We start from the raw sequence: 56,447 nt of genomic DNA, 5'->3' as shown, positions 1-56,447 counted from the left end.
CCGCCCTCCCGTCCATCGGCCCGCCGCCCCGCACGCACCGTGCCGAGGCCGCGGGAGGGTGTGCCGGCGCCGTCGCCCCGAGTCGGACGGCGCCGGATGGCTCCTGCGTGTCGTTCAGCTCTCCGCGAGGATGTGCGAGAGCTCCGTGTCCAGGTCGAAGTGGCGGTGTTCGGTGCCGGGCGGCACCGCCGCGTCGGTCCGCTTGAGGAACGACTCCAGGGCCCGCGCCGGGGCCTCCAGCAGGGCCTCGCCCTCCGGGGAGCTGAGAGCGATGCAGACGACGCCCTGACCGTGGCTGCGGGAGGGCCAGACCCTGACGTCGCCGGTGCCGGTGGGCCGGTGCAGCCCCTCGGCGAGAAGATCGCGGGCGAAGACCCACTCGACCGTCTCCTCGGCCCCGGTGTGGAAGGTGGCGTGCACGGCATACGGATCGGCCGTGTCATACCGCAGGCCCGCCGGAACAGGCAGTGAGGACTCGCTCGATACAACGAGGCGCAGGTGCAGCTCGCAGCTGACCGTGGTGTTCATAAGCGCCATGGCCTTTCGCTCAGTGTGCGCTCGGGGATTCGCACGTCGGCGAAATCGACATCCCACCTACGGTGCCGTTGTAAACCCCTCTGCCCGCTTTGGGATGCCTTGGGTACCTCGATCGGCGGCGGGTAACCGTCGGTTATAGGTCAGTTTCGGTAACTCGCGCCCTCGCGGCCGTCGGGTAAGTTTGGCCTTATGAGCGCGGAGAGTGACGAGCGGGGTGAGGGCGCCCGGACGGCGGCCGAGGCACCCGCGACGGGGGACGCGACCTGGCAGACCGAAGAGGAGCGGCCGCTCGGCTCGCGGGCGCCCGCCTTCGTCCAGGCCCGGCGCCCCCTGCACCTGAGCTGGCAGGTCGGCGTCTTCCTCATCGGCCTCGCCGTCGTCGTGGTCGGTGTGATCATGCTGCCGCTGCCCGGGCCCGGCTGGTTCGTGATCTTCGCCGGCATGGCCATCTGGGCGACCGAGTTCGTCTGGGCGCAGCTCGTCCTGCGGTGGACCAAGCGCAAGGTCACGGAGGCCGCCCAGCGCGCGCTCGACCCCCGGGTCCGGCGCCGCAACATGACGCTCACCGCCATCGGCCTGATCGTCGCCGGCGCGCTGATCGGCGTGTACGTGTGGAAGTTCGGCCTCGTCATGCCGTGGAAGATCGACCAGTGACCCCGGCGCCCCCACCCGGTGACCCCGGCGCCCCCCGCCCTGGTCGGGGCGCCCACTGACATGCGGTAATGTTTGCGGTGCGCCCGGGCGATTAGCTCAGTGGGAGAGCGCTTCGTTCACACCGAAGAGGTCACTGGTTCGAACCCAGTATCGCCCACCACCCGGACCGAAGGCCCTGGAGACCGATCTCCAGGGCCTTCGGCATACCGGGCGCCGCACGCGGCAGACGTCCCCCATGGACTGGAACCACTACCGCTTCCGCAGCCTCTGGACCCTGCCCGCCCCGCCCGGCGCCGTCTACGCCGTCCTGGAGCACCCCGAGCACTACCCCCGCTGGTGGCCCCAGGTCCGCGACGCCCACCGCGTCGACGACCGCACCGTCACCGCCCGCGTCCGCTCCCTCGCCCCGTACGCCCTCTCCGTCACCCTCGCCGCCCGCCGCCGCGACCCCGCCGCCCGCGTCCTCGAAACCGCCCTCGTCGGAGACGTGGAGGGCTGGGCCCGCTGGACCCTCGCCCCGGACGGCGCCCGCGGCACCCGGGTCCTGTACGAGCAGGAGGTGCGCGCCCGCAAACCGCTCCTGCGCCGCCTCGCCGTCCCCGGCCGGCCCCTCTTCCGCGCCAACCACGCCCTGATGATGCGCGCCGGCCGCCGCGGCCTGGCCGGGCACCTGCGAGCGGTTTGAACGGAACCCACCGGGACCTGTATGGTTCAGTGCGTTCCCGGGCGATTAGCTCAGCGGGAGAGCGCTTCGTTCACACCGAAGAGGTCACTGGTTCGAACCCAGTATCGCCCACCGAAAAGGCCGGTCCCCCCAGCGGACCGGCCTTCGCGTTTCCCCGGCACCCGTCTCAGGCCGCCGCCGCCGGCTGCTCCGGGCGCAGCGGCCACGCCGGATCCACCTCCTCCTGCGAACCGTTCCGCGCGAACCACGCCTGGAGCCCCCGCGCCTGCGCCGCGTGCCACACCGCCTGCCGCGCGTGCAGCTCCGCCACCGACAACTCCTCCAGCCGCGCCGCGAAACGACGCCCCACCGCCCGTACGACCTCCAGCGCCGCCGCCGCGTCCGCCGCCGCGTCGTGCGCCTCCTCCAGCGGCACCTCGTAGTGCGCGCACAGGTCCGCCAGCGTCCGGCGACCCTTCCGGTACCGGTCCAAGTGCTTGTCCAGCACCCGCGGGTCCAGCACGCACAGCGGCGCGTCCCGCAGGTACCGGGCCAGCGACGACGCCCGGTGCCGCCGCAACTCCCGGTCCAGCAGCGTCAGGTCGAACGGCGCGTTCATCACCACCAGCGGCCGCCCCGCCGCGCACTGGTCCGCCAGCAGCCGCGCCACCTCCTCCATCACCGGCGCGGGCCAACGCCCGTACCGCCGCAGGTGGTCGTCGGTCAGGCCGTGCACCTCCGTCGCCTCCGGCGGCACCGGCACGCCCGGGTTCACCAGCCACCGCGTCGTCCGCGGCCGGCCCCCCTCCACGTCCTGCACCACCAGCGCCGCCGCAACGATCCGGTCCCGCTCGACGTCCACCCCCGTCGTCTCCGTGTCGAACGCGGCCAGGGGTCCCTCGAACCAGCGCGCCATACCCCGAACTCCTCGCACTCGCCGGCAGAGGGACCGATCCCCTGCCCGAAACGGTGATACCCGGACCGTTTGTCCCGTACGCCGTCCGGTCACAACACAGGTGAGCAGCAGCTCGTCTGACGCACCGACAGCCCGGAAGGCACGAGGAGCATGGCGCTCGCCGCGCAGCCCGACCCCGGCACCCGGAACGCCCCGCCCCTCCGCGGCGCACTCGCCACCACCGCCTGCATGGAGACCCTCCAGGTCGGTTACCTGCACGCCGTCGTGGCCGCCGCCGGATGCACCCTGTCCCAGCCCTTCCCCGACAACGGCATCGACTGGCACATCAGCCACAGCGCCCCCGGCCACGCCGTCGACGACGAGGTCACCGTCAAGGTCCAGCTCAAGGCGACCCACCAGATCCCCCCGGACCCCCCGGGCCCCACCTTCCCCTTCACCCTCGACAACGCCCACCTGGCCACGCTCGCCCGCACCCCCGTCGCCGTCCACAAGATCCTCGTCGTCATGCTCGTCCCGCGCGCCCAGGACGACTGGCTCCGGGCCCGCCACGACGGCCTCGACCTGCGCCACTGCTGCTACTGGACCAACCTCGCCGGCCACCCCGTCACCGGCCGGCGCCGCACCACCGTCCGCGTACCGACCGCGCGGATCTTCGACGACCGGGCGCTCTGCGCGATCATGGCCCGAGTAGGGGCGGGAGGCACACCCTGATGCACCGACCGACCGGCGAACCCGCCCACACCGACCCCCCCGACCCCCGCCGCGTCGACCCCCGCGTCCTCGCCGCGCTCCTCGACCGCCACGGCTGGCACCGCACCGGCGGCGCCCGGGGCCCCTACACCCGCTGGACCCCGCCCGGCCCCGCCACCGTCCCCACCAGCCTCCTCGTCCCCGACAGCCGCGCCTTCCCCGACTGCGACGACCTCCTCGCCGAAGCCCTCACCGCCCTCACCCGCACCGCCGCCCCCTCCGCCCGCGACATCCTCACCGCCCTCGCCGTCCCCAGCGACGAGATCCGCTGGCACCGCGGGACCGCCCTGCCCGCCCGCACCCCGCCCGGCCCCGCCGGCGACCCCGCGCCCTGGGCCGCCCAGGACCGCCTGCGCGCCGCCGCCCACCGGGTCCTCCTCGCCGCCGCCCTCGCCGTCCAGGACCGGGCGGACCACCACGGCGCCCGCCACCGCCACCACGCCCGCGCCCTCGTCGGCGACGTCCTCGTCGGCACCCCGCCCGACGCCGCCCGCGGCCTCACCGCCTTCGTCCCCGTCGACCCCGGCCGCCCCGTCACCGAACGCCTCCACCACGCCCTCCACGCCACCCGCGAGGCCGTCGACTACCAGCGCGCCACCGGCCGCCCCGACGCCTTCGACACCGCCGTCTCCGCCGGCGTCGGCCGCGAGCTCACCGAAGCCCTCGTCACCCTCGTCCACGGCACCGAAGGCGCCGCCGTCACCTTCGCCTGGGCCCCCGCAGCCGGCGCCCCCGCCGGCTGCGCCGCCCGCCCCGAACCCGTCGAGTTCACCCCCGGCGACCTCCCCGCCCTCCGCGAGGCCGGCGCCCGCTACCTGCGCGCCGAGGCGTCCGTACCCGCCCACGTCACCGGCACCGTCGTCCGCCTCCGCCGCCCCGGCGCCCGCGGCCCCGGCACCGTCCGCCTGCGCGTCCTCACCGGCGCCGACGTCCCGCACCTGCGCGTCACCCTCGACGAGGACGCCTACCGCACGGCCGTCCACGCCCACCTGGCCGGCCTGCCCCTGCGCGTGTCCGGCCGCCTGGAGAGCCGCGGCGGCTTCCGCCGCCTCACCGACACGTACGGCGTGACGCCGGTCCAGGTCGACGACGCCGAACGGGAACGGCTGATGAAGGCCCTCGACGAGGAGTGCTGACCGGGCCGCAAACCGTTTCGCAAGGGGGCGCGACGGCTCGGTACCATGCCTAGAACCCCGTGCGCGCGCCAGGGAACAGGGCGGCGCCACCCCTTCAGTCAGGAGAGACCGGTGTCAGACGTCCGTGTGATCATCCAACGCGATTCCGAGCGGGAAGAGCGCGTGGTGACGACGGGCACTACGGCCGCCGACCTCTTCGCCGGTGAGCGCGCCGTCGTCGCGGCCCGCGTGGACGGCGAGCTGAAGGACCTCGCGTACGAGCTGGGGGACGGCGAGACCGTCGAGGGCGTCGAGATCACCTCCGAGGACGGCCTCAACATCCTGCGCCACTCCACCGCGCACGTCATGGCCCAGGCCGTCCAGGAGCTCTTCCCGGAGGCCAAGCTCGGCATCGGCCCGCCGGTCAAGGACGGCTTCTACTACGACTTCGACGTGGACAGGCCGTTCACGCCCGAGGACCTCAAGGCCATCGAGAAGAAGATGCAGGAGATCCAGAAGCGGGGCCAGAAGTTCGCCCGCCGCGTGGTCACCGACGAGGCCGCCCGCGAGGAACTGGCGGACGAGCCGTACAAGCTGGAGCTCATCGGCCTCAAGGGCTCCGCGTCCAGCGAGGACGGCGCGGACGTCGAGGTGGGCGGCGGCGAGCTGACCATCTACGACAACCTCGACGCCAAGACCGGCGAGCTGTGCTGGAAGGACCTCTGCCGCGGCCCGCACCTGCCGTCGACCCGCGCGATCCCGGCGTTCAAGCTGATGCGCAACGCCGCCGCGTACTGGCGCGGCAGCGAGAAGAACCCGATGCTCCAGCGCATCTACGGCACCGCCTGGCCGTCCAAGGACGAGCTGAAGGCGTACCTGGACTTCCTCGCCGAGGCGGAGAAGCGCGACCACCGCAAGCTCGGCAACGAGCTGGACCTCTTCTCCATCCCGGAGCAGATCGGCTCCGGCCTCGCCGTCTTCCACCCGCGCGGCGGCATCATCCGCCGGGTCATGGAGGACTACTCGCGCCGCCGGCACGAGGAGGAGGGCTACGAGTTCGTCTACACGCCGCACGCGACCAAGGGCAAGCTGTTCGAGACCTCCGGGCACCTCGACTGGTACGCCGAGGGCATGTACCCGCCCATGCAGCTCGACGAGGGCGTGGACTACTACCTCAAGCCCATGAACTGCCCGATGCACAACCTGATCTTCGACGCGCGCGGACGCTCGTACCGCGAGCTGCCGCTGCGCCTGTTCGAGTTCGGGACGGTGTACCGGTACGAGAAGTCGGGCGTGGTGCACGGCCTGACTCGCGCCCGGGGCTTCACCCAGGACGACGCGCACATCTACTGCACCCGCGAGCAGATGTCCGACGAGCTGGACAGCACGCTCACCTTCGTGCTGAACCTGCTGCGCGACTACGGCCTGACCGACTTCTACCTGGAGCTGTCCACCAAGGACGAGACCAAGTTCGTCGGCTCCGACGAGGCGTGGGAGGAGGCGACCGAGACCCTCCGCCGGGTCGCCGAGAAGCAGGGCCTGCCCCTCGTCCCCGACCCGGGCGGCGCCGCGTTCTACGGCCCGAAGATCTCCGTCCAGGCGAAGGACGCCATCGGCCGCACCTGGCAGATGTCGACCATCCAGCTCGACTTCAACCTGCCGGAGCGCTTCAACCTGGAGTACACGGCGGCCGACGGCACCAAGCAGCGCCCCGTCATGATCCACCGCGCGCTGTTCGGGTCCATCGAGCGCTTCTTCGCCGTCCTGCTGGAGCACTACGCGGGCGCCATGCCGCCGTGGCTGGCCCCGGTCCAGGCGGTCGGCATCCCGGTCGGCGACGCCCACGTCGAGTACCTCCAGGGCTTCGCCGCCGAGGCGCGGAAGAAGGGCCTGCGGGTCGAGGTGGACGCCTCCTCGGACCGCATGCAGAAGAAGATCAGGAACCACCAGAAGCTGAAGGTCCCGTTCATGGTCATCGTCGGTGACGACGACATGAACGCGGGCACGGTCTCCTTCCGCTACCGCGACGGCTCGCAGGAGAACGGCATCCCGCGCGACGAGGCCATCGCGAAGCTGGCCGACGTCGTGGAGCGCCGCGTCCAGGTGTGACGCGGCGCGCGAGGGGCGGTGCCCGGCCGGGCACCGCCCCTCGGCGTACCCGGGGCCGGGCGTGGTCATATGCTGAGGCGCATGACGAATGAGCCGGAGCAGCAGATCGGAGTGGGGGCGCCGGACGCGTTCCAGCGCCTGTGGACGCCCCACCGGATGGCGTACATCCAGGGGGAGAACAAGCCCACCGGCTCGGGGGCCGGCGACGGCTGTCCCTTCTGCTCGATCCCGGCGAAGTCCGACGAGGACGGCCTCGTCGTCGCCCGCGGCGAGAGCGTCTACGCGGTGCTGAACCTGTACCCGTACAACGGCGGCCACCTGATGGTCGTGCCGTTCCGGCACGTCGCCGACTACACCGATCTCGACGGGGCGGAGACGGCCGAGCTGGCCGTGTTCACCAAGCGGGCGATGACCGCCCTGCGCGCGGCCTCCGGCGCGCACGGGTTCAACATCGGCATGAACCAGGGCGCCGCCGCCGGCGCCGGGATCGCCGCCCACCTGCACCAGCACATCGTGCCGCGGTGGGGCGGCGACACCAACTTCATGCCGGTCGTCGGCCACACGAAGGTGCTGCCCCAGCTCCTCGCCGACACGCGGCGGATGCTCGCCGACGCCTGGCCCGACGCCTGATCAGGCGTCGTACACGTCGGCCTTCTTCGGCGCCGGGTCGGCGGTGAAGCTGCTGCCGGCGATCGAGGTCGTGTCCACGCCGTGCTCGTCGAGCACCTTGACGGTCGCGGCGTGCACGGCGCGCATCACGGGCGTGGACGCGCGGATGACGTCGTCGGCCATGAAGCGGTGCTTCCACGGGGCCTGGGCCCAGGCGTGGCGCAGACCGAACGGCTCGGGCAGGACGAGCTTGCCGCCGAGGAAGTCCAGGACGGGCGGGAACCAGGTCAGCGGCGCCCGGACGGCGAGGCGGACGACCTCGTTGGTCTCCACGAGGGGCAGTTTGATCTCGCGGGTCTCCCAGAACCGCACGGTCTTGGAGACCTCCTTGGTCTTCCCGGCCGGCTTGGTGGTGAAGAGGGAGTGGACCGGGCCGAGGGCGTGCCCGGAGACCTCGATGCGCAGGGTGTGCAGCAGGGCCGTGACGGTGACCAGCATGGTCAGCACCAACTGGCCGTCCCAGAGGACGAACTGCACGCCGAGGTAGTGGCGGTTGCCCTTGCCGAACTGGTTCTCGTTGCAGATGCGCTGGATCTCGTGCGGCTTCACCTGGTACTTGACGACGTTCTCGCCCTCGGGGCGGGCGACCTCCTTGGCGCCGTCGCCGACGGGGACCACGATCCAGTGGTTGACGGACGGGGTGGGGAAGCCGGTCTTCAGCGAGCCGCGTTCCAGGAGCTTCAGCTGGTCGTGGATGGAGCGTATGACGTCCCAGGTGCGGAAGGCGTGGATCTCCTTGCCGTCGCGGGGCTTGAGCTCCTCGGCGAGGTGCCAGCCGCCCCAGCGGGTGCCCATGCCGAGTATGCCGCGCGGGCCGGCGTAGAAGACGACGTTGGAACGCTGTTCGGCGGTGAGCCTCTCCAGGGACTGGCGGAGCTCCTCGGCGGCGGTCTCGCCGGGGCTCTGGGGGACTGCCTCGGGGATCTTGGCGGCGACACCCCCTCCGCTGACGAGGGATTCCCAGCGCGCGCGGAGGTCCTGGGCGGTGGACTCGCAGACGCGCTTGGCGAGGAACCAGCCGATGACCGGCGCGATGATCATGGCGCGGAGGTAGAGGTACAGGAAGCCGCTGAACGGCAGCTTGACGAGGACGAGCGCGGCGAGGATGCCGAAGCCGGCGAGGAGGGCCGTGCCGGCGGCGCCGGCGCGCTTGTTGGCGGCGCCGGCCAGGGTGCGGCGGAGCTGGAAGACGACCAGCCACAGGAGCAGCCCGGGGAGGAACACGACGCCGCTCAGGAGGGTGATGAGGGTGAGGCGGAGGTCGCGCTGCTTGCGGATGCGGTTGGCGGCGAGGCAGTGCTCGACGACCGGCTGGGGTTCGGTGCCGAAGGACTGGATGACGGGCTTGCGCCCGCCGCCGAGCATGCGGACGACGACGGCGCGCGAGAAGGCCTCGCCGAGGTTGGGTTCGAAGAGGGAGAACTTCCCCTTCTTGACGGTGGATTCGTACCACTCGTTGTTGGCCTTGAGGATGTCCTCGACCGGGCTGTCGCGGTACGCGGCGGAGGCCAGGGCGTTCGTGGCCACCGCCTGTCCGGCCGAGCCCTGGAGCGGGACCTGTGCCCCGGGACCGAAACTGTCCATCGTGTCTTCCGCCCCCATCGACGCATGTGCCGCAGCTCTTCTCCCCGCACTGCGGCCTTTCCCAACTCGACCGTGGCGCACACCTTCTGAGCTGGGCTCCCCAGCCTATCGGGGAGCGGGGGCGCGCGTCAGGGCGACCGGGAAGCCGTGAAGGCCGCCCGCCGGGAGGGCGGGCGGCCCGGCGGGCGGCGGTCAGCGGGCGGACTGGGCGCGCTTCTCCTCGCGGACCTTCTCCGCGAGGTGCGGCGGCATGGGCTCGTGCCGTACGTGGACGCGGTCGAAGCGGCCGGTGCCGTGGGAGAGGGAGCGGAGGTCGACGGCGTAGCGGTCGATCTCGAGTTCGGGGACCTCGGCGCGGACGAGGGTCCGTCCGGGGCCGGCCTGTTCGGTGCCGACGACACGGCCGCGGCGGCCGGAGAGGTCGCTCATGACGGGGCCGACGTACTCGTCGGGGACGAGGACCCGGACTTCGGCGACGGGCTCCAGCAGACTGACGGGGGTGCCGGAGGCGGCTTCGCGCAGGGCGAGGGCGCCGGCGGTCTGGAAGGCGGCGTCGGAGGAGTCCACGGAGTGGGCCTTGCCGTCGACGAGGGTGACGCGGACGTCGACGAGCGGGTACCCGGTGGCGACGCCGCGTGCGGCCTGGGCGCGGACGCCCTTCTCGACGGACGGGACGAACTGGCGGGGCACGGCCCCGCCGACGACCTCGTCGGCGAACTCGACGCCGGAGCCGGGCGGCAGCGGCTCCACCCGGATGTCGCAGATGGCGTACTGGCCGTGGCCGCCGGACTGCTTGACGTGCCGGCCGCGGGCGGTGGCGGGGGCGGCGAAGGTCTCGCGGAGGGCGACCTCGTGGGGCACGGCGTCGACCTGGACGCCGTAGCGGGTGCGGAGGCGTTCGAGGGCGACGTCCAGGTGGGCCTCGCCGAGGCACCAGAGGACGACCTGGCGGGTGTCCTGGTTCTGCTCCAGGCGCAGGGTGGGGTCCTCGGCGGCGAGCCGGGCCAGCCCTTGGGAGAGCTTGTCCTCGTCGGCCTTGCCGCGGGCCCGGATGGCGAGGGGGAGCTGCGGGTCGGGCATGGTCCAGGGGGCCATGAGGAGCGGGTCGTCCTTGTCGGAGAGGGTGTCGCCGGTCTCGGCGCGGGAGAGCCTGGCGACGCAGGCGAGGTCGCCGGCGACGCAGCGGCTCATCGGGTGCTGCTGCTTGCCGAAGGGGGCGAAGAGGGCTCCGACGCGTTCGTCGACGTCGTGGTCCTCGTGGCCGCGGCCGGCGAGGCCGTGCCCGGAGACGTGGACGGTCTCGTCGGGGCGGAGGGTGCCGGAGAAGACGCGGACGAGGGAGACGCGGCCCACGTACGGGTCGGAGGAGGTCTTGACGACCTCGGCGGCGAGGGGGCCGTCGGGGTCGCAGGCCAGGGCGGGGCGGGGGGCGCCCTGCGGGGTGGTGACCTCGGGCGCGGGGCGTTCCAGGGGGGTGGGGAAGCCGCGGGTGATCAGGTCGAGGAGTTCGACGGTGCCGAGGCCCTGCCGGCCGCCGGGCGCGGCGGGGGCCGCGGCGAGCACGGGGTGGAAGGTGCCGCGGGCGACGGCCCTCTCCAGGTCCTCGACGAGGCTCTTGAGGTCGATGTCCTCGCCGCCGACGTAGCGGTCCATGAGGGTCTCGTCCTCGCTCTCCGCGATGATGCCTTCGACGAGGCGGTTGCGGGCGTCCTCGATCAGGGGGAGCTGGGTGTCGTCCGGGGGGTTCTCCTTCCGTTCCCCGGTGGAGTAGTCGAAGACCTTGCGGGTGAGGAGGCCGACGAGGCCGGTGGCGGGGGCGTGCCCGTCGGGGGTCTCGGGGCCGAGCACGGGCAGGTAGAGGGGGAGGACCGCGTCGGGGTCGCCGCCGCCGAGGGCCTCGCCGCAGACGCGGGTGAGCCGGTCGAAGTCGGTGCGGGCGGTGTCGAGGTGGGTGACGACGATGGCGCGGGGCATGCCGACGGCCGCGCACTCCTCCCAGAGCAGGCGGGTGGAGCCGGGGACGGCGTCGGCTTCCTGCGCGGCCGAGACGACGAAGAGGGCGGCGTCGGCGGCGCGCAGGCCGGCGCGGAGTTCGCCCACGAAGTCGGCGTAGCCGGGGGCGTCCAGGAGGTTGATCTTGCAGCCGGCCCATTCGAGGGGGACGAGGGAGAGCTGTACGGACCGCTGCCGGCGGTGTTCGATCTCGTCGTGGTCGGAGAGGGTGGAGCCGTCCTCGACGCGTCCGGCCCGGTTGACGGCGCCCGCGGTGAGGGCGAGGGCCTCGACGAGGGTCGTCTTGCCGGATCCGCTGTGGCCGACCAGCACCACGTTCCTGATGGAGGAGGGCCGGTCGGCCGTCGCGGCCCTGCCGGCGGCTCCGATGCGGGTGTTCGCCTTGTCGCCCATGGTTCTTCCTCCCGATCGCCGGTGAGGTGGGGCGCGGGCGCGGGGGGAGCGGCGAGGGGGCGGCTTCGGCCCCGGCGGGACGGCTCCGGCGGCGCCCGCGGTCGTCCTTCGAGCTTTCCACTCCGCCCGGGCCGCGTCCATACGTCGGGCATCCGCCGACGTCACAGCGGTGGTGCGGGTGCCCGGGGGTGGGGAGGGGCGGCGCGTGGCTACGATGGGCCAGCCGGTGGCCGAAGGGGCCGCCCGGCACCACCGACCCCTCGGGAAGGCCATGCTGAACAAGTACGCGCGTGCTTTCTTCACGCGTGTTCTCACGCCGTTCGCCGCGTTTCTGCTCCGCCGCGGGGTGAGCCCCGACGCGGTGACGCTCGTCGGGACCGCGGGTGTCGTGGCGGGGGCGCTGGTCTTCTTCCCGCGCGGGGAGTTCTTCTGGGGCACGGTCGTGATCACGCTGTTCGTCTTCTCCGACCTGGTCGACGGCAACATGGCGCGTCAGGCCGGTGTCTCCAGCCGCTGGGGCGCCTTCCTGGACTCGACGCTGGACCGGGTTGCGGACGGGGCGATCTTCGGTGGTTTCGCGCTGTGGTACGCGGGCGGCGGCGACGACACCGTGCTGTGCGCGGTGTCGATCTTCTGCCTGGCGAGCGGCCAGGTCGTGTCGTACACCAAGGCGCGGGGCGAGTCCATCGGGCTGCCCGTCGCGGTGAACGGCCTGGTGGAGCGGGCGGAGCGGCTGGTCGTGTCGCTGGTCGCGGCGGGGCTGGCCGGACTGCACGCGTTCGGGGTGCCGGGGGTGCGGGTGCTGCTGCCGGTGGCGCTGTGGCTGGTGGCCGTGGGCAGTGCGGTGACGCTGGGGCAGCGGGTGGTGACCGTGCGGCGTGAGGCGGCGGAGGCCGACGCGGCGGCCGGCGGGGGTGCCCGGAAGGGGAGTGAGGCCACGTCATGAGCGCGGCGAGCGAGCGCCTGGCGGACGCCCTGTACGGGCTGGGCTGGGCGACGGTGAAGAAGCTGCCGGAGCCGGTCGCCGAGGGGCTCGGGCGGCGGATCGCGGACACGGCGTGGAAGCGGCGCGGGCAGGGCGTGCTGCGGCTGGAGGCGAACCTGGCGCGGGTCGTGCCGGACGCCCCGCCCGAGCGGCTCGCCGAGCTGTCGAGGGCCGGGATGCGGTCGTACATGCGCTACTGGATGGAGTCGTTCCGGCTGCCGTCGTGGAGCGCGGAGCGGGTCGGGCGGTCCGTCGAGGTGAAGGACCTGCACCGCCTCACGGACGGCCTCGCCGCCGGCAACGGGGTGGTGCTCGCGCTGCCGCACCTGGCCAACTGGGACCTGGCCGGGGTGTGGGTGACGCGGGCGCTGGGCGTGCCGTTCACGACGGTCGCGGAGCGCCTGAAGCCGGAGTCGCTGTACGACCGGTTCGTGGCGTACCGCGAGTCGCTGGGCATGGAGGTGCTGCCGCACACGGGCGGGTCCGCGTTCGGGACGCTGGCGCGGCGGCTGCGGGCGGGCGGGCTGGTGTGCCTCGTCGCGGACCGCGACCTGTCGGCCTCCGGGGTCGAGGTGGACTTCTTCGGGGAGCGGGCGCGGATGCCCGGGGGGCCGGCGATGCTCGCGCAGCACACCGGGGCGCTGCTGCTGCCGGCGACGCTCTGGTACGACGACTCGGCGACGATGCGGGGGCGGGTGCACCCGCCCGTCGACGTGCCGGGGACGGGGACGCGGGCCGAGAAGACGTCCCTGATGACGCAGGCGCTGGCGGACGCCTTCGCCGAAGGGATCGCCGAGCACCCGGAGGACTGGCACATGCTGCAGCGGCTGTGGCTCGCCGACCTGGACCCCGCGAAGGGACCGAAGTGAGGATCGGCATCGTCTGCCCGTACTCCTGGGACGTGCCGGGCGGCGTCCAGTTCCACATCCGGGACCTGGCGGAGCACCTGATCCGGCTCGGCCACCACGTGTCGGTGCTGGCGCCCGCGGACGACGGGACGCCGCTGCCGCCGTACGTCGTGTCGGCGGGGCGGGCCGTGCCCGTGCCGTACAACGGGTCGGTGGCCCGGCTGAACTTCGGCTTCCTGTCGGCGGCGCGGGTGCGGCGGTGGCTGCACGACGGCACGTTCGACGTGATCCACATCCACGAGCCGACGTCGCCGTCGCTGGGGCTGCTGGCGTGCTGGGCCGCGCAGGGCCCGATCGTGGCGACGTTCCACACCTCGAACCCCCGGTCGCGGGCGATGATCGCGGCGTACCCGATCCTCCAGCCGGCGCTGGAGAAGATCAGCGCGCGCATCGCGGTGAGCGAGTACGCGCGGCGGACGCTGGTGGAGCACCTGGGCGGCGACGCGGTCGTCATCCCGAACGGCGTCGACGTGGACTTCTTCGCGCGCGCCGAGCCGAAGGCGGCCTGGCAGGGGGGGACGCTGGGGTTCATCGGCCGGATCGACGAACCGCGCAAGGGGCTGCCGGTGCTGATGCGCGCCCTGCCGAAGATCCTGCGGGCGCGGCCCGGGACGCGGCTGCTGGTCGCGGGGCGGGGCGACGAGGAGGAGGCCGTCGCGTCGCTGCCCGCCGACATGCGGCAGAGCGTGGAGTTCCTCGGGATGGTCAGCGACGAGGACAAGGCGCGGCTGCTGCGCAGCGTGGACGTGTACGTGGCGCCCAACACGGGCGGCGAGAGCTTCGGCATCATCCTGGTCGAGGCGCTGTCGGCGGGCGCCCCCGTGCTCGCCAGCGACCTCGACGCGTTCGCGCAGGTCCTGGACCAGGGGGCGGCCGGCGACCTGTTCGCCAACGAGGACGCGGACGCCCTCGCCGACGCCGCGATCCGCCTCCTGGGCGACGGGGAGCGGCGGGCCGGGCTGCGCGCGCGGGGCAGCGCGCACGTGCGGCGCTTCGACTGGTCGACGGTCGGCGCGGACATCCTGGCGGTGTACGAGACCGTGACGGACGGCGCGGCGTCGGTCGCGACGGACGAGCGGACGACGGGGCTGCTGGCCCGGTGGGGGCTGGCGCGCGACTAGGAGGGCGCGGCATGGGGCGGGGAGCGGTGGTGCGCAGGCTGGACCTGGGGCATTTCGTGCGGCCCGCCGAGGAGGCCGGTACGCCGTGGCCGCGCGTGGAGCCGGTGCTGGCGTACCTCGTACGGCACGAGGCGGGCCTGCTGCTGTTCGACACCGGCGTCGGGTGCGGCGACCCCGCGACGGAGGCCCACTACCGGCCGCGGCGCCGGGACCTGCGGGCGGCCCTCGCGCGGGCCGGGGCGGAGTTGGGCGACGTCGACGTGGTGGTCAACTGCCACCTCCACTTCGACCACTGCGGCGGAAACCCGCTGCTGCCCGGCCGGCCCGTCCTCGTCCAGCGGACGGAACTGGCGGCGGCCCGGGCGGGCGGGTACACCTTCGACGCGCTCGTCGACTTCCCCGGCGTGCGGTACGAGGAACTGGACGGCGAGGCGGAGGTGTGGCCGGGCGTCCGCGTCGTCCCGACCCCCGGGCACACGGACGGCCACCAGTCGCTGGTGGTGTCCGGGCCGGACGGCGTGACCGTCCTGGCCGGGCAGGCCTTCGACTTCGCGTCCGAGTTCGCGTCGGACGAGATGGCCCGCCGCGCGGCGCTCGACGCCCCGGGCGGCGGCCCGGCCCCGTACCGGCCCTGGCTGGACCGGCTGGCCTCCTTCGGCCCCGGGCGGGTCGTGTTCGCCCACGACCGGTCGGTGTGGGAGGGCACCATGCCCGAGGGCGAAGGGCCCGCGGGGGCGTCCCGGTAGCCTTTCCGCCCGTGACCGAAACGCTGATCTGGATCGCCGTCGCCCTGTGCGCGATCGGCCTGTACCTGAGCTGGACCGCGGGGCGGCTCGACCGGCTGCACGCCCGCATCGACGCCGCGCGCGCCGCGCTCGACGCGCAACTGCTGCGGCGCGCGTCGATCGCCCAGGAGCTGGCCACCTCGGGGATCCTCGACCCGGCGGCGTCGATCGTGCTCTACCAGGCCGCGCACGCGGCACGGCAGGCCGAGGAGGAGCAGCGGGAGGTCGCCGAGAGCGAGCTGAGCCAGGCGCTGCGCGCGGTGCTGGGCGAACCGGAGCAGATGCGGGCCGTACGGGAGGCCCCGGGCGGGGAGGAGGCGGCCGGCGAGCTGGCCGCCGCGGTGCGCAGGGTCCCGATGGCGCGCCGGTTCCACAACGACGCCGTGCGGGCGGCGCGGGCGCTGCGCAGGCACCGGAAGGTGCGCTGGTTCCGGCTGGCGGGGCACGCGCCGTTCCCGATGGCGTTCGAGATGGACGACGAGCCGCCGGTCGCGTTGGCGGACCGGGCGACCTGAGCCGTCGTACGGGCGGTGCCGGGTACGGGTGGCATCCGGGCACGGGTGGTGCCGGGCGCGGGCGGCGTCGGGCGCGGGCGGCACGGGGCGCGGGCGGCGTCGGACGCGGGCGGCATCCGGCCATGCCAAAACGAGCCACCGCCTCCTCATTGGCCCTTGATGTGGACTGGCCCGGCCGTGTTTGCTCACCTGTGTTGTCCCCGGGTCCTTCGTACCCGCCCTGTTCCTCCCTGTTCTTCCCGTTTCTCCGAGTGAGGTCTTCCGTGTCCACCACGCCCACCACCACCCCGCAGGCCCCCGAGACCGGCACCGCGCGCGTGAAGCGCGGCATGGCCGAGCAGCTCAAGGGCGGCGTGATCATGGACGTCGTCACGCCGGAGCAGGCGAAGATCGCCGAGGACGCCGGCGCCGTCGCCGTCATGGCGTTGGAGCGCGTCCCCGCCGACATCCGCAAGGACGGCGGCGTGGCCCGGATGTCCGACCCGGACATGATCGAGGGCATCATCGACGCCGTCTCGATCCCCGTCATGGCCAAGTCCCGCATCGGCCACTTCGTCGAGGCGCAGGTCCTGCAGTCCCTCGGCGTCGACTACATCGACGAGTCCGAGGTCCTGACCCCGGCCGACGAGGTCAACCACTCCGACAAGTGGGCCTTCACCACCCCGTTCGTGTGCGGCGCCACCAACCTGGGCGAGGCCCTGCGCCGCATCGCCGAGGGCGCGGCCATGATCCGCTCCAAGGGCGAGGCCGGCACCGGCAACGTCGTCGAGGCCGTCCGCCACCTGCGCCAGATCAAGAACGAGATCGCCCGCCTGCGCGGCTACGACAACAACGAGCTGTACGCCGCCGCCAAGGAGCTGCGCGCCCCGTACGAGCTGGTCAAGGAGGTCGCCGAGCTCGGCAAGCTGCCGGTCGTGCTGTTCTCCGCCGGCGGCGTCGCCACCCCGGCCGACGCCGCGCTGATGCGCCAGCTGGGCGCCGAGGGCGTCTTCGTCGGCTCCGGCATCTTCAAGTCCGGCGACCCGGCCAAGCGCGCCGCCGCCATCGTGAAGGCCACCACCTTCTACGACGACCCGAAGATCATCGCGGACGCCTCCCGCAACCTGGGCGAGGCCATGGTCGGCATCAACTGCGACACCCTGCCCGAGGCCGAGCGCTACGCGAACCGGGGCTGGTAACACCCATGGGCACCACCCCCGTCATCGGCGTCCTGGCCCTCCAGGGCGACGTACGGGAGCACCTGATCGCCCTGGCCGCGGCGGACGCCGTGGCCAGGGCGGTCCGGCGCCCCGAGGAGCTCGCCGAGGTCGACGGCCTGGTCGTCCCCGGCGGCGAGTCCACCACGATCTCCAAGCTCGCCGTCCTGTTCGGGCTGATGGAGCCGCTGCGCGAGCGCGTCGCGGCCGGCATGCCCGTCTACGGCACCTGCGCCGGGCTCATCATGCTCGCCGACAAGATCCTCGACCCGCGGTCGGGCCAGGAGACCCTGGGCGGCATCGACATGATCGTCCGCCGCAACGCCTTCGGGCGGCAGAACGAGTCCTTCGAGGCGCGCGTCGACGTCGACGGCATCGACGGCGGCCCCGTGGAGGGCGTCTTCATCCGCGCCCCCTGGGTCGAGTCCGTCGGCGCGTCCGCCGAGGTCCTCGCCGAGTACGACGGCCACATCGTCGCCGTGCGGCAGGGCAACGCGCTCGCCACGTCGTTCCACCCCGAGCTGACCGGCGACCACCGCGTGCACGCCCTGTTCGTCGACATGGTGCGCGCCGCGGGCGAATGAGATCCCGGTAGGATCTCTGGGGTTCGTTCTGAGTTTGGTTACGCGAAGGAGACAGGCAGATGTCCGGCCACTCTAAATGGGCTACGACGAAGCACAAGAAGGCCGTGATCGACGCCAAGCGCGGCAAGCTCTTCGCGAAGCTGATCAAGAACATCGAGGTCGCCGCCCGCACCGGCGGCGGCGACCCCGACGGCAACCCGACGCTCTACGACGCCATCCAGAAGGCCAAGAAGCAGTCGGTCCCGAACAAGAACATCGACTCCGCGGTCAAGCGCGGCTCCGGCCAGGAGGCCGGTGGCGCCGACTACGAGACGATCATGTACGAGGGCTACGGCCCGAACGGCGTCGCCGTGCTCATCGAGTGCCTCACCGACAACCGCAACCGCGCCGCCTCCGACGTCCGCGTCGCGATGACCCGCAACGGCGGCTCGATGGCCGACCCTGGCTCCGTGTCGTACCTCTTCAACCGCAAGGGCGTCGTGATCGTCCCCAAGGGCGACCTGACCGAGGACGACGTGCTCGGCGCGGTCCTCGACGCCGGCGCGGAGGAGGTCAACGACCTCGGGGAGACCTTCGAGGTGATCAGCGAGGCCACCGACCTGGTCGCGGTCCGCACCGCCCTCCAGGAGGCCGGCATCGACTACGAGTCGGCGGAGGCCAGCTTCGTCCCGACCATGCAGGTCGAGCTGGACGAGGAGGGCGCCCGCAAGATCTTCAAGCTGATCGACGCGCTGGAGGACAGCGACGACGTGCAGAACGTCTTCGCCAACTTCGACGTCTCCGACGACGTCATGGCGAAGGTCGACGCCTGATCCACGGCAGCACCGCCCGACGCGACGGGCCGACGGGAGGCACCCCGTCGGCCCGTCGCGTTGTCAGTGCCAGCCGATAGCCTGCACGAACCGGGGTACCGCCCAAGTGGTGGCCGGGGAGATCGAAGGAGGCCGCGTGCGCGTACTCGGGGTGGACCCGGGTCTGACCCGGTGCGGGATGGGCGTCGTCGACGGAGTCGCGGGACGCCCGCTCACCATGCTCGGCGTCGGCGTCGTCCGCACGCCGGCCGACGCCGACATCGGCCACCGGCTCGTCGCCATCGAGCGCGGCATGGAGGAGTGGCTCGACGCGTACCGGCCCGAACTGGTCGCCGTGGAGCGCGTCTTCAGCCAACACAACGTCCGTACGGTGATGGGCACGGCGCAGGCCAGCGCCGTCGCCATGCTCTGCGCGTCCCGCCGCGGCATCCCCGTCGCCCTGCACACCCCCAGCGAGGTCAAGGCCGCCGTGACCGGCAGCGGCCGCGCCGACAAGGCGCAGGTCGGCGCCATGGTGACCCGCCTCCTCCGGCTCGCCGCCCCGCCCAAGCCCGCCGACGCCGCCGACGCCCTCGCCCTCGCCATCTGCCACATCTGGCGCGCCCCCGCGCAGAACCGCCTCCAGCAGGCGGTCGCCGCACAGCACGCGTTGAAAGGCCGAACCACATGATCGCCTTCGTGACCGGTCCGGTCGCCGCCCTCGCCCCGACCACCGCCGTCATCGAGGTCGGCGGCGTCGGCATGGCCGTCCAGTGCACACCGAACACCCTGTCCGCGCTGAGGATCGGACAGGAGGCCCGACTGCACACGTCGCTGGTCGTCCGCGAGGACTCCCTCACGCTGTACGGCTTCGCCGACGACGACGAGCGGCAGGTCTTCGAACTGCTCCAGACCGCCAGCGGCGTCGGCCCCCGCCTCGCCCAGGCCATGCTCGCCGTCCACACCCCCGACGCCCTGCGCGCCGCCGTCGCGTCCGGCGACGAGAAGGCCCTCACGGCCGTCCCCGGCATCGGCAAGAAGGGGGCCCAAAAGCTCCTCCTGGAGCTGAAGGACCGGCTCGGCGCCCCGGTCGGCACGGCCCGGCCCGCCGCCGTCGGCGCGGCCGGCTGGCGCGACCAGCTCCACGCCGCGCTCGTCGGGCTCGGCTACGCCGCGCGCGAGGCCGACGAAGCGGTCACCGCCGTCACCCCGCAGGCCGAGGCCGCCGACGGCGAGCCGCGGATCGGCCCGCTGCTGAAGGCGGCCCTGCAGAGCCTCAACCGCGCCCGCTGACCGGCCCGACCACCGCCACGCCACCCCGAGGAGACGTTCAGTGAACTGGGACGAGACGACCGACGCGACCGCCCCCGAGCGGCTCGTCGGCCCCGCCGCGGAGCGGCTGGTGGGCCCGGTCGCCGACCGCGACGACCAGGCCGTCGAGGCCGCGCTGCGCCCCAAGGACCTGGACGAGTTCATCGGCCAGGAGAAGGTCCGCGAACAGCTCGACCTCGTCCTCAAGGCCGCCCGCGCCCGCGGTGCCACCGCCGACCACGTCCTGCTCTCCGGCGCGCCCGGCCTCGGCAAGACCACGCTCTCCATGATCATCGCGGCGGAGATGGGCGCCCCCATCCGGATCACCTCCGGCCCCGCCATCCAGCACGCCGGCGACCTCGCCGCGATCCTCTCCTCCCTCCAGGAGGGCGAGGTCCTCTTCCTCGACGAGATCCACCGCATGTCCCGGCCCGCCGAGGAGATGCTGTACATGGCCATGGAGGACTTCCGCGTCGACGTGATCGTCGGCAAGGGCCCCGGCGCCACCGCGATCCCCCTCGAACTGCCCCCCTTCACCCTGGTCGGCGCCACCACGCGGGCCGGGCTCCTGCCACCGCCGCTGCGCGACCGCTTCGGCTTCACCGCGCACATGGAGTTCTACGCCCCCGCCGAGCTGGAGCGCGTCGTCCACCGCTCCGCCCGCCTCCTCGACGTGGAGATCGACCCCGAGGGTGCCGCCGAGATCGCCGGCCGCTCCCGCGGCACGCCCCGCATCGCCAACCGGCTCCTGCGCCGCGTCCGCGACTACGCCCAGGTCAGGGCCGACGGGGTCATCACGCGCGAGATCGCCGCGACCGCCCTCGCCGTGTACGAGGTCGACGCCCGCGGCCTGGACCGGCTCGACCGCGCCGTGCTGGAGGCCCTGCTGAAGCTGTTCGGCGGCGGCCCGGTCGGCCTGTCGACGCTCGCCGTGGCCGTGGGGGAGGAGCGGGAGACCGTCGAGGAGGTAGCGGAACCGTTTCTCGTACGGGAGGGGCTGCTCGCCCGCACGCCCCGGGGACGTGTCGCGACACCGGCCGCCTGGGCCCACCTCGGGCTCGTACCGCCGCAGGCCGCGGGCACCGGGACCGGACAGGCGGGCCTCTTCGAGGCGTGACGGCGCGGAGACTCGCCCAGTCAGGAACCACGGTGGGATGCTGGGCGTTGTTCCATCGATGCGGACTCGCCTAGACTCCGCCGATGCCGCCCTTTCAGGTCGGCGTACCCACCCCCGTAGATCAGGCCGCTCACCAGCGCGGTCGTGCGAAGGAATTCCGTCCCGTGGATAACATCGGCGTGCTTCTCCCCTTCATCGTGCTCATCGGGGCCATGTTCCTGATGACCCGCTCTGCGAAGAAAAAGCAGCAGCAGGCCATGGAAATGCGCAATCAGATGCAGCCAGGCACCGGCGTGCGGACGATCGGGGGGATGTACGCCACGGTCAAGGAGGTCGGCGACGACACGGTCCTCCTGGAGGTCGCGCCGGGCGTCCACGCCGTCTACGCGAAGAACGCGATCGGCGCCGTCCTGGAGGACGAGGAGTACAACCGCATCGTCCACGGCGACACGGACTCCGGCACCGAGGGCGACGTGACGCCCGGCGGCCTCCCGGCCGTACCGGACGACGCCTCCTCGCTCGTCGGTCCCGACGACGCCGCGGGCACCGCGAAGCCGGACCTCACCAAGAAGACCGACGCGGACGACGCCGCGCCCAAGGACGGCAAGACCGACGGCGAGGCCGACGCGAAGTAGCCGGGCACGGGGATCGCCGGGCGCCCGCGGGCGCCCGGCGATCCCCGGATTCGCGCCACATCTGCATCTGCGGGGGCAGGTCCCCACACACACTTCGTGGCCGCCCCGCGCACACCCGGCGCGGGGCGGTTGGACAGGGAGATACGACAAGGTGGCAGCACCGAAGAAGGGCAGAAGGCCGTCGGGGGGCCAGGGGAGGCCGGGGCGTGCCCTGGCCTTGATCCTGATCGCGATGGTCGCGCTCACCGGCGGCATGTTCTGGTCCGGTCACACCACGCCGCGCCTCGGCATCGACCTCGCGGGTGGCACGACCATCACGCTCAAGGCGAAGGCCGAGCCCGGCAAGGAAGACGCCGTCAACGAGACCAACATGAACACGGCGATCGGCATCATCGAGCGTCGCGTCAACGGTCTCGGCGTCCAGGAGGCCGAGGTCCAGAAGCAGGGCACCGAGAACATCATCGTCAACATCCCCAAGGGGACCGACGAGGAGCAGGCGCGCCAGCAGGTGGGCACGACCGCCCAGCTGTACTTCCGCCCGGTCATGTCCGTCGCGATGAGCGAGCCCGCGGCGCCGACGCCCTCCGCTTCCGGCAGCCCCTCCGCCGCCCCCTCCGCGGGCGCGTCGCCGAAGCCCTCGGCCTCCGCCTCCGCCACCGGCGGCGACAAGGCCACCGCCCCCTCGGCGAGCGCCACCACGCAGGGCCGTGCCCTCACCGACGCGCTGAAGAAGGCCCCCAGCCCCAGCGCCTCCGGCAGCGCCTCCGCCGCGCCGAGCCCCAGTGGCTCCCAGCTGCCCGCCCCGGCGGTCTCGCCGAGCACCGACCCGGCCGCGGACGCCGGCCTCCAGGCCAAGTTCGCCGCGCTGAACTGCGCCGACCCGAAGCAGCGCGCGGCCACCAAGGCCGTCAAGCCCACCGAGTCCGCCGTGGCCTGCGGCCTGAACGGGGGCGTGTGGGAGAAGTACCTGCTCGGCCCGTCCGAGGTGGACGGCAGGGACGTCGACGACGCCCAGGGCGTCCTCGACCCGCAGCGCGGCCAGTGGATCGTCCAGCTGGAGTTCAGCGGCAAGGGCGCCAAGAAGTTCGCCGCGATCACCGGCCGGCTCGCCACGCAGCCCGCGCCGCAGAACCAGTTCGCGATCGTCCTCGACGGCGAGGTGGTCTCCGCCCCGTCCGTGAACGCCGCGATCCCCGGCGGCCAGGCGGAGATCTCCGGCAGCTTCGACCAGAAGTCCGCCCAGGACCTCGGCAACGTCCTGTCGTACGGCGCGCTGCCGCTCTCCTTCGAGGAGCAGTCCGTCACCACCGTCACCGCCGCCCTCGGCGGCGAGCAGCTGCGGGCCGGCCTGATCGCCGGCGCGATCGGCCTCGCCCTCGTCGTGATCTACCTGGTGGCGTACTACCGCGGCCTGTCGCTCATCGCGATCCTGTCGCTGGGCGCCTCCGCCGTCCTCACGTACACGATCATGTCGCTGCTCGGCCCGGCCATCGGCTTCGCGCTGAACCTGCCCGCCGTCTGCGGCGCGATCGTCGCGATCGGCATCACCGCCGACTCGTTCATCGTGTACTTCGAGCGCATCCGCGACGAGATCCGCGAGGGCCGCACGCTGCGCCCGGCCGTCGAGCGCGCCTGGCCGCGCGCCCGCCGCACGATCCTCGTCTCCGACTTCGTGTCGTTCCTGGCCGCCGCGGTGCTGTTCATCGTCACCGTCGGCAAGGTGCAGGGCTTCGCGTTCACGCTCGGCCTGACCACGCTCCTCGACGTCGTCGTGGTGTTCTTCTTCACCAAGCCGCTGATGACGATCCTGGCGCGCGGCAAGTTCTTCGGCGGCCAGCACCCGTGGTCCGGCCTGGACCCGAAGCGGCTCGGTGCCCAGCCGCCGCTGCGCCGCACCCGCCGCGTATCCGTCCCGACCGAACCGAAGGAGGCGTGAGATGTCGCGACTCGGAAATCTCGGCGCCCGTCTCTACCGCGGTGAGGTCGGCTACGACTTCGTCGCCAAGCGGATGCTCTGGTACGGCGTCTCGATCCTGATCACGATCACCGCCATCGTCGGCCTGGGCGTGCGCGGCCTCAACATGGGCATCGAGTTCAAGGGCGGCGCCGTCTACACGACGCCCGAGACCACGGTGTCCGCCTCCAAGGCGGAGGAGATCGCCGAGGACGCCGCCGGGCACGACGCGATCGTCCAGGAGCTCGGCACGGGCGGCCTGCGCATCCAGGTGTCCGGCCTGGACACCAAGGCGGCCAACTCCCTCAAGGACGACATCGCCACCGGCATCGACGTCCCCGTGAAGGACATCACCGCCGAACTGGTCGGCCCCAGCTGGGGCGAGCAGATCGCCAACAAGGCGTGGACCGGCCTCGGCGTCTTCATGATCCTGGTCGTCGTCTACCTGGCGATCGCCTTCGAGTGGCGCATGGCGCTCGCCGCGCTCATCGCCCTCGTCCACGACCTCACCATCACCGTCGGCGTGTACGCGCTCGTCGGCTTCGAGGTCACGCCGGGCACCGTGATCGGTCTGCTCACCATCCTCGGCTACTCCCTCTACGACACGGTCGTCGTCTTCGACGGTCTGAAGGAGAGCTCGAAGGACATCACCAAGCAGACCCGCTACACGTACAGCGAGATCGCCAACCGCAGCCTCAACGGCACGCTGGTCCGCTCGATCAACACCACCGTCGTGGCGCTCCTGCCGGTCGCCGGCCTGCTGTTCATCGGCGGCGGCTTCCTCGGCGCGGGCATGCTCAACGACATCTCGCTGTCGCTGTTCGTCGGCCTCGCCGCCGGCGCCTACTCGTCGATCTTCATCGCCACGCCGCTCGTCGCGGACCTCAAGGAGCGCGACCCGCAGATGAAGGCGCTGCGCAGGCGCGTTCTCGCCAAGCGCGCCGCGTCCGCGTCGAAGGACGACCCGGAGCAGGACGGCGAGGCGTTCACCGAGGTGCCCGAGGGCGCCGCCACGGCCGGCGGCGTCGTCGGTCCGCGCGGCCGCCGCGGCCGTTCCACGGAGAACCGCCGATGACCGCGACCGCCACCCGGGAGCTCCTGCTCAGCCGGATCCGGGACGTCCCCGACCACCCCAAGCCCGGCGTCGTCTTCAAGGACATCACGCCGCTGCTGGCGGACCCGGAGGCGTTCGCCGCGCTCACCGGCGCCCTCGCCGAGCTGTGCGTACGCTTCGGGGCGACGAAGATCGTCGGCCTGGAGGCGCGCGGGTTCATCCTCGCCGCCCCCGTCGCGGTCCGCGCGGGGATCGGGTTCATCCCGGTCCGCAAGGCCGGCAAGCTGCCCGGTGCCACGCTCCGGCAGGCGTACGAGCTGGAGTACGGCACGGCCGAGATCGAGGTCCACGCCGAGGACCTGGCCCCGGGCGACCGGGTCCTCGTCATCGACGACGTCCTCGCCACCGGCGGCACGGCCGAGGCGTCGCTGGAGCTCATCCGCCGGGCGGGAGCCGAGGTCGCCGGTGTCGCCGTCCTCATGGAGCTGGGCTTCCTGGAGGGCCGCGCCCGCCTGGAGCCCGCCCTGCGGGGTGCCCCGCTGGAGGCGTTGATCACGCTCTGACGGGCTCCGGCCGAACGGCCGAAAACGTACGGGACGGGCATCCGGGAACACCGGGTGCCCGTTCCGCGTTGACGCCTGTCCCGCCCGGGGCGAGTGGGACGCCCGAGGTGGATACCATGGGATTTCCGGGCCTCACCGGGGGACCCGGACCCGCCCGAGGAGCGCCCTTGCCAGACGAGGCCCAGCCACTCTCCGCCGCGACCCCCGATCAGCGGGCCGACCAGGCCGCGGCTTCCTCCGCCACGCCGCCGACCGGGCAGGACGCGCCGACCAAGGCCCCCGACGCCACACCGGCCCCCGCGGCCCCGCCCCGCGCCGCCCACCCCGCCCCCGGCGCGGCGCCCAAGCCGGCCCCGCCCGCCGCGGCCCGCGCCGTCGGCTCCTCCAACCGCGTCCGGGCCCGCCTCGCCCGCCTCGGCGTGCAGCGCTCCTCGCCGTACAACCCGGTCCTGGAGCCGCTGCTGCGGATAGTGCGGAGCAACGATCCGAAGATCGAAACGGCTACTCTCCGCCAGATCGAGTACGCCTACCAGGTCGCCGAGCGCTGGCACCGCGGTCAGAAGCGCAAGAGCGGCGACCCGTACATCACCCACCCCCTCGCCGTCACCACCATCCTCGCCGAGCTCGGCATGGACCCGGCGACGCTGATGGCGGGCCTCCTCCACGACACGGTCGAGGACACCGAGTACGGTCTGGAGGACCTCCGCCGCGACTTCGGCGACCAGGTCGCCCTCCTGGTCGACGGCGTCACCAAGCTCGACAAGGTCAAGTTCGGCGAGGCCGCCCAGGCAGAGACCGTCCGCAAGATGGTCGTCGCCATGGCGAAGGACCCCCGCGTCCTGGTCATCAAGCTCGCCGACCGCCTGCACAACATGCGCACGATGCGCTACCTCAAGCGGGAGAAGCAGGAGAAGAAGGCCCGCGAGACCCTGGAGATCTACGCGCCGCTCGCCCACCGCCTGGGCATGAACACCATCAAGTGGGAGCTGGAGGACCTCGCCTTCGCGATCCTCTACCCCAAGATGTACGACGAGATCGTCCGCCTCGTCGCCGAGCGCGCCCCCAAGCGGGACGAGTACCTCGCCATAGTGACCGACGAGGTCCAGGCGGACCTGCGCGCCGCCCGCATCAAGGCCACCGTCACCGGCCGCCCCAAGCACTACTACAGCGTCTACCAGAAGATGATCGTCCGTGGCCGCGACTTCGCGGAGATCTACGACCTGGTGGGCATCCGCGTCCTCGTCGACACGGTCCGCGACTGCTACGCGGCGCTCGGCACCGTCCACGCGCGGTGGAACCCGGTCCCCGGCCGGTTCAAGGACTACATCGCGATGCCGAAGTTCAACATGTACCAGTCGCTCCACACGACGGTCATCGGCCCCAACGGCAAGCCCGTCGAACTGCAGATCCGCACGTTCGACATGCACCGCCGCGCCGAGTACGGCATCGCCGCGCACTGGAAGTACAAGCAGGACGCCGTCGCCGGCGCCTCCAAGGTGCGCACCGACGTGCCGAAGAAGGCCGGCAAGGACGACCACGTCAACGACATGGCGTGGCTGCGCCAGCTCCTCGACTGGCAGAAGGAGACCGAGGACCCCAGCGAGTTCCTGGAGTCCCTGCGCTTCGACCTGTCGCGCAACGAGGTCTTCGTCTTCACCCCCAAGGGTGACGTCATAGCGCTGCCCGCCGGCGCCACCCCCGTCGACTTCGCGTACGCCGTCCACACCGAGGTCGGCCACCGCACCATAGGGGCCCGGGTCAACGGGCGGCTCGTCCCGCTCGAGTCGACCCTCGACAACGGCGACCTGGTGGAGGTCTTCACCTCCAAGGCCGCCGGCGCCGGCCCCTCCCGCGACTGGCTCGGCTTCGTCAAGTCGCCCCGCGCCCGCAACAAGATCCGCGCCTGGTTCTCCAAGGAGCGCCGCGACGAGGCGATCGAGCAGGGCAAGGACGCCATCGCCCGCGCGATGCGCAAGCAGAACCTGCCGATCCAGCGCATCCTCACCGGCGACTCGCTGGTCACCCTCGCCCACGAGATGCGCTACAGCGACATCTCCTCGCTGTACGCGGCGATCGGCGAGGGCCACGTCACCGCCCAGTCGATCGTGCAGAAGCTGGTGCAGGCGCTCGGGGGCGAGGAGGCGGCGACCGAGGACATCGCCGAGACCGCGCCGCCTGCCCGCGGCCGCGGCAAGCGCCGCGCGAAGGCCGACCCCGGTGTCGTCGTCAAGGGCGTCGAGGACGTGTGGGTCAAGCTGGCCCGCTGCTGCACCCCGGTGCCCGGCGATCCGATCATCGGCTTCGTCACACGCGGCAGTGGCGTATCGGTTCACCGCGCCGACTGCGTCAACGTCGACTCGCTGGCGCAGCAGCCCGAGCGGATCCTCGACGTCGAGTGGGCGCCCACCCAGTCGTCGGTGTTCCTCGTCGCCATCCAGGTCGAGGCGCTGGACCGCTCCCGGCTCCTGTCGGACGTCACCCGTGTCCTGTCCGACCAGCACGTCAACATCCTGTCCGCGGCCGTCCAGACGTCCCGCGACCGGGTCGCCACCTCCCGCTTCACCTTCGAGATGGGCGACCCCAAGCACCTCGGGCACGTCCTGAAGGCCGTACGCGGCGTGGAGGGCGTGTACGACGTGTACCGCGTGACGTCGGCCCGCCGCCCCTGACGGGCCCGGGCCCCGGGTACGGGGGAAGTACGGAGAGGGCGAGGAGAAGGCACGGAAAAGGGCCGGTACGGGAGATCCCGTACCGGCCCCTTCGCGCGGGGCGTCCGGGCCCGTGTCAGCCGCCGAACTCCTGCAGGCCCTTCAGCGCCTGGTCCAGCAGCGCCTGCCGACCCTCCAGCTCACGCGTGAGCTTCTCGGCCTTCGCGTCGTTGCCCGCCGCGCGCGCCGCGTCGATCTGCTTGCGCAGCTTGTCGACGGCGTCCTGCAGCTGGCCCGTCAGGCCCTCCGCACGCGCGCGCGCCTCCGGGTTCGTACGGCGCCACTCGGCCTCCTCGGCCTCCTGGATGGCCCGCTCCACCGCCTGCATCCGGCCCTCGACCTTGGGCCGGGCGTCCCGCGGCACGTGGCCGATGGCCTCCCAGCGCTCGTTGAGGGACCGGAACGCGGCGCGCGCCGCCTTCAGGTCCGTCACCGGCACCAGCTTCTCGGCCTCGGCGGCGAGCTCCTCCTTCAGCTTGAGGTTCTCGGCCTGCTCCGCGTCGCGCTCGGCGAACACCGCGCCGCGCGCGGCGAAGAACACGTCCTGCGCACCGCGGAAGCGGTTCCACAGCTCGTCCTCGTGCTCGCGCTGGGCCCGGCCCGCGGCCTTCCACTCCGCCATCAGCTCCCGGTACCGCGCGGCCGTCGCACCCCAGTCCGTGGAGTTCGACAGCGCCTCGGCCTCCGCGGCCAGCCGCTCCTTCACCCGGCGCGCCTCTTCGCGCTGCGCGTCCAGCGCCGCGAAGTGCGCCTTGCGCCGCTTCGAGAACGCCGACCGGGCGTGCGAGAAGCGGTGCCACAGCTCGTCGTCGGACTTCCGGTCGAGCCGCGGCAGGCCCTTCCACGTGTCCACCAGGGCGCGCAGCCGCTCGCCGGCGGCCCGCCACTGCTCGCTCTGCGCGAGCTCCTCGGCCTCCGTGACCAGCGCCTCCTTGGCGTGCCGCGCCTCGTCGGCCTGCTTGGCCCTCTGGGCCTTGCGCTCCTCGCGCCGCGACTCGACCGTCTCGACGAGCTTGTCCAGCCGCTCCGAGAGCGCGGCGAGATCACCGACCGCGTGGTGCTCGTCGACCTGCTGGCGCAGGTGGTCGATCGCGGCCATCGCGTCCTTCGCGGACAGGTCGGTGGTCCGCACCCGCCGCTCGAGGAGGCCGATCTCGACAACCAGGCCCTCGTACTTGCGCTCGAAGTAGGCCAGTGCCTCCTCGGGAGAGCCGGCCTGCCACGATCCGACGACCTTCTCGCCATCGGCAGTACGCACGTACACGGTGCCCGTCTCGTCGACGCGGCCCCACGGGTCGCTGCTCACAGCGCCTCCTCCACATGATGCCGATGAAGGGGGGTCTTCCCCCTGGGCATCGTCCACAGTTTCCTGGACGGGCCTCGCCCGCCCTTCACAGCGCGCATCCAGTCCACGCTGCACAACGCCAATCTAGGCGAACGGCCGCCCGGCTGTCCGCTCCCAGCGCGACCGAAATCCGACGGCTCACTCCTTGCCGACCGTGGCCTTTTCGATGGTGACGGGCTTCTTCGGCGCCCCGTCCCCGGTGCCGCCCTCGACCCCCGCCTTCGCGACCTCCTGGACCGCCTTCAGGCCGGCGGCGTCGAGCGTCCCGAACGGCGTGTACGTCGGGGGCAGTTGGGTGTCCTGGTACACGAGGAAGAACTGGCTGCCGCCGCTGTTCGGGCTGCCCGTGTTCGCCATCGCCACCGTGCCCGCCTTGAACGTCGCCTTGCCGTCCGGCCCCGCCTTGCCGAGGGCCGTCAGGTTCTCGTCGGGGATGTTGTAGCCGGGCCCGCCCGTGCCGTCGCCCTGCGGGTCGCCGCACTGGAGGACGAAGATGCCCTGCGTGGTCAGGCGGTGGCACTTCGTGCCGTCGAAGTACTTCTTGTCCGCGAGGTGCTTGAAGGAGTTGACCGTCCGCGGCGTCTTCGCGGCGTCCATGGAGATCACGAGATCGCCCACGTTCGTCTTCAGGGCCATCGTGTACGCCGCCTTGGTGTCGACCGCCATCGACGGCTCGGGCGAGGTCGAGGGCGAGGGGGAGGGCGCGTCCGGCGAGGGCGCCGCACTGGACCCGGCCGCCGTGTCGACGCTGTCGGTGTCGCGCCCGGTCAGCTGGACCGAGGCGTACACGGCGCCGCCCGCCGCCAGGACCACGGCGAGCGCGGCAGCCACGACGGCGTTGCGGCGCCGGGCCTTCTTCCGCATCTCCTCGCGCCGGCGCTGCTGCCGCTCGAACTTCTCCCGGGCGAGCTGCCGCCGCCGCTGATCGCTGCTGACCACCGGGTCTTCTCCTTGTCGCTCGTCTGTGCCTGTCCGGGGCTGGTGTGCCCGTACCGTATACGGGTTGGCTGTGGAATGAGCAGCGCCGGTAGGCTCTGATCTGCTGCATTCTTCCGCCGGACGACTATCTGAGGACGATCGTGCTTATTGCCGGGTTCCCGGCCGGGGCCTGGGGGACCAACTGCTACGTGGTCGCCCCCGCCGCGGGCGAGGAGTGCGTGATCATCGACCCGGGCCACCAGGCCGCCCGGGGTGTCGAGGAGACGCTCCAGAAGCATCGGCTCAAGCCCGTGGCGGTCGTGCTCACCCACGGCCACATCGACCACGTCGCCTCCGTCGTCCCGGTCTGCGGAGCCCATGACGTACCCGCCTGGATCCACCCGGCCGACCGGTACATGATGAGCGACCCGGAGAAGGCCCTCGGCCGCTCCATCGGAATGCCGCTCATGGGGGAGCTGACCGTCGGGGAGCCGGACGACGTCCACGAGCTCACCGACGGCGCGCGGCTGGAACTCGCCGGCCTGGAGCTCACCGTCGCGCACGCGCCCGGCCATACCAAGGGGTCGGTGACCTTCCGGCTGCCCGAGGCCGCGGACGTCCCGCCGGTCTTCTTCTCGGGCGACCTGCTGTTCGCCGGCTCCATCGGACGCACCGACCTGCCCGGCGGTGACATGGACGAGATGCTCGCGTCGCTGGCCCGCGTGTGCCTGCCGCTCGACGACTCGACCGTGGTGCTGTCCGGCCACGGCCCCCAGACCACCATCGGCCGCGAGCGCGCCACCAACCCGTACCTGCGGGAGGTGGCCGCCGGCCCCGGGAGCCCCGCGGCTCCCCGACGAGGAATGTGACGAGAGAACTTCCGTGAGTGCTTTCCAGGCCCCCAAGGGCACGTACGACCTGCTGCCGCCCGACTCGGCGACCTACCTGGCGGTCCGCGAGGCCATCGCCGCGCCGCTGAGGAACTCGGGGTACGGCTACATCGAGACCCCCGGCTTCGAGAACGTCGAGCTGTTCGCGCGCGGCGTCGGCGAGTCCACCGACATCGTCACGAAGGAGATGTACGCCTTCGAGACCAAGGGCGGCGACAGGCTGGCCCTGCGTCCCGAGGGCACCGCGTCCGTGCTGCGCGCCGCCCTGGAGGCGAACCTGCACAAGGGCGGCAACCTCCCGGTCAAGCTCTGGTACTCCGGCTCCTACTACCGCTACGAGCGTCCCCAGAAGGGCCGCTACCGCCACTTCTCCCAGGTCGGCGCCGAGGCGATCGGCGCCGAGGACCCCGCGCTGGACGCCGAGCTGATCATCCTGGCCGACCAGGCGTACCGCTCGCTGGGGCTGCGGAACTTCCGCATCCTGCTGAACTCGCTCGGCGACAAGGAGTGCCGCCCGGCCTACCGCGACGCCCTCCAGGGCTTCCTGCGCGGCCTCGACCTGGACGAGGACACCCGCCGCCGGATCGAGATCAACCCGCTGCGCGTCCTCGACGACAAGCGCGCCGAGGTCCAGAAGCAACTCGTGGGCGCGCCGCTGCTGCGCGACCACCTGTGCGACGCGTGCAAGGCGTACCACGAGGAGGTGCGCGCCCTGCTGACGGCGGCGGGCGTCGCCTTCGAGGACGACCCGAAGCTGGTGCGCGGCCTCGACTACTACACCCGCACCACGTTCGAGTTCGTCCACGACGGCCTCGGCTCGCAGTCCGCGGTGGGCGGCGGAGGCCGCTACGACGGCCTGTCCGAGATGATCGGCGGCCCCGCCCTGCCGTCCGTCGGCTGGGCGCTCGGCGTCGACCGCACGGTCCTGGCGCTGGAGGCCGAGGGCATCGCGCTCGACGTCCCGGCCGCGACGGACGTCTTCGCCGTGGCCCTGGGCGACGACGCCAAGCGGCGCCTGTTCGGACTCGTCACGGAGCTCCGCAAGGCCGGTGTCGCCACGGACATGGCGTACGGCGGCAAGAGCATGAAGGCGGGCATGAAGGCGGCGAACCGCTCGGGGGCCCGTTACGCGCTCATCGCCGGCGACCGGGACTTCGAAGAGGGCGTGGTCCAGCTCAAGGACCTGGAGTCCGGCGAGCAGGAGCCCCTCGCGCTCGACGCGGTCGTGGACGCGCTCCGGGCCAAGACGGCCTGAACGGCCCGTTCCCGAGGGGGCGGGGTGCCCGCGACGGGTGCCCCGCCCTTCCTTATGTCCATCGAACGGCGCAGGGGCGCCTCCGTCCGGCACAATGACCACTGCTCCGGCACCCCCACCCACCCCCTACCGACGGAACGGCTGGTATGACGACGAAAGCAGTGGTTGACGACGCCTCCCCGGACTCCCGCGCCCTCGGCGCCGGCCGGGCGTTCGCCTGGATGCTGGTCGTCACGGGTGCGGCGGGGCTGCTGGCCGCGTGGGTCATCACCCTCGACAAGATCAAGCTCCTGGAGGACCCCACCTTCGTCCCCGGCTGCAGCCTCAACCCGATCGTGGCGTGCGGACCGATCATGAAGAGCGAGCAGGCGTCGGTGTTCGGCTTCCCGAACCCGATGCTGGGCCTCGTCACGTACGGCATGGTGGTCGCCATCGGCGTCGGCCTGCTCGCCGGCGCCCGCTACCGCCGCTGGTACTGGCTGGGCCTCAACGCGGGCACGCTGTTCGGCGTCGGGTTCTGCACCTGGCTCATGACCCAGTCCCTCTACGTGCTCAACGCGCTGTGCCTGTGGTGCTGCCTCGCCTGGGTCGCGACGATCGTGATGTTCTGGTACGTGACCTCGTACAACGTCCGCAACGGCGTCCTGCCCGCGCCGGCCGGCCTGCGGCGCTTCCTCGACGAGTTCACCTGGGTCCTGCCGGTGCTGCACATCGGGATCATCGGGATGCTGGTCCTGACGCGCTGGTGGGACTTCTGGCTCGGCTGACCGGTCCGCCCCGGCACCCCGCCGGGGCCACCGGGGCTGTCGGAGGGCTGGCATAGGCTTCATGGCGTGGAGCCCGACCTCTTTACCGCCGCCGCCGAAGACCGCCAGGAGAAGGACCCGTCGCGCAGCCCGCTCGCGGTGCGGATGCGTCCGCGCACGCTGGACGAGGTCGTCGGCCAGCGGCACCTGCTGAAGCCCGGGTCGCCGCTGCGCCGCCTGGTCGGCGAGGGCGGGGGCGGCCCGGCCGGGGCGTCGTCCGTGATCCTGTGGGGTCCGCCCGGCATCGGCAAGACGACCCTGGCGTACGTGGTCTCCAAGGCCACCGACAAGCGCTTCGTGGAGCTGTCCGCGATCACGGCCGGGGTCAAGGAGGTTCGCGCGGTCATCGACGGCGCCCGCCGCGCGGCCGGCGGCTTCGGCAAGGAGACCGTCCTGTTCCTGGACGAGATCCACCGTTTCAGCAAGGCCCAGCAGGACTCGCTGCTGCCGGCCGTCGAGAACCGCTGGGTCACGCTCATCGCGGCGACGACGGAGAACCCGTACTTCTCGGTGATCTCCCCGCTGCTCTCCCGCTCCCTGCTGCTGACGCTGGAGCCGCTCACCGACGACGACCTGCGCGGGCTGCTGGAGCGGGCGCTCACCGAGGAGCGCGGCCTGGCCGGCGCGGTCACGCTGCCCGAGGACGCGGAGGCGCACCTGCTGCGCGTCGCCGGCGGTGACGCGCGGCGGGCGCTGACGGCGCTGGAGGCGGCGGCCGGGGCGACCCTGGCCAAGGGCGAGCCGGAGATCACGCTCGCCACGCTGGAGGAGACCGTGGCCCGCGCCGCGGTGAAGTACGACCGGGACGGCGACCAGCACTACGACGTGGCGAGCGCGCTGATCAAGTCGATCCGCGGCTCGGACGTGGACGCGGCGCTGCACTACCTGGCGCGGATGATCGAGGCGGGGGAGGACCCGCGGTTCATCGCCCGCCGGCTGATGATCTCCGCGAGCGAGGACATCGGGCTCGCGGACCCGACGGCGCTGCCCACGGCGGTGGCGGCGGCCCAGGCGGTCGCGATGATCGGCTTTCCCGAGGCGGCGCTGACGCTCAGCCACGCCACGATCGCGCTGGCCCTGGCCCCGAAGTCCAACGCGGCGACGCTGGCCATCCAGGCCGCCCAGGCCGACGTGCGGGCGGGATTGGCCGGACCGGTCCCGGCGCACCTGCGCGACGGGCACTACAAGGGCGCGGCCGCGCTGGGCCACGCGCAGGGGTACGTGTACCCGCACGACGTGCCGGGCGGGATCGCCGCCCAGCAGTACGCACCGGACGCCGTACGGGGGCGGCGCTACTACCAGCCGACCCGCTACGGCGCGGAGGCGCGGTACGCGGACGTGGTGGAGAAGGTGCGGGAGCGGCTGCGCGGCGAGGGGGCGGGCGCGCCGCGGCAGCCGTCCTAGCGGTCCTGGTCGCCGGCCGCGTCGAAGAGGGCGCGCATGGCGCGCCGCAGCCCGTGGACGTTCCGCACGGGCTCGGGGAAGTCGAAGCGCGCGTCGAACGTACGGCGCTCGGCGTCCCGGCACCGCACCCGCAGCCCGAAGCGGTCCAGGGCCAGCGGCGTCACGTGGCGCACGGCGGTGGGGCCGGTGCCGGCGCGGTCGCCGAGCAGTGCGGTGAGGGTGAGCATCTGGGTGTCGTGGACGGCCGCCAGGTGCTGGAGCAGCTCGGTCTCGTACCCGCGCAGGGGGTCGGGCTCGGCCCGCGCGAACTCCTCGGGGTCGACCGGCCCGGCGCCCCACAGGTCGTCGAGGTACAGGTCCTCGACCTCCAGCCGGAGCAGGGTGCGGCCGGGCTCGGCGGCGTCGGGGGAGACGGTGAGCCGGCCGGAGACCCAGGCGCGGCCACGGACGCGGTGGGGGACGGAGACGGGGGCGACGTCGGTGAGCTCCAGCACGGCCGGCAGCTCCTCGTCGCGGGCGCGGGCGGCGGCGCGCACGGCGGGGGAGTCGGACGGGTAGAGGAGGAGGACCTCGCCGTCGGGGCCCAGGACGCGGGCGTCGGGGGAGAGCTGTTCGGGGCGGGGGGCGACCGCTCCCGGGATCAGCAGTGCCGCGGAGCATGTACCCTGTAGGAGAGTTCGTGTGCGCTCGGCTGCTGACGGCATCCGGGCGGTTTCAAGCCCGCTGGGACGCGGCTGACCATGAGCTGATCGGACCTCCGTCACATCGATGCCCTGTTGAGAGGCATCGTTCTTTGTGCTGCTGTCTGTGATGCGCGTGGTGTTCCCAGGGCGAGACATGCGATCTCCTTGAGTAAGGTGAGCCTAACCTAACCTATTTCGGAGGTCTGGAGAACGTGCCTAACCAGTCGCGTCCCAAGGTCAAGAAGTCCCGTGCGCTCGGCATCGCCCTGACGCCGAAGGCCGTCAAGTACTTCGAGGCCCGCCCGTACCCGCCGGGTGAGCACGGCCGTGGCCGCAAGCAGAACTCGGACTACAAGGTCCGTCTGCTCGAGAAGCAGCGCCTGCGCGCCCAGTACGACATCAGCGAGCGCCAGATGGCCCGCGCCTACGACCGCGCGAAGAAGGCCGAGGGCAAGACGGGCGAGGCGCTGGTCGTCGAGCTCGAGCGCCGCCTTGACGCCCTGGTCCTGCGTTCGGGCATCGCCCGCACCATCTACCAGGCCCGCCAGATGGTCGTCCACGGCCACATCGAGGTCAACGGCCAGAAGGTCGACAAGCCGTCCTTCCGCGTCCGCCCCGACGACGTCGTCATGGTCCGCGAGCGCTCGCGCAGCAAGACGCTGTTCCAGGTCGCCCGCGAGGGTGGCTTCGCCCCCGAGGGTGAGACCCCGCGCTACCTGCAGGTCAACCTGAAGGCCCTGGCCTTCCGCCTCGACCGCGAGCCGAACCGCAAGGAGATCCCGGTCATCTGCGACGAGCAGCTCGTCGTCGAGTACTACGCCCGCTGACCCAGGCGCAGTACCGCACCACCGCAGCGGTTCTCAGCCCGCCGCCTCCCCGCCCTTCCCGGTGGGGGAGTCGGCGGGCTTCCGCGTTCCCGGGACCGGCGCCTGCCCTTCCCGGGCCCGGTCCGCCGACGCCGCGCCCCGCTCCCGGCCCGCCAGTGCCCGCGCCACCGCCTCGTCCAGCGACAGCCGGCCGCCCTCCGCCAGGTACGCCCCGAACCGCTCCCCGCCCAGCACCTCGCGCGCCCGGCGCTCGCACAGCGCCCTCGGCGCGCCGAAGTACGCCGAACCGAACAGCGGCGGCCCCACCGCCTCCCACAGGGCGCCCGCCGCCCCCTGCAGCACCGCCGCCTCCGCCGGGTCGCCCTCGCTCGCCGTCACCAGCGCCAGCAGCTCGATCGCCAGCACCAGCCCCACCAGGTCGTGGAAGGCGTGGCCGATCGTCACGCACTCGCCCAGCAGCTCCCGCGCCTCCCCGTGGTCCCCGCGCGTCCACGCCGCGTACGCCAGCACGTACAGCGCGTACGCCCGCGTCCACCGCTCGCCGCGCTCCTCGCAGACCTCCCGGACGTCCTCGCACAGCGACACGGCCGACTCCAGGTCGCCCTGGAACACGTTCGTGATCGCCAGCTCCACCTGCGCCATCAGGACCTGGCTGTTCAGCTCGCCCAGTCCCCGGTACGACGACAGGGCCCGGCCCAGCAGCTCCCGCGCGCGCGGCATGTCGTCCGACAGCAGCGCCAGGCAGCCCAGGCGGTGCGTCGTGTACGCCAGCGCCGGCGCGTTCCGGCCGAGCGCGGCCCGCTCCCCGCACTCGTGCAGCGCCCGCACCGCGGCCGTCGTGTCGCCCTGGAGGATCGCCACGTACCCCAGCACCCACAGCGCCTTCAGCCGGGCCTCCTCGTGACCCGACCCCGACCCCGACCCCGATCCCGGCGCCAGGGCCCGGTCCAGCCAGTGCCGTCCCTCGGCGAGCCGGCCGCAGCCCACCCAGTAGAACCACAGCGTCCCCGCCATGTGCTGCGCCAGGTGGGCCTCGCCCGGCACCTCCAAGCACAGCTCCAGCGCTGCCCGCAGGTTCGGCAGCGCGCCGTCCGCGCACGCCGCCACCTCCGCCTGCCGCGGGCCGAACCACTCCAGTTCCCAGCAGGTCGCGAGCCCCATGTACCAGTCCCGGTGCCGCCGCCGCACCCGTTCCGCGTCCCCCAGGGCCGCCAGCCACTCCGCGCCGTACGCCGCCACCGTGTCCAGCATCCGGTACCGCGACCCCGCCGCGTCCGCCTCCCGCACCACCACCGACTGGGAGATCAGTTCGCCCAGCACGTCCAGCACCCGGTCCGCCGGCAGGTCCGGGCCGCCGCACACGTACTCCGCCGCGTCCAGGTCGAACGGGCCCGCGAACACCGACAGGCGCGCCCACAGCAGCCGCTCCTCCGGCGTGCACAGCTCATGGCTCCAGCCGATCGCCGTCCGCAGCGTCCGGTGGCGCGCCGGTGCCCCCCGCGTCCCGCGCGTCAGCAGCCGGAACCGGTCGTCCAGCCGGTTCAGCACCTGCTCCACCGTCAACGCGGGCAACCGTCCCGCCGCCAGCTCCAGCGCCAGCGGGATCCCGTCCAGCCGCCGGCACAACTCCCGCACCGGCGCCCCCTCCTCCTCGGCGCGGAACCCCGGCCACGCCGCCACCGCCCGGTCCGTGAACAGCCGCACCGCGTCCTCGTCCGACATCGGCGGCAGCGGCATCACCGCCTCGCCGTCCAGCCGCAGCGGCCGCCGCCCCGCCGCCAGCACCGCCAGCCCCGGCGCGCCGCGCAGCAGCCGCCGCACCAGGTCCGCGCACGCGTCCACGAGGTGCTCGAACCCGTCGAGGACCAGCAGCAGGCTCCGGTCCGCGAGGTGGTCGACCAGCACCTCGCGCGGCGGCCTGCTCGTCCGGTCCGTCAACCCCAGCGCCTCCACCAGCGCGTGCTCCACCAGACCCGGATCCCGCAACCCCGCGAGCTCCGCCAGCCGCACCCCGTCGCAGTAGCGTTTCTGCGCCGCGCGCGCGGCACTCACCACCAGCCGGGACTTCCCCACTCCTCCCACGCCCGCCACCGTGACGAGCCGGAACTCCGACAGCAGCCCGTCCAGTTCCGCACGTTCCGCCTCGCGCCCGACGAACCGGTTCAGTTCGGCCGGGAGATTGCTCCGTCGCATAGGGCACGGAGCGTACCGAGATCGATGCTCTCCGTACAATCGGCCGCGCCCGCCCCCGCCCGGCGGCGCCATATCCGGTTCGGGAAGCCACCAGGGGCGCGATAGGCTCGGAGGACGACTTTCAGGTACCGAGAATCACAACGAATCACAACGGGCTTCGACGAGCAGAGAGCGGTGCGCAGTGACCGGTGGAGAGGTTGCCGGGATCCTGGTGGCCGTCTTCTGGGCGATCCTGGTGTCCTTCCTGGCCGTGGTGCTGGTGAGGCTGGCCCAGACGCTCAGGGCGACCACCCGGCTCGTGGCGGAGGTGACCGAGCAGGCGGTGCCCCTGCTGGCCGACGCCTCCGCGACCGTGCGCTCCGCGCAGACCCAGCTCGACCGGGTCGACGCCATCGCCTCGGACGTCCAGGAGGTCACCTCCAACGCGTCCGCGCTCTCCACGACCGTCGCCTCCACCTTCGGCGGCCCCCTCGTCAAGGTCGCGGCGTTCGGCTACGGCGTACGCCGGGCGCTGAGCCGCGACAAGACCGACCGGCCCGCCGAACGGCAGCGGTCGCGGCGCACCGTCATCGTCGGCCGCACGGTGCCCAGGGCGCGCGGCGGCCGGAACCGGAAAGGCTGACGCGACACATGTTCCGCCGGGCATTCTGGTTCACCGCCGGCGCGGCAGCCGGCGTGTGGGCCACCACCAAGGTCAACCGCAAGCTCAAGCAGCTCACCCCCGAGAGCCTCGCCGCCCAGGCCGCCGACAAGGCGATCGAGACGGGCCACCGGCTCAGGGACTTCGCCCTCGACGTCCGCGCGGGAATGCTCCAGCGCGAGGCGGAGCTGGAAGACGCACTGGGGCTGGACGCACCGGTCGACCCGGCCCTCCCCGGCCCCCGCCGCACGGCGCTCGGGCCGGGCGGCGGCCCGGCCGCCCCGGGCCACCACGTCCACCCGCACCCGTACCCCACCCACCCGTACAACCGGAATGAGGACCACTGATGGAGTCGGCTGAAATCCGCCGCCGCTGGCTGAGCTTCTTCGAGGAGCGCGGGCACACCGTCGTGCCTTCGGCGTCGCTCATCGCGGACGACCCGACTCTGCTCCTGGTCAACGCCGGCATGGTGCCGTTCAAGCCGTACTTCCTGGGTGAGGAGAAGCCGCCGTACCAGCGCGCCTCCAGCGTCCAGAAGTGCGTGCGCACGCCGGACATCGAAGAGGTCGGCAAGACCACTCGCCACGGCACGTTCTTCCAGATGTGCGGCAACTTCTCCTTCGGCGACTACTTCAAGGAAGGCGCCATCAAGCTCGCCTGGGAGCTGCTCACCACCCCGGTCGGGCACGGCGGCTACGGCCTGGAGCCGGAGAAGCTCTGGATCACGGTCTACCAGGACGACGACGAGGCCGAGCAGATCTGGCGCGACGTGGTGGGCGTCCCCGCCGAGCGCATCCAGCGCCTGGGCAAGAAGGACAACTTCTGGTCCATGGGCGTCCCCGGCCCCTGCGGCCCCTGCTCCGAGATCAACTACGACCGCGGCCCCGAGTTCGGCGTCGAGGGCGGCCCGGCCGTCAACGACGAGCGGTACGTGGAGATCTGGAACCTCGTCTTCATGCAGTACGAGCGCGGCGAGGGCACCGGCAAGGAGGACTTCCCGATCCTCGGTGACCTCCCGAGCAAGAACATCGACACGGGCCTCGGTCTGGAGCGCCTGGCGATGATCCTCCAGGGCGTGCAGAACATGTACGAGACCGACACCCTGAAGGTCGTCATCGACAAGGCCACCGAGCTGACCGGTGTCCGCTACGGGCAGGCCCAGGACAGCGACGTCTCCCTGCGCGTGGTCGCCGACCACATGCGCACGTCCGTCATGCTCATCGGCGACGGCGTCACCCCCGGCAACGAGGGCCGCGGCTACGTCCTGCGCCGCATCATGCGCCGCGCCATCCGCAACATGCGCCTCCTCGGCGCCACCGGCCCGGTCGTCGGCCAGCTCGTCGACACGGTCATCCGCACGATGGGCGAGCAGTACCCCGAGCTGGAGACGGACCGCAAGCGCATCGAGACGGTCGCCCTCGCCGAGGAGGCCGCCTTCCTCAAGACGCTGAAGGCCGGCACCAACATCCTCGACACGGCCGTCACCGAGACCAAGGCCACCGGCGGCAAGGTCCTCCCCGGCGACAAGGCGTTCCTGCTCCACGACACCTGGGGCTTCCCCATCGACCTCACCCTGGAGATGGCCGCCGAGCAGGGCCTCTCCGTGGACGAGGACGGCTTCCGCCGCCTGATGAAGGAGCAGCGGGAGCGCGCCAAGGCCGACGCCAGGGCCAAGAAGACCGGCCACGCCGACGTCACCGCCTACCGCGAGATCGCCGACACCTCCGGCGCCACCGAGTTCACCGGCTACACGAACACCGAGGGCGAGACCACGGTCGTCGGCCTCCTCGTCAACGGCGTCCCCTCCCCGGCCGCCTCCGAGGGTGACGACGTCGAGGTCGTCCTCGACCGCACCCCGTTCTACGCCGAGGGCGGCGGCCAGATCGCCGACACCGGCCGCATCAAGCTGCACAGCGGCGCCGTCATCGAGGTGCGCGACGTCCAGCAGCCGGTCCCCGGCGTGTCCGTGCACAAGGGATCGGTCCAGGTCGGCGAGGTGACCGTGGGCGCCACCGCCTACGCCGCCATCGACGTCAGGCGCCGCCGCGCCATCGCCCGCGCCCACAGCGCCACGCACCTCACGCACCAGGCGCTGCGTGACGCCCTCGGCCCGACGGCCGCCCAGGCCGGTTCGGAGAACCAGCCCGGCCGCTTCCGCTTCGACTTCGGCTCGCCGTCCGCCGTGCCGCAGGCGGTCATGACGGACGTCGAGCAGAAGATCAACGAGGTGCTGGCCCGCGAGCTCGACGTGCACGCCGAGGTCATGCCGATCGACGAGGCCAAGAGGCAGGGCGCCATCGCCGAGTTCGGCGAGAAGTACGGCGAGCGGGTCCGCGTCGTCACCATCGGGGACTTCTCCAAGGAGCTCTGTGGTGGCACGCACGTCCACAACACCGCCCAGCTCGGCCTGGTGAAGCTGCTCGGCGAGTCCTCCATCGGCTCCGGCGTGCGCCGCATCGAGGCCCTCGTCGGCGTCGACGCCTACCACTTCCTCGCCCGGGAGCACACGGTCGTCGCCCAGCTCCAGGAGCTGGTCAAGGGCCGTCCCGAGGAGCTGCCCGAGAAGATCTCCGGCATGCTCGCCAAGCTGAAGGACGCCGAGAAGGAGATCGAGAAGTTCCGCGCGGAGAAGGTCCTCCAGGCCGCCGCCGGGCTCGCCGAATCCGCCAAGGACGTCTGCGGCGTCGCCCTGGTCACCGGCCAGGTCCCGGACGGCACCGGCGCCGACGACCTGCGCAGGCTCGTCCTCGACGTGCGCGGCCGCATCCCCGGCGACCGGCCGGCCGTCGTCGCCCTGTTCACCACCGCGGGCGGTCGTCCGCTGACCGTGATCGCCACCAACGAGGCCGCCCGCGAGCGCGGCCTCAAGGCCGGCGACCTGGTCCGCACCGCCGCCAAGACGCTCGGCGGCGGCGGTGGCGGCAAGCCGGACGTCGCCCAGGGCGGCGGCCAGAACCCGGAGGCCATCGGCGCCGCCGTCGAGGCCGTCGAGCGCCTGGTCGTCGAGACCGCCTGATGGGCGGGATGCGACGCGGGCGCCGGCTGGCGGTCGACGTCGGGGACGCCCGGATCGGGGTCGCCTCGTGCGACCCCGACGGGGTCCTCGCCACGCCGGTGGAGACCGTGCCGGGACGGGACGTCCCGGCCGCCCACCGGCGGCTGCGCCAACTGGTCGAGGAGTACGAGCCGATCGAGGTCGTCATCGGGCTGCCCCGCTCCCTCAGCGGGCGCGAGGGCCCGGCGGCCGGGAAGGTCCGGGCCTTCGCCGAGGAACTGGCCCGGGGCGTCGCCCCCGTGCCGGTCCGGCTGGTAGACGAACGGATGACCACCGTCTCCGCGACGCAGGGGCTGCGTGCCTCGGGGGTGAAGGCGAAGAAGGGCCGGTCCGTCATCGACCAGGCAGCCGCCGTGATCATCCTTCAGAACGCTCTTGAGTCCGAACGGGTATCGGGTAATCCGCCCGGCGAGAGCGTCGAGGTGGTCATCTGATCGCGATACGGTAACGTTCCGCGCGATGCGGTGGCGTTCGAACGGCCGCCGTGCGACGTAGAGGCGGACGTACCGGACGCCTCGCGGCTGTTTGGGGATCGATGACTGAGTACGGCCGGAGCCCCGGCTCCCAGCCCTGGCACCCCGAGGACCCCCTGTACGGGGACCAGGGATGGGGGGGCCAGCAGACCGGAGACGCCTACCACCAGCAGCCGCAGTACGGCGGCGGTCACCAGGACCCGTACCAGCAGGGTCACGACGGCCGGCAGTACGGAACGGGCGGCCAGGAGTACGGTGGCTGGGACACCGGGACCGGACCGCAGGCCGCCATGCCGTACGGGACGCCCCCGCCCGCCGACCCGTACGGAACCGGCCAGGGCGCCGACCCGTACAGCACCCCCGAGGCGTACCCGCCGCCGCAGCCCCCCGGCCGGCGCCACCCGGACCCGCACGGTCGGATCCCGCATCCCGGCCACGACCCCGGCCAGGGCCAGGGCGGGGCGTGGCAGGCCGAGGCCCTGAGCGAAGAACCCCGCCCCTTCCCCGGCGGCCCCGCCGGGGACCCCCGCCCCGACGACCGGGAGCGGCACCCCGGCGACGACGGCGGTCCCGATGGCGGCGGCTACGACGGTCCCGGTGACGACGGCGGCTACGACGGCTCCGGTGACGATCCGCGGGACACCGGACCCGACGATCCGCGGGACACCGGACCCGACGATCCGCGGGACACCGGACACGACGACGGCCCGCCCGAATCGCGGCGCGACGCCCGCGACCGCCGCGGCCGGGCCAAGAAGCGCAAGAGCCGCAACGGCGTGGCCTGCCTCTTCGTCGCCCTGGTCCTCGCCGGCGGCCTGGGCGGCGTCGGCTACTTCGGCTACCAGTTCTGGCAGGACCGCTTCGGCCCCGCGCCCGACTTCACCGGGTCCGGCACCGGCGAGACCGTCACCGTCGAGGTCCCCAAGGACGCGGTCGGCGCCGAGATCGGCGGCATCCTGGTGAAGGCGGGCGTCGTCAAGAGCGTCGACGCCTTCGTCACCGCCCAGGAGAAGAACCCCAAGGGCCTGTCCATCCAGCCCGGCTTCTACACCCTGCAGAAGGGCATGTCCGGAGCCTCCGCCGTCGAGGCCATGCTCAGCCCCAAGAGCCGCAACGTCCTCATCATCCCCGAGGGCAAGCGCAACGCCTGGGTGTACGAGCAGATCGACAAGCGCCTCGAACTGTCGCCCGGCACCACCGAGGAGGTCGCCCAGGCCCAGGCGAAGAACCTCGGTCTGCCCGCCTGGGCGACCGGCCACCCCGACGTCAAGGACCCGCTGGAGGGCTTCCTCTTCCCGGCCGACTACCCGGTCGCCAAGGGCAACAAGCCCGAGGACGTCCTGAGGAAGATGGTCGCCCGCGCCAACGCCGAGTACGGCAAGCTCGACCTGGAGGCGAAGGTCGGGTCCCTCGGCCTGAAGAGTCCCTGGGAGCTGGTCACCGTCGCCAGCCTCGTCCAGGCGGAGGGCAAGACCGAGGACGACTTCCGCAAGATGAGCGAGGTCGTCTACAACCGGCTCAAGCCCACCAACACCGAGACGAACCAGCTCCTCCAGTTCGACTCGGCCTTCAACTACCTGAAGGGCCAGAGCGAGATCCAGATCAGCGAGTCCGAGATCAACAGCAACCAGGACCCGTACAACACGTACACCCAGAGGGGACTCACCCCCGGCCCGATCGGCAACCCCGGCAAGGAGGCGCTCGCGGCCGCGCTCGCCCCCACGTCGGACGGCTGGATGTACTTCGTGGCGACCGACGGCATGCACAAGACCGAATTCGCCAAGACCCACGACGAATTCCTCAGACTCAAGGACAAGTTCAATGACAACCAGGGGGGCTGACACCCGCAGGGCCGCGGTCCTGGGGTCGCCGATCGCCCACTCGCTCTCCCCGGTCCTGCACCGGGCCGCCTACGCCGAGCTGGGCCTCACCGGCTGGACGTACGACCGGTTCGAGGTCGACGAGATCCGGCTGCCGGCCTTCCTCGACACGCTCGACGCGTCCTGGGCGGGCCTGTCCCTCACCATGCCGCTCAAGCGCGCGGTCATCCCGCTGCTCGACGGGATCAGCGACACCGCCCGCTCCGTCGAGGCCGTCAACACGGTCGTCCTCACCGGCGACGGCCGCCGCGTCGGCGACAACACCGACATCCCCGGCATGGTCGCCGCCCTGCGGGAGCGCGGCGTGGAGAGGGTCGAGGCCGCGGCGGTCCTCGGCGCCGGGGCCACCGCCTCGTCCGCACTCGCCGCCCTGGCCCGGATCTGCTCCGGACCCGTCACCGCGTACGTCCGCAGCGAGGCCCGCGCCGGGGAGATGCGCGGCTGGGGCGAGCGCCTGGGCGTCGACCTGCGCACGGCCGACTGGGCCGACGCCGCCCGCGCCTTCGACGCGCCCCTCGTCGTCGCGACCACGCCGGCCGGCGCCACCGACGCCCTCGCCCCGTACGTACCGGAACGCCCCGGCACGCTGTTCGACGTGCTGTACGACCCGTGGCCCACGCCCCTCGCGGCCGCCTGGTCCGGGCGCGGCGGCGCGGTCGTCGGCGGCCTCGACCTCCTCGTCCACCAGGCCGTCCTCCAGGTCGAGCAGATGACCGGCCGCTCCCCGGCACCCCTCGCGGCGATGCGCGCCGCCGGGGAGAGCGCCCTCGGGGCCGTCGGCGCCTGACCCGCTCCCGCCGTCCGGGCCGCTGTCCGACAGTTGGGACGGCGGCCGGGCCGGCGTCCGGCCGTGGGAGGATCGGGGGTGAGGCCGGTCCGGCCGCGTACCGGGCCGGGCCGTCCGCAGATCCGGCCCCAGGAGAAGGAGCACCGTTGAGCAGGTTGCGCTGGCTTACGGCGGGGGAGTCCCATGGTCCCGCGCTGGTGGCGACGCTGGAAGGTCTTCCCGCCGGCGTCCCGGTCACCACGGAGATGGTGGCGGACCACCTCGCCCGGCGGCGCCTGGGCTACGGGCGTGGTGCGCGGATGAAGTTCGAACGGGACGAGGTCACCTTCCTCGGCGGCGTCCGGCACGGCCTCACCCTCGGCTCCCCGGTCGCCGTCATGGTCGGCAACACCGAGTGGCCCAAGTGGGAGAAGGTCATGGCGGCCGACCCGGTCGACCCGGCCGAGCTCGCCGAACTGGCCCGCAACGCCCCGCTGACCCGGCCCCGCCCCGGCCACGCGGACCTCGCCGGCATGCAGAAGTACGGCTTCGACGAGGCCCGGCCGGTCCTGGAGCGGGCCAGCGCCCGCGAGACCGCCGCCCGCGTCGCCCTCGGCGCCATCGCGCGGTCGTACCTGAAGGAGACCGCCGGCATCGAGATCGTCAGCCACGTCGTGGAGCTGGCCGCCGCCAAGGCGCCCTACGGGGTCTACCCGACGCCCGCCGACGTGGAGCGGCTCGACGCCGACCCGGTGCGCTGCCTCGACGCCGACGCGTCGAAGGCGATGGTCGCCGAGATCGACCAGGCCCACAAGGACGGCGACACGCTCGGCGGCGTGGTCGAGGTCCTCGCCTACGGCGTGCCCGTCGGCCTCGGCTCGCACGTCCACTGGGACCGGCGCCTCGACGCCCGGCTCGCCGCCGCCCTCATGGGCATCCAGGCCATCAAGGGCGTCGAGGTCGGCGACGGCTTCGACCTGGCGCGCGTCCCCGGATCCCGGGCCCACGACGAGATCGTCACCACCGACGAGGGCATCCGTCGCACCTCCGGCCGCTCCGGCGGCACGGAAGGGGGCCTCACCACCGGCGAGCTGCTGCGCGTACGGGCCGCGATGAAGCCCATCGCGACCGTGCCGCGCGCGCTGCGCACCGTCGACGTGGTGACGGGCGAGCCGGCGCAGGCGCACCACCAGCGCTCCGACGTGTGCGCGGTGCCCGCGGCCGGGATCGTCGCCGAGGCGATGGTCGCGCTCGTCCTGGCGGACGCCGTCGCGGAGAAGTTCGGCGGCGACAGCGTCGCCGAGACCCGCCGCAACGTCCGCTCCTACCTCGACCACCTGCACATCCGGTGAGCAGCGGCCCGTTGATCGTCCTCGTCGGGCCGATGGGGTCCGGCAAGTCCACCGTGGGCACGCTCCTCGCCGAGCGCCTGGGCGTGCCCTACCGGGACACGGACGCCGACATCGTCGCCGCCGAGGGCCGGGAGATCTCCGACATCTTCGTCGAGGACGGCGAGCCGCGCTTCCGCGAGCTGGAGCGGGCCGCCGTCCGCGCCGCCCTCGCCGAGCACACCGGCGTCCTCGCCCTCGGCGGGGGCGCCGTCCTCGACGACGGCACCCGCGCCCTGCTGGCCGGGCTGCCCGTCGCCTACCTGTCGATGGAGGTCGAGGAGGCCGTCCGGCGCGTCGGCCTGGGCGCGGCCCGGCCGCTGCTGGCCGTCAACCCGCGCCGCCGCTGGCGCGAGCTGATGGAGGCCCGCCGCCACCTGTACACCGAAGTCGCGCGCGTCGTCGTCGCCACCGACGACCGCACCCCCGACGAGGTCGCCGACGCGGTCCTCGACGCACTGGAGCTCTCGCATTCCCCGGGCACCGGGCCCTCGGCGGCCGACGCCGCCGGCTCCCCGACGCCCGGCCAGGAGGACACGTGACCGACATGCCCGTTACCCGTATCCACGTCGGCGCCAGCGCCGGTTCGGAGCCGTACGACGTACTGGTCGGCCGGCAGCTGCTCGGCGAACTGGCCGGGCTCGTCGGCGACCGGGCCAGGCGCGTCGCCGTGATCCACCCCGAGGCGCTCGCCGAGACCGGTGAGGCGCTGCGCGAGGACCTCGCCTCCCAGGGGTACGAGGCCGTCGCCATCCAGGTGCCGAACGCGGAGGAGGCGAAGACCGCCGAGGTCGCCGCGTACTGCTGGAAGGCGCTCGGCCAGACCGGCTTCACCCGCACCGACGTGATCGTCGGCGTGGGCGGCGGCGCCACCACGGACCTCGCCGGGTTCGTCGCGGCGACCTGGCTGCGCGGGGTGCGCTGGATCGCCGTGCCGACGACCGTCCTCGCCATGGTCGACGCGGCGGTCGGCGGGAAGACCGGCATCAACACCGCCGAGGGCAAGAACCTCGTCGGCGCGTTCCACCCGCCCGCCGGCGTCCTGTGCGACCTGGCCGCGCTGGACTCGCTGCCCGTCCACGACTACGTCAGCGGCCTCGCCGAGGTCATCAAGGCCGGTTTCATCGCCGACCCGGTGATCCTCGACCTCGTCGAGTCCGACCCGGCCGCCGCCCGCACGCCCGCCGGGCCGCACACGGCCGAGCTGATCGTCCGCTCCATCAAGGTCAAGGCGGAGGTCGTCTCCTCCGACCTGAAGGAGTCCGGGCTCCGCGAGATCCTCAACTACGGCCACACCCTCGCCCACGCGATCGAGAAGAACGAGCGGTACAAGTGGCGGCACGGCGCAGCCGTGTCCGTCGGCATGGTCTTCGCCGCCGAGCTGGGCCGGCTCGCCGGACGCCTCGACGACGCGACCGCCGACCGGCACCGCACGGTCCTGGAGTCGGTCGGGCTGCCGCTGACGTACCGCGGCGACCAGTGGCCGAAGCTGCTGGAGACGATGAAGGTCGACAAGAAGTCCCGCGGCAACCTGCTGCGCTTCATCGTCCTCGACGGGCTGGCCAAGCCGACCGTCCTGGAGGGACCCGACCCGGCCGTGCTGCTCGCGGCGTACGGGGAGGTGTCGGCGTGAAGGACCGCACGCGCGGCGACGTCCGCACGGTGTACGTCCTGAACGGGCCGAACCTCGGCCGGCTCGGCTCGCGCGAACCCGACGTGTACGGCGCCACCTCCTACGCCGGCCTGGTGGAGACCTGCCGGTCGCTCGGCAAGGAGCTCGGCTTCGACGTCGAGGTGCGGGAGACGAACGACGAGGGCGAGCTGGTCCGCTGGCTGCACGAGGCGGCCGACCGCTCGATTCCGGTCGTTTTGAACCCGGGTGCCTTCACGCACTACTCGTACGCGCTGCGGGACGCGGCCGCCCAGCGCACGGCGCCGCTGATCGAGGTGCACATCTCGAACCCGTACGCCCGCGAGGAGTTCCGGCACACCTCGGTCGTCGCGGCGGTCGCCACGGGGACGGTCGCGGGGTTCGGCATCGGGTCGTACCGGCTCGCGCTGCGCGCCCTGGCCGACGAGTTGACGGACTGACGGGCCGGTGGCCCTTCCGGAACCCTCCCGGGCCGTTCACCGTCTGACGGGCCGGGAGGGTACGGTTCGATAACGGCGCGCCGGCGAACGGCCGCCCGCTCAGCAGCGTCAGTCGTACGAGACGGAGTGGCACCGGATGCAGCACGCAGTGGGGGCCCCGCTGCCGCCGCCCCACCAGCCGGGGAACGCGGCGGCCGGGTGGCCCCAGCAGGCACACCACCCCGGCCCGCCCCCGCCGCCCCCGCACGCCCCGGCGCCGCAGGGCCCGCCCCCGCACGCGCCCGGGGGGCAGGCGTCGCACGGGCGGCCGATGCCGCCGCAGGCCCCGCCGCCCGTGCCGCAGACGCCCGGCCTGGCCTGGCCGGCCCCGCACCACGCCCCGCCGCCGCCCCCGCGCGACACGACGGGTCACATCCACCTGCCGCCGGTGGCCCCGGTCACGGCCCCGCCGGCCGCCGAGCCGGGAGCGGGCCCGACCCCCGGTACGGGCACCGCCACCCTCGCCGTCCTCCTCATCGGGCCCGCGGGGGCCGGGAAGACGACCGTCGCCCGGTACTGGGCGCACCACCGCCGCGTGCCGACCGCCCACATCAGCCTCGACGACGTGCGCGAATGGGTGTGCGCCGGGTTCGCCGACCCGCAGTCGGGATGGAACGACCAGTCCGAGGCCCAGTACCGGCTGGCCCGCCGCACCTGCGGCTTCGCCGCGCGGAACTTCCTGGCGAACGGCATCTCCTGCATCCTCGACGACGCGGTCTTCCCGGACCGCCCGGTCGTGGGCCTCGGCGGTTGGAAGCGGCACGTCGGCCCGGGTCTGCTGCCCGTGGTCCTGCTCCCCGGACTGGAGATCGTCCTGGAGCGCAACGCCGAGCGCAGCGGCAACCGGCGCCTCTCCGACGAGGAGGTCGCGGGCATCCACGGCCGCATGGCCGGCTGGCACGCCTCGGGCCTGCCGATCATCGACAACTCGAACTACGACGTGGAGACGACGGCCCGCGTCCTCGACGAGGTCCTGGCCCGTTCCCTGACGAGCCCGCCCACCTGGTGACCGGACCCGCGCCCCGCTCGGACGCCCTGGAACTGCCGGGCCGCGGATTCGCTCGTACGCTCGGGTCATGTCCCAGGTGTATGCGGACCGCCGAGGGCGGCTGCGCGACCGGTGCGCGGCGGCCGGATCTGCGGCGGCGCTGGTCTCCCGCCCCGCCAACGTCCGCTACCTCACGGGCGCTTCACCGCCCGGCGCCGTCCTGCTGCTCGGCGGGGACGGGAGCGGGGACGACGAGGTGCTCCTCTGTCCCCACGCCCCCACCGGCGACCCCGTCGAAGGGCGCGTCGACGAGGCGCTGCGGCTCACCGTCCTCCCGCCCTCCGGCGGCGACCCCGCCGTCGCCGCCGCCGGCCTCGCGCGCCAGGCCGGCGCCGACACCCTCGCGGTGGAGGAGCGGCACCTGAGCGTCGCCCGGTACCGCGCCATCGGCTCCGCCGCACCTCACCTGCGCCTCGACGACCTCGGGACCTCCGTCGAACAGGAGCGCCTCGTCAAGGACGACGAGGAGATCACCTGCCTGCGCATCGCCGCCGAGATCACCGACCAGGCCCTCGGCGAGCTCCTGGAGTCCATCCTCGTCGGCCGCACCGAACGCCACCTCGCCCTGGAGCTGGAGCGGCGCCTCGTCGACCACGGCGCCGACGGCCCCGCCTTCCCCACCTCCGTCGCCACCGGCCCGCACTCCGGCCGGGGCCGCCACCGCCCCTCCGACCGCCGCGTCGAGGAGGGCGACTTCCTCTCCGTCTGCCTGGGCGCCAGCTACCGCGGGTACCGCTGCGAGATCGGCCGTACGTTCGTCATCGGCACGACGCCCGCCGACTGGCAGATCGAGCTGTACGACCTCGTCTTCGCCGCGCAGCGCGCCGCGCGCGAGGCGCTCGCCCCCGGCACCGCCTGCCGTGACGTCGACCGGGCCGCCCGCCAGCTCCTCGACGCCGCGGGCCACGGCGACGGCCTCGCGCCGTCCCTCGGGCACGGGGTGGGCCTCGAAATCGAGGAGGACCCGCACTTGTCCCCCTCGGCGATGGGTAAACTGGACGCTTGCGTGCCGGTCACCGTCGAACCAGGGGTCCACCTCCCGGGACGGGGCGGAGTCCGGATCGATGACACGCTCGTCGTACGCCAGGAGGCGGACGGCGGACCCGAGCTACTCACCATCACGACCAAGGAGCTGCTCGCGCTCTAGCGCGTACCGTGCCTTCCTCGGTCGTCCACCAGCGTCAGTCCAGGAGATTCCGCAACCGTGGCCACCACGAACGACCTCAAGAACGGCATGGTGCTCAAGCTCGACAACGACCAGCTCTGGTCCGTCGTCGAGTTCCAGCACGTCAAGCCCGGCAAGGGCCCGGCCTTCGTGCGCACCAAGCTCAAGAACGTGCTCTCCGGGAAGATCGTCGACAAGACCTTCAACGCCGGTGTCAAGGTCGAGACGGCCACCGTCGACCGCCGTGACATGCAGTTCTCGTACATGGACGGCGAGTACTTCGTCTTCATGGACATGCAGACGTACGACCAGCTCCACGTCTCCCGCTCCGCCGTCGGTGACGCCGCGAACTTCCTGGTCGAGGGCTTCACCGCCACCGTCGCCACCCACGAGGGCGAGGTGCTGTACGTCGAGCTGCCCGCCGCCGTCGAGCTGACCATCGCCGAGACCGAGCCCGGTGTCCAGGGCGACCGCTCCACCGGCGGCACCAAGCCCGCGACGCTGGAGACCGGCCACCAGATCCAGGTCCCCCTCTTCATCACCACCGGTGAGAAGATCAAGGTCGACACCCGCACGAGCGACTACCTCGGCCGGGTGAACAGCTAACCGTGGCTGCCCGCAACAAGGCCCGCAAGCGCGCCTTCCAGATCCTCTTCGAGGCCGACCAGCGCGGCGTGTCCGTGCAGGAGGTCCTCGCGGACTGGATCCGGCACGCCCGGTCCGACGACCGGCAGCCGCCGGTCAACGAGTACACGATGGAGCTCGTGGAGGGGTACGCGAAGTACGCCGGGCGCATCGACGAGCTCATCGCCACCTACGCGGTGGGCTGGACGCTCGACCGGATGCCGGTCGTCGACCGGAACATCCTGCGCCTCGGCGCGTACGAGCTGGTCTGGGTCGACGCCACGCCGGACGCGGTGGCCATCGACGAGGCCGTCCAGCTCGCCAAGGAGTTCTCCACGGACGAGTCGCCGTCGTTCGTCAACGGACTGCTGGCCCGCTTCAAGGACCTGAAGCCCGGCCTCCGCCGGGACTGACGCGGCAAGCGCAAGGGGGAGGGCCCGCGGCGTCCGCCGCGGGCCCTCCCCCTTGCGCGCTTCCGGCGGCGCCGGCGCGAACGCACCGGAGGGCGGTCCCGACGGGCGGGACCGCCCTCCGGCGGCAACGTTTCTGCGCGGGTCAGTTCTCCTCGTGGGCGACCGCGCGGCGGGCATCGGCGTCCAGGACGCCCCAGCTGATGAGCTGCTCGGTCAGGACCGAGGGGGACTGGTCGTAGATGACCGCCAGCGTGCGCAGGTCGTCCTGGCGGATCGACAGCACCTTGCCGTTGTAGTCGCCGCGCTGGGACTGGATCGTCGCCGCGTAGCGCTGCAGCGGTCCCGCCTTCTCCTGCGGGACGTGCGCCAGGCGCTCCAGGTCCAGGACCAGCTTCGGCGGCGGCTCGGCGGCGCCGCCCGGCGTGGTGCCCGGCAGCAGCTCCTGCACCGGGACACCGTAGAAGTCGGCCAGCTCGGCGAGACGCTGCACGGTCACGGCGCGGTCGCCGCGCTCGTACGAACCGACCACGACGGCCTTCCAGCGGCCCTGGGACTTCTCCTCCACACCGTGGAGGGACAGGCCCTGCTGGGTGCGGATGGCACGGAGCTTGGCCCCGAGCTGTTTTGCGTATTCGCTGGACATATAGCTCCCTGGACACTGTTACAACGTGCGGCTCCGCCGCGTGGCTGGTAACTCACTGTGAGGTTACGCAGCGTTACTTGGGTGCGTCAAGCCGAACGGTCCGTACTGAGTCCCTTCCGGGCCCTGGTACGGTTGAAGACGCAATTCCGACGTCCTTTAAGGTCCGTCCCGTGAGGCGGAGAAGGAGGTCCGTTCCGTATGGACGCCCCCCAGCAGTCCGATGCCCGCCCCGTCCTCGAGGGTCCGGACATCGCGCGGGTCCTGACCCGCATCGCCCACGAGATCGTCGAGCGCGCCAAGGGCGCCGACGACGTCGTCCTCCTCGGCATCCCCACGCGCGGCGTGTTCCTCGCCCGGCGCCTGGCCGAGAAGCTCGAACAGATCACCGGCCGCGTCACGCCGGTCGGCTCCCTCGACATCACCATGTACCGCGACGACCTGCGCCTCCACCCGGCGCGCGCCCTCGCCCGCACCGACATCCCCGGTGACGGGGTCGACGGCCGCCTGGTGGTCCTCGTCGACGACGTGCTGTTCTCCGGCCGCACCATCCGCGCCGCCCTCGACGCGCTCGGCGACATCGGCCGCCCCCGCGCCGTACAGCTCGCCGTCCTGGTCGACCGCGGTCACCGGGAGCTGCCCATCCGCGCCGACTACGTCGGCAAGAACCTCCCCACGTCGCTGCGCGAGACGGTCAAGGTCCAGCTCTCCGAGGAGGACGGCCGCGACGCCGTGCTGCTCGGCGTGCGCGAGCCCGCCCCGACCGGCGAGAAGTAGCCACCGGCGCGTCCCGCCCTCGCCCGCGCGTCCCCCCACCCCGCGACCCGTCCCGCGGCACGGGTTCCGGCGCGCGCGAATCCGGGCCGCCTGCCCGCGGCACACCGGCCTGACCGGTGCCCGCCCGCACCCGGCCCCGGCCCGCCCGGCACGCCCACGGAACCGACCTCCCCACCCCACGGAGAACCCCCAGATGAAGCGCCACCTCATCTCGGCCGCCGACCTCACCAGGGACGACGCCGTCCTCGTCCTCGACACCGCCGAGGAAATGGCCCGCATGGCCGACCGGCCGATCAAGAAGCTGCCCACCCTCCGCGGCCGGACGATCTGCAACCTCTTCTTCGAGGACTCGACCCGCACCCGGATCTCCTTCGAGGCGGCCGAAAAGCGCCTCTCCGCCGACGTCATCAACTTCTCCGCCAAGGGTTCCAGCGTCTCCAAGGGGGAGTCCCTCAAGGACACCGCCCAGACGCTCGCCGCCATGGGCGTCGACGCCGTCGTCATCCGGCACAGCGCCTCCGGCGCCCCCTACCGGCTCGCCAACTCCGGCTGGATCGACGCGCCCGTGATCAACGCCGGCGACGGCACCCACCAGCACCCCACCCAGGCCCTCCTCGACGCCTTCACCCTGCGCCGCCGCCTCGTCGGCCACGACGCCGGCATCGGCCGGGACCTGTCCGGCAAGCGCGTCACCATCGTCGGCGACGTCCTCCACAGCCGTGTCGCCCGCTCCAACGTCGACCTGCTCCACACCCTCGGCGCCGAGGTCACCCTGGTCGCCCCGCCCACCCTCGTGCCCGTCGGCGTCGACACCTGGCCCTGCGAGGTGTCGTACGACCTCGACAGCGCCCTGCCCAAGTGCGACGCCGTCATGATGCTCCGCGTCCAGCGCGAGCGGATGAACGCCGCCTTCTTCCCCACCGAGCGCGAGTACTCCCGCCGCTACGGCCTCGACGCCGAGCGCATGGCGAAGATCCCCGAGCACGCCGTCGTCATGCACCCCGGCCCCATGGTCCGCGGCATGGAGATCACCGCCGAGGTCGCCGACTCCCCCCGCTGCACCGTCGTCGAGCAGGTCGCCAACGGCGTCTTCACCCGCATGGCCGTCCTCTACCTGCTGCTCGGCGGCAACGAGCCCGCCGTCACCCAGCCGTCGTCCCGTACCGAGGAGAAGTAACCCAGCATGAGCAAGACCCTGATCCGTGGTGCGAAGGTCCTCGGCGGCGAGGCCCAGGACGTCCTCATCGAGGACGGGACGATCGCCGCCACCGCCCCGCGGGGCGGAATCGGCTCCGACGGCACCGGCCCGAGCGCCGAGGGCGCCACCGTCGTCGAGGCCGAGGGGCTGATCCTGCTGCCCGGTCTCGTCGACCTCCACACCCACCTGCGCGAGCCCGGCCGCGAGGACTCCGAGACCGTCCTCACCGGCACCCGCGCCGCCGCGAGCGGCGGCTACACGGCCGTCTTCGCCATGGCCAACACCTTCCCCGTCGCCGACACCGCCGGCGTCGTCGAGCAGGTCTACCGCCTGGGCCGCGAGCACGGCTACTGCGACGTACAGCCCATCGGCGCCGTCACCGTCGGCCTGGAGGGCAGGCAGCTCGCCGAGCTCGGCGCCATGCACGAGTCCGCCGCCGGCGTCACCGTCTTCTCCGACGACGGCAAGTGCGTCGACGACGCCGTGATCATGCGTCGCGCCCTGGAGTACGTGAAGGCGTTCGGCGGCGTCATCGCCCAGCACGCCCAGGAGCCCCGGCTCACCGAGGGCGCCCAGATGAACGAGGGCGTCGTCTCCGCCGAACTCGGCCTCGGCGGCTGGCCCGCCGTCGCCGAGGAGTCGATCATCGCCCGCGACGTCCTCCTCGCCGAGCACGTCGGCTCCCGCGTCCACATCTGCCACCTGTCGACCGCCGGCTCGGTCGAGATCGTCCGCTGGGCCAAGTCCCGCGGCATCGACGTCACCGCCGAGGTCACCCCGCACCACCTCCTCCTCACCGACGAGATGGTCCGCACGTACAACCCGGTCTACAAGGTCAACCCGCCGCTGCGCACCGAGCGCGACGTGATGGCCCTGCGCGAGGCCCTCGCCGACGGCACGATCGACATCGTCGCCACCGACCACGCCCCGCACCCGCACGAGGACAAGGACTGCGAGTGGGCCGCCGCCGCCATGGGCATGGTCGGCCTGGAGACCGCGCTGTCCGTGGTCCAGCACACGATGGTCGACACGGGCCTGCTCGACTGGGCGGCCGTCGCCGACCGCATGTCCTTCGCTCCCGCCCGGATCGGCGGCGCCACCGGCCACGGCCGTCCCGTCTCGGTGGGCGAGCCCGCGAACCTGACGCTGGTCGATCCGGCATACCGTGGAACCGTGGACCCCGCGGGCTTCGCCTCCCGCAGCCGCAACACCCCCTACGAGGGCCGCGAGCTGCCGGGACGCGTCACCCACACCTTCCTGCGGGGCAGGGCAACGCTCATGGACGGGAAGCTCGCGTGACACCTCTGATCCCCCTCGCCGCCGAACCCCGGTCGGCCGAGGTGACCGACTGGACCGCCCGCCTCGGCTGGGTCGGCGTCCTGCTCCTCTTCATCGCCCTCGCCTACTGGCTGATGCGCCAGGGGTGGAAGTGGCGCGTCAGCCTGCAGTCCGACCTGCCCGCGCTCCCCACCGCGCCGAAGGACCCCGGCGAGGTGACGCTCGCGCTCAGCGGCCGGTACCACGGGTCCACCACCGCCGGGCAGTGGCTCGACCGGATCGTGGCCCACGGCCTCGGCACCCGCAGCCGCGCCGAGCTCGCACTGACCGGCGCCGGGCTGGAGGTCGTACGCCCCGGGGCCACCGACTTCTTCATCCCGGCCGACCGGCTGCGCGGGGCGCGGCTCGACAAGGGCATCGCCGGCAAGGTCCTCACCGAAGGCGGCCTGCTGGTCGTCACCTGGGCCCACGGCGACCAGCTGATCGACTCCGGCTTCCGCTCCGACCGGGCCGCCGACCACCCCGCATGGGTCACCGCCATCAATTCCCTCAGCACCGAGACCACCACGACGGAAGGCGCCGCACGATGACGACCTCCACCCGGGGAACCAGGGTTCCCGCCGTACTCGTCCTGGAGGACGGCCGCAGCTTCCGCGGCCGGGCCTACGGGGCCGTGGGGGAGACATTCGGCGAGGCCGTCTTCTCCACCGGAATGACCGGTTACCAGGAGACCCTGACCGACCCCTCCTACCACCGCCAGGTCGTCGTCATGACGGCCCCGCACGTCGGCAACACCGGCGTCAACGACGAGGACCACGAGTCCGCCCGTATCTGGGTCTCCGGATACGTGGTCCGCGACCCCGCCCGCACCCCCTCCAACTGGCGCTCCCGGCGCTCCCTCGACGAGGAGTTGGAGCGGCAGGGTGTTGTGGGGATCAGTGGCATCGACACCCGGGCGTTGACCCGGCACCTGCGGGAGCGGGGTGCGATGCGGGTGGGGATCTTCTCCGGTGATGCCGT

Annotated in this window: 55 protein-coding genes and 2 tRNA genes; 48 read left to right on the top strand and 9 right to left on the bottom strand. The window is 72.8% G+C overall.

Going from position 1 to position 56,447, the window contains the following annotated elements; genetic code table 11:
• Positions 1-114: 114 nt before the first annotated feature.
• Complete coding sequence (locus AC07D6_RS16840) at positions 115-528, bottom strand: SsgA family sporulation/cell division regulator (RefSeq protein WP_003959770.1); 414 nt, start codon at positions 526-528, stop codon at positions 115-117.
• Between the two features lie 198 nt (positions 529-726).
• On the opposite strand from AC07D6_RS16840, the gene AC07D6_RS16835 reads away from it, so the two are divergent.
• From AC07D6_RS16835 to AC07D6_RS16820, 4 genes are all read left to right on the top strand, one after another.
• Positions 727-1,191 carry a TIGR02611 family protein gene (locus AC07D6_RS16835; RefSeq protein ID WP_479045049.1) on the top strand — a complete coding sequence of 155 codons (465 nt, stop codon included), beginning with the start codon at positions 727-729 and terminating at the stop codon, positions 1,189-1,191.
• Positions 1,192-1,276: 85 nt separating this feature from the next.
• Positions 1,277-1,351: transfer RNA gene (locus AC07D6_RS16830), tRNA-Val, on the top strand.
• Positions 1,352-1,426: 75 nt separating this feature from the next.
• On the top strand, positions 1,427-1,876 hold the full coding sequence (locus AC07D6_RS16825) for an SRPBCC family protein (RefSeq protein ID WP_479045047.1): 450 nt from the start codon (positions 1,427-1,429) through the stop codon (positions 1,874-1,876).
• A gap of 39 nt (positions 1,877-1,915) precedes the next feature.
• A tRNA-Val gene (locus tag AC07D6_RS16820) sits at positions 1,916-1,987 on the top strand.
• A 55-nt stretch (positions 1,988-2,042) separates the two neighbouring features.
• On the opposite strand, the gene AC07D6_RS16815 is transcribed toward AC07D6_RS16820, so the two are convergent.
• Positions 2,043-2,771: a 3'-5' exonuclease gene (locus tag AC07D6_RS16815; RefSeq protein ID WP_315881492.1), complete on the bottom strand. Its 729-nt coding sequence runs from the start codon at positions 2,769-2,771 to the stop codon at positions 2,043-2,045.
• Positions 2,772-2,921: 150 nt separating this feature from the next.
• Here AC07D6_RS16815 and AC07D6_RS16810 point away from each other — a divergent pair, with 150 nt between their 5' ends.
• The 4 genes from AC07D6_RS16810 to AC07D6_RS16795 all read left to right on the top strand — a co-directional run bounded on the left by AC07D6_RS16810 (position 2,922) and on the right by AC07D6_RS16795 (position 7,375).
• A complete protein-coding gene (locus AC07D6_RS16810; RefSeq protein ID WP_479045044.1) occupies positions 2,922-3,482 on the top strand; it encodes a DUF4365 domain-containing protein in 561 nt (186 codons plus the stop codon).
• On the top strand, positions 3,482-4,657 hold the full coding sequence (locus AC07D6_RS16805; protein WP_479045041.1) for a hypothetical protein: 1,176 nt from the start codon (positions 3,482-3,484) through the stop codon (positions 4,655-4,657). The genes AC07D6_RS16810 and AC07D6_RS16805 overlap by 1 nt, the downstream gene beginning before the upstream one ends.
• 111 nt (positions 4,658-4,768) lie before the next feature.
• Positions 4,769-6,745 (top strand): threonine--tRNA ligase, encoded by a 1,977-nt coding sequence (gene thrS / locus AC07D6_RS16800; protein ID WP_479045038.1) that lies wholly within the window; start codon positions 4,769-4,771, stop codon positions 6,743-6,745.
• 69 nt (positions 6,746-6,814) lie between these two features.
• Positions 6,815-7,375, top strand: a complete 561-nt coding sequence (locus AC07D6_RS16795) for an HIT family protein (RefSeq protein ID WP_315881495.1) — start codon at positions 6,815-6,817, stop codon at positions 7,373-7,375.
• On the opposite strand, the gene AC07D6_RS16790 is transcribed toward AC07D6_RS16795, so the two are convergent.
• Entirely contained in the window at positions 7,376-8,998 is a 1,623-nt protein-coding gene (locus tag AC07D6_RS16790; RefSeq protein WP_479045036.1) for a hypothetical protein, read from the bottom strand.
• 192 nt (positions 8,999-9,190) lie between these two features.
• Positions 9,191-11,404 (bottom strand): elongation factor G-like protein EF-G2, encoded by a 2,214-nt coding sequence (locus AC07D6_RS16785; RefSeq protein ID WP_479045033.1) that lies wholly within the window; start codon positions 11,402-11,404, stop codon positions 9,191-9,193.
• A 214-nt stretch (positions 11,405-11,618) separates the two neighbouring features.
• On the opposite strand from AC07D6_RS16785, the gene pgsA reads away from it, so the two are divergent.
• The 16 genes from pgsA (at position 11,619) to AC07D6_RS16705 (ending at position 27,592) form a co-directional block, all read left to right on the top strand.
• The gene (gene pgsA / locus AC07D6_RS16780; protein ID WP_391654523.1) at positions 11,619-12,350 is read left to right on the top strand and encodes a phosphatidylinositol phosphate synthase; all 732 of its coding nucleotides are present in this window, start codon (positions 11,619-11,621) and stop codon (positions 12,348-12,350) included.
• Positions 12,347-13,258 (top strand): phosphatidylinositol mannoside acyltransferase, encoded by a 912-nt coding sequence (locus AC07D6_RS16775; protein ID WP_315881498.1) that lies wholly within the window; start codon positions 12,347-12,349, stop codon positions 13,256-13,258. The genes pgsA and AC07D6_RS16775 overlap by 4 nt, the downstream gene beginning before the upstream one ends.
• Complete coding sequence (locus AC07D6_RS16770) at positions 13,255-14,418, top strand: glycosyltransferase family 4 protein (RefSeq protein WP_479045030.1); 1,164 nt, start codon at positions 13,255-13,257, stop codon at positions 14,416-14,418. The genes AC07D6_RS16775 and AC07D6_RS16770 overlap by 4 nt, the downstream gene beginning before the upstream one ends.
• Before the next feature lie 11 nt (positions 14,419-14,429).
• The gene (locus AC07D6_RS16765) at positions 14,430-15,164 is read left to right on the top strand and encodes an N-acyl homoserine lactonase family protein (protein ID WP_479045028.1); all 735 of its coding nucleotides are present in this window, start codon (positions 14,430-14,432) and stop codon (positions 15,162-15,164) included.
• Between the two features lie 11 nt (positions 15,165-15,175).
• Positions 15,176-15,718, top strand: a complete 543-nt coding sequence (locus tag AC07D6_RS16760) for a LemA family protein (RefSeq protein ID WP_315881501.1) — start codon at positions 15,176-15,178, stop codon at positions 15,716-15,718.
• Positions 15,719-15,981: 263 nt separating this feature from the next.
• The gene (gene pdxS, locus AC07D6_RS16755; protein WP_315881502.1) at positions 15,982-16,896 is read left to right on the top strand and encodes a pyridoxal 5'-phosphate synthase lyase subunit PdxS; all 915 of its coding nucleotides are present in this window, start codon (positions 15,982-15,984) and stop codon (positions 16,894-16,896) included.
• Positions 16,897-16,901: 5 nt separating this feature from the next.
• Positions 16,902-17,498: a pyridoxal 5'-phosphate synthase glutaminase subunit PdxT gene (pdxT, locus tag AC07D6_RS16750; RefSeq protein ID WP_479045025.1), complete on the top strand. Its 597-nt coding sequence runs from the start codon at positions 16,902-16,904 to the stop codon at positions 17,496-17,498.
• 59 nt (positions 17,499-17,557) lie between these two features.
• Positions 17,558-18,310, top strand: coding sequence for a YebC/PmpR family DNA-binding transcriptional regulator (locus tag AC07D6_RS16745; RefSeq protein ID WP_023589623.1), 753 nt, complete (start codon positions 17,558-17,560; stop codon positions 18,308-18,310).
• Between the two features lie 136 nt (positions 18,311-18,446).
• Positions 18,447-18,980, top strand: a complete 534-nt coding sequence (ruvC, locus tag AC07D6_RS16740) for a crossover junction endodeoxyribonuclease RuvC (RefSeq protein ID WP_315881504.1) — start codon at positions 18,447-18,449, stop codon at positions 18,978-18,980.
• On the top strand, positions 18,977-19,582 hold the full coding sequence (ruvA, locus tag AC07D6_RS16735) for a Holliday junction branch migration protein RuvA (protein WP_479045022.1): 606 nt from the start codon (positions 18,977-18,979) through the stop codon (positions 19,580-19,582). Before ruvC ends, ruvA begins: the two co-directional genes overlap by 4 nt.
• 40 nt (positions 19,583-19,622) lie before the next feature.
• The gene (gene ruvB, locus AC07D6_RS16730; protein WP_479045020.1) at positions 19,623-20,717 is read left to right on the top strand and encodes a Holliday junction branch migration DNA helicase RuvB; all 1,095 of its coding nucleotides are present in this window, start codon (positions 19,623-19,625) and stop codon (positions 20,715-20,717) included.
• 212 nt (positions 20,718-20,929) lie between these two features.
• Positions 20,930-21,352, top strand: a complete 423-nt coding sequence (gene yajC, locus AC07D6_RS16725) for a preprotein translocase subunit YajC (protein WP_479045298.1) — start codon at positions 20,930-20,932, stop codon at positions 21,350-21,352.
• A gap of 151 nt (positions 21,353-21,503) precedes the next feature.
• The gene (gene secD / locus AC07D6_RS16720) at positions 21,504-23,288 is read left to right on the top strand and encodes a protein translocase subunit SecD (RefSeq protein ID WP_479045017.1); all 1,785 of its coding nucleotides are present in this window, start codon (positions 21,504-21,506) and stop codon (positions 23,286-23,288) included.
• Position 23,289: 1 nt separating this feature from the next.
• A complete protein-coding gene (gene secF / locus AC07D6_RS16715) occupies positions 23,290-24,381 on the top strand; it encodes a protein translocase subunit SecF (RefSeq protein WP_315881420.1) in 1,092 nt (363 codons plus the stop codon).
• On the top strand, positions 24,378-24,923 hold the full coding sequence (locus tag AC07D6_RS16710) for an adenine phosphoribosyltransferase (protein WP_479045015.1): 546 nt from the start codon (positions 24,378-24,380) through the stop codon (positions 24,921-24,923). The genes secF and AC07D6_RS16710 overlap by 4 nt, the downstream gene beginning before the upstream one ends.
• Positions 24,924-25,090: 167 nt before the next feature.
• Positions 25,091-27,592: a RelA/SpoT family protein gene (locus AC07D6_RS16705; RefSeq protein WP_479045012.1), complete on the top strand. Its 2,502-nt coding sequence runs from the start codon at positions 25,091-25,093 to the stop codon at positions 27,590-27,592.
• Between the two features lie 115 nt (positions 27,593-27,707).
• On the opposite strand, the gene AC07D6_RS16700 is transcribed toward AC07D6_RS16705, so the two are convergent.
• Both AC07D6_RS16700 and AC07D6_RS16695 read right to left on the bottom strand, forming a co-directional pair.
• The gene (locus tag AC07D6_RS16700) at positions 27,708-28,937 is read right to left on the bottom strand and encodes a DUF349 domain-containing protein (protein WP_315881417.1); all 1,230 of its coding nucleotides are present in this window, start codon (positions 28,935-28,937) and stop codon (positions 27,708-27,710) included.
• 177 nt (positions 28,938-29,114) lie between these two features.
• A complete protein-coding gene (locus AC07D6_RS16695) occupies positions 29,115-29,915 on the bottom strand; it encodes a peptidylprolyl isomerase (protein WP_479045009.1) in 801 nt (266 codons plus the stop codon).
• 140 nt (positions 29,916-30,055) lie between these two features.
• Here AC07D6_RS16695 and AC07D6_RS16690 point away from each other — a divergent pair, with 140 nt between their 5' ends.
• From AC07D6_RS16690 to AC07D6_RS16675, 4 genes are all read left to right on the top strand, one after another.
• Positions 30,056-30,763, top strand: a complete 708-nt coding sequence (locus AC07D6_RS16690; protein WP_479045006.1) for an MBL fold metallo-hydrolase — start codon at positions 30,056-30,058, stop codon at positions 30,761-30,763.
• A gap of 13 nt (positions 30,764-30,776) precedes the next feature.
• Entirely contained in the window at positions 30,777-32,039 is a 1,263-nt protein-coding gene (gene hisS / locus AC07D6_RS16685; protein WP_315881414.1) for a histidine--tRNA ligase, read from the top strand.
• Positions 32,040-32,185: 146 nt separating this feature from the next.
• Complete coding sequence (locus tag AC07D6_RS16680) at positions 32,186-32,806, top strand: vitamin K epoxide reductase family protein (RefSeq protein WP_315881413.1); 621 nt, start codon at positions 32,186-32,188, stop codon at positions 32,804-32,806.
• Between the two features lie 66 nt (positions 32,807-32,872).
• Complete coding sequence (locus AC07D6_RS16675; protein WP_479045003.1) at positions 32,873-34,249, top strand: replication-associated recombination protein A; 1,377 nt, start codon at positions 32,873-32,875, stop codon at positions 34,247-34,249.
• Here the strand turns inward: AC07D6_RS16675 and AC07D6_RS16670 are convergent.
• Positions 34,246-34,953: a DUF2470 domain-containing protein gene (locus AC07D6_RS16670; protein ID WP_315881411.1), complete on the bottom strand. Its 708-nt coding sequence runs from the start codon at positions 34,951-34,953 to the stop codon at positions 34,246-34,248. The genes AC07D6_RS16675 and AC07D6_RS16670 overlap by 4 nt on opposite strands.
• A 191-nt stretch (positions 34,954-35,144) precedes the next feature.
• On the opposite strand from AC07D6_RS16670, the gene rpsD reads away from it, so the two are divergent.
• Positions 35,145-35,759 carry a 30S ribosomal protein S4 gene (rpsD, locus tag AC07D6_RS16665; RefSeq protein ID WP_023589640.1) on the top strand — a complete coding sequence of 205 codons (615 nt, stop codon included), beginning with the start codon at positions 35,145-35,147 and terminating at the stop codon, positions 35,757-35,759.
• 33 nt (positions 35,760-35,792) lie between these two features.
• On the opposite strand, the gene AC07D6_RS16660 is transcribed toward rpsD, so the two are convergent.
• Positions 35,793-37,952, bottom strand: coding sequence for an ATP-binding protein (locus tag AC07D6_RS16660; protein ID WP_479045000.1), 2,160 nt, complete (start codon positions 37,950-37,952; stop codon positions 35,793-35,795).
• Positions 37,953-38,133: 181 nt separating this feature from the next.
• On the opposite strand from AC07D6_RS16660, the gene AC07D6_RS16655 reads away from it, so the two are divergent.
• The 14 genes from AC07D6_RS16655 (at position 38,134) to nusB (ending at position 51,534) form a co-directional block, all read left to right on the top strand.
• The gene (locus tag AC07D6_RS16655; RefSeq protein ID WP_315881409.1) at positions 38,134-38,574 is read left to right on the top strand and encodes a DUF948 domain-containing protein; all 441 of its coding nucleotides are present in this window, start codon (positions 38,134-38,136) and stop codon (positions 38,572-38,574) included.
• Positions 38,575-38,582: 8 nt separating this feature from the next.
• Positions 38,583-38,939, top strand: a complete 357-nt coding sequence (locus AC07D6_RS16650; RefSeq protein ID WP_315881408.1) for a DUF6167 family protein — start codon at positions 38,583-38,585, stop codon at positions 38,937-38,939.
• Positions 38,939-41,608 (top strand): alanine--tRNA ligase, encoded by a 2,670-nt coding sequence (gene alaS / locus AC07D6_RS16645; RefSeq protein WP_479044997.1) that lies wholly within the window; start codon positions 38,939-38,941, stop codon positions 41,606-41,608. The genes AC07D6_RS16650 and alaS overlap by 1 nt, the downstream gene beginning before the upstream one ends.
• On the top strand, positions 41,608-42,081 hold the full coding sequence (gene ruvX / locus AC07D6_RS16640; protein ID WP_315881406.1) for a Holliday junction resolvase RuvX: 474 nt from the start codon (positions 41,608-41,610) through the stop codon (positions 42,079-42,081). Before alaS ends, ruvX begins: the two co-directional genes overlap by 1 nt.
• Positions 42,082-42,182: 101 nt before the next feature.
• Positions 42,183-43,961, top strand: coding sequence for an endolytic transglycosylase MltG (gene mltG, locus AC07D6_RS16635; protein ID WP_479044995.1), 1,779 nt, complete (start codon positions 42,183-42,185; stop codon positions 43,959-43,961).
• Positions 43,942-44,787 carry a shikimate dehydrogenase gene (locus AC07D6_RS16630; protein ID WP_479044993.1) on the top strand — a complete coding sequence of 282 codons (846 nt, stop codon included), beginning with the start codon at positions 43,942-43,944 and terminating at the stop codon, positions 44,785-44,787. Before mltG ends, AC07D6_RS16630 begins: the two co-directional genes overlap by 20 nt.
• 146 nt (positions 44,788-44,933) lie before the next feature.
• Positions 44,934-46,118 carry a chorismate synthase gene (gene aroC / locus AC07D6_RS16625; protein WP_315881403.1) on the top strand — a complete coding sequence of 395 codons (1,185 nt, stop codon included), beginning with the start codon at positions 44,934-44,936 and terminating at the stop codon, positions 46,116-46,118.
• Positions 46,115-46,696, top strand: coding sequence for a shikimate kinase (locus tag AC07D6_RS16620; protein WP_315881402.1), 582 nt, complete (start codon positions 46,115-46,117; stop codon positions 46,694-46,696). The genes aroC and AC07D6_RS16620 overlap by 4 nt, the downstream gene beginning before the upstream one ends.
• Entirely contained in the window at positions 46,693-47,787 is a 1,095-nt protein-coding gene (aroB, locus tag AC07D6_RS16615; RefSeq protein WP_315881401.1) for a 3-dehydroquinate synthase, read from the top strand. Before AC07D6_RS16620 ends, aroB begins: the two co-directional genes overlap by 4 nt.
• Positions 47,784-48,245 (top strand): type II 3-dehydroquinate dehydratase, encoded by a 462-nt coding sequence (gene aroQ, locus AC07D6_RS16610; RefSeq protein WP_315881400.1) that lies wholly within the window; start codon positions 47,784-47,786, stop codon positions 48,243-48,245. The genes aroB and aroQ overlap by 4 nt, the downstream gene beginning before the upstream one ends.
• Before the next feature lie 136 nt (positions 48,246-48,381).
• Positions 48,382-49,293, top strand: coding sequence for a Pro-rich N-terminal domain-containing protein (locus AC07D6_RS16605; protein ID WP_315881399.1), 912 nt, complete (start codon positions 48,382-48,384; stop codon positions 49,291-49,293).
• 67 nt (positions 49,294-49,360) lie between these two features.
• Positions 49,361-50,479, top strand: a complete 1,119-nt coding sequence (locus tag AC07D6_RS16600; RefSeq protein WP_479044989.1) for an aminopeptidase P family protein — start codon at positions 49,361-49,363, stop codon at positions 50,477-50,479.
• Between the two features lie 57 nt (positions 50,480-50,536).
• The gene (gene efp / locus AC07D6_RS16595; protein ID WP_315881397.1) at positions 50,537-51,103 is read left to right on the top strand and encodes an elongation factor P; all 567 of its coding nucleotides are present in this window, start codon (positions 50,537-50,539) and stop codon (positions 51,101-51,103) included.
• A 2-nt stretch (positions 51,104-51,105) separates the two neighbouring features.
• Positions 51,106-51,534, top strand: a complete 429-nt coding sequence (gene nusB / locus AC07D6_RS16590) for a transcription antitermination factor NusB (protein WP_315881396.1) — start codon at positions 51,106-51,108, stop codon at positions 51,532-51,534.
• A 142-nt stretch (positions 51,535-51,676) separates the two neighbouring features.
• Here nusB and bldD read toward each other — a convergent pair whose 3' ends face one another.
• Complete coding sequence (gene bldD / locus AC07D6_RS16585; protein WP_015032294.1) at positions 51,677-52,177, bottom strand: transcriptional regulator BldD; 501 nt, start codon at positions 52,175-52,177, stop codon at positions 51,677-51,679.
• A 198-nt stretch (positions 52,178-52,375) separates the two neighbouring features.
• Between bldD and pyrR the strand changes: the two genes are divergently transcribed.
• The 5 genes from pyrR to AC07D6_RS16560 all read left to right on the top strand — a co-directional run.
• Positions 52,376-52,951, top strand: coding sequence for a bifunctional pyr operon transcriptional regulator/uracil phosphoribosyltransferase PyrR (gene pyrR / locus AC07D6_RS16580; protein ID WP_315881730.1), 576 nt, complete (start codon positions 52,376-52,378; stop codon positions 52,949-52,951).
• A 193-nt stretch (positions 52,952-53,144) separates the two neighbouring features.
• Positions 53,145-54,128 (top strand): aspartate carbamoyltransferase catalytic subunit, encoded by a 984-nt coding sequence (locus AC07D6_RS16575; RefSeq protein WP_315881731.1) that lies wholly within the window; start codon positions 53,145-53,147, stop codon positions 54,126-54,128.
• 6 nt (positions 54,129-54,134) lie between these two features.
• Positions 54,135-55,448, top strand: coding sequence for a dihydroorotase (locus AC07D6_RS16570; RefSeq protein ID WP_315881732.1), 1,314 nt, complete (start codon positions 54,135-54,137; stop codon positions 55,446-55,448).
• Complete coding sequence (locus AC07D6_RS16565; protein WP_479044984.1) at positions 55,445-56,017, top strand: PH-like domain-containing protein; 573 nt, start codon at positions 55,445-55,447, stop codon at positions 56,015-56,017. The genes AC07D6_RS16570 and AC07D6_RS16565 overlap by 4 nt, the downstream gene beginning before the upstream one ends.
• Positions 56,014-56,447 (top strand): carbamoyl-phosphate synthase domain-containing protein (locus AC07D6_RS16560; protein ID WP_479044983.1); only part of this gene is annotated, 434 nt, incomplete at its 3' end. The genes AC07D6_RS16565 and AC07D6_RS16560, both read left to right, overlap by 4 nt.

Source organism: Streptomyces sp. NPDC045287, from assembly GCF_056432325.1.
The sequence above is the reverse complement of the archived record's forward strand: the minus strand, read 5'-3'. Positions and strand labels throughout refer to the sequence as shown.

Excerpts from the sequence above, each read along its gene's own strand:
- AC07D6_RS16605 (WP_315881399.1), top strand. The coding sequence starts at position 48,382 with ATGCAGCACGCAGTGGGGGCCCCGCTGCCGCCGCCCCACCAGCCGGGG.
- AC07D6_RS16810 (WP_479045044.1), top strand. The coding sequence starts at position 2,922 with ATGGCGCTCGCCGCGCAGCCCGACCCCGGCACCCGGAACGCCCCGCCC.
- AC07D6_RS16785 (WP_479045033.1), bottom strand. The coding sequence starts at position 11,404 with ATGGGCGACAAGGCGAACACCCGCATCGGAGCCGCCGGCAGGGCCGCG.
- AC07D6_RS16670 (WP_315881411.1), bottom strand. The coding sequence starts at position 34,953 with ATGCCGTCAGCAGCCGAGCGCACACGAACTCTCCTACAGGGTACATGC.
- AC07D6_RS16745 (WP_023589623.1), top strand. The coding sequence starts at position 17,558 with ATGTCCGGCCACTCTAAATGGGCTACGACGAAGCACAAGAAGGCCGTG.
- AC07D6_RS16650 (WP_315881408.1), top strand. The coding sequence starts at position 38,583 with ATGTTCCGCCGGGCATTCTGGTTCACCGCCGGCGCGGCAGCCGGCGTG.
- AC07D6_RS16600 (WP_479044989.1), top strand. The coding sequence starts at position 49,361 with ATGTCCCAGGTGTATGCGGACCGCCGAGGGCGGCTGCGCGACCGGTGC.
- AC07D6_RS16680 (WP_315881413.1), top strand. The coding sequence starts at position 32,186 with ATGACGACGAAAGCAGTGGTTGACGACGCCTCCCCGGACTCCCGCGCC.
- mltG (WP_479044995.1), top strand. The coding sequence starts at position 42,183 with ATGACTGAGTACGGCCGGAGCCCCGGCTCCCAGCCCTGGCACCCCGAG.
- AC07D6_RS16710 (WP_479045015.1), top strand. The coding sequence starts at position 24,378 with ATGACCGCGACCGCCACCCGGGAGCTCCTGCTCAGCCGGATCCGGGAC.
- ruvX (WP_315881406.1), top strand. The coding sequence starts at position 41,608 with ATGGGCGGGATGCGACGCGGGCGCCGGCTGGCGGTCGACGTCGGGGAC.
- yajC (WP_479045298.1), top strand. The coding sequence starts at position 20,930 with ATGTTCCTGATGACCCGCTCTGCGAAGAAAAAGCAGCAGCAGGCCATG.
- AC07D6_RS16790 (WP_479045036.1), bottom strand. The coding sequence starts at position 8,998 with ATGGACAGTTTCGGTCCCGGGGCACAGGTCCCGCTCCAGGGCTCGGCC.
- AC07D6_RS16570 (WP_315881732.1), top strand. The coding sequence starts at position 54,135 with ATGAGCAAGACCCTGATCCGTGGTGCGAAGGTCCTCGGCGGCGAGGCC.
- pyrR (WP_315881730.1), top strand. The coding sequence starts at position 52,376 with ATGGACGCCCCCCAGCAGTCCGATGCCCGCCCCGTCCTCGAGGGTCCG.
- AC07D6_RS16575 (WP_315881731.1), top strand. The coding sequence starts at position 53,145 with ATGAAGCGCCACCTCATCTCGGCCGCCGACCTCACCAGGGACGACGCC.
- bldD (WP_015032294.1), bottom strand. The coding sequence starts at position 52,177 with ATGTCCAGCGAATACGCAAAACAGCTCGGGGCCAAGCTCCGTGCCATC.
- AC07D6_RS16815 (WP_315881492.1), bottom strand. The coding sequence starts at position 2,771 with ATGGCGCGCTGGTTCGAGGGACCCCTGGCCGCGTTCGACACGGAGACG.
- AC07D6_RS16630 (WP_479044993.1), top strand. The coding sequence starts at position 43,942 with ATGACAACCAGGGGGGCTGACACCCGCAGGGCCGCGGTCCTGGGGTCG.
- AC07D6_RS16805 (WP_479045041.1), top strand. The coding sequence starts at position 3,482 with ATGCACCGACCGACCGGCGAACCCGCCCACACCGACCCCCCCGACCCC.
- AC07D6_RS16660 (WP_479045000.1), bottom strand. The coding sequence starts at position 37,952 with ATGCGACGGAGCAATCTCCCGGCCGAACTGAACCGGTTCGTCGGGCGC.
- AC07D6_RS16775 (WP_315881498.1), top strand. The coding sequence starts at position 12,347 with ATGAGCGCGGCGAGCGAGCGCCTGGCGGACGCCCTGTACGGGCTGGGC.
- AC07D6_RS16795 (WP_315881495.1), top strand. The coding sequence starts at position 6,815 with ATGCTGAGGCGCATGACGAATGAGCCGGAGCAGCAGATCGGAGTGGGG.
- pgsA (WP_391654523.1), top strand. The coding sequence starts at position 11,619 with ATGGGCCAGCCGGTGGCCGAAGGGGCCGCCCGGCACCACCGACCCCTC.
- AC07D6_RS16840 (WP_003959770.1), bottom strand. The coding sequence starts at position 528 with ATGAACACCACGGTCAGCTGCGAGCTGCACCTGCGCCTCGTTGTATCG.
- AC07D6_RS16765 (WP_479045028.1), top strand. The coding sequence starts at position 14,430 with ATGGGGCGGGGAGCGGTGGTGCGCAGGCTGGACCTGGGGCATTTCGTG.
- AC07D6_RS16835 (WP_479045049.1), top strand. The coding sequence starts at position 727 with ATGAGCGCGGAGAGTGACGAGCGGGGTGAGGGCGCCCGGACGGCGGCC.
- secF (WP_315881420.1), top strand. The coding sequence starts at position 23,290 with ATGTCGCGACTCGGAAATCTCGGCGCCCGTCTCTACCGCGGTGAGGTC.
- AC07D6_RS16825 (WP_479045047.1), top strand. The coding sequence starts at position 1,427 with ATGGACTGGAACCACTACCGCTTCCGCAGCCTCTGGACCCTGCCCGCC.
- ruvA (WP_479045022.1), top strand. The coding sequence starts at position 18,977 with ATGATCGCCTTCGTGACCGGTCCGGTCGCCGCCCTCGCCCCGACCACC.
- alaS (WP_479044997.1), top strand. The coding sequence starts at position 38,939 with ATGGAGTCGGCTGAAATCCGCCGCCGCTGGCTGAGCTTCTTCGAGGAG.
- pdxT (WP_479045025.1), top strand. The coding sequence starts at position 16,902 with ATGGGCACCACCCCCGTCATCGGCGTCCTGGCCCTCCAGGGCGACGTA.